This window comes from Ohtaekwangia koreensis, assembly GCF_900167975.1.
GTDB lineage: Bacteria > Bacteroidota > Bacteroidia > Cytophagales > Cyclobacteriaceae > Ohtaekwangia > Ohtaekwangia koreensis.
Genome location: NZ_FUZU01000001.1, coordinates 3142046 through 3199716, shown reverse-complemented (window position 1 = coordinate 3199716; position 57671 = coordinate 3142046). Strand labels below are relative to the sequence as shown.

Genomic DNA, 57671 nt, shown 5'->3' with positions numbered 1-57671 from the left:
GAAACGCTTCGCGACCCAAGAGGATTTGCCACCAAGTTTTATACCGATGAAGGTAATTATGATCTGGTTGGAAACAACCTCCCTGTTTTCTTCATACGCGATGCCATGAAATTTCCGGACATGGTTCACGCTTTCAAGCCATCACCGATCTATAACAAGCAGGATCCCAACCGTGTGTTCGATTTCTTTTCGCATGTACCGGAAGGAACGCACATGCTTACACGGGTATATTCTGATTTAGGTATACCGGCAAGCTATCGCGAGATGGACGGTTCAGGTGTACATGCTTTCAAATGGATCAACGATAAAGGTGAAGTGACCTATGTGAAGTATACCTGGAAAACACAGCAAGGTGTACGCAACCTGACGACAGAAGATGCAGCCAAAATGCAGGCGCAGGATTTTCAGCATGCCACGGTAGATCTATACGACAACATTAAAAAAGGCAATTTTCCTTCATGGGATCTATATGTACAGTTACTGAAAGCATCTGCTTTTGATAAACTTGATTTCAATCCGCTCGACCCTACTAAAATATGGCCTGAGCAAATCGCCAAACCGGTATTGGTTGGAAGGATGACGCTCAATCAGATACCCGGAAACTTCTTTGAAGAAGTTGAGCAATCAGCATTCGCTCCCGGTACACTCGTTCCGGGTATTGAACCATCGGAAGATAAATTATTGCAAGGTCGCCTGTTCTCTTATTTTGATACACAACGCTACCGCATTGGAGCAAACTTTCAGCAGCTTCCGGTGAATGCGCCGAAGGTTTCTGTTGCTTCCAACAACCAGGACGGTGCATTCAGCAATCGCCATGAAAACTCGGATGTAAACTATCAGCCTTCCGTAACAAGCAGTAATTTACCGGACAACAATCAGTATAAATATTCGCCAAGTACATTTACCAACACGGCAAGTGTACAACAGAAAATATCCAAGCCTGATGATTTTAAGCAAGCAGGTGAATTCTATAGAAGCCTTTCCGAAAAAGACAAAGTAAATCTGATCAAGAACCTGACGGGTGATCTGTCGCAGGTGAAGAACAGAGATGTTGTAAGAAAGATGGTTGGCTATTTCTATATGGCCGATGCCGATTATGGCAAACGTCTGGCTGCTGCCTTGAAACTTACCCGTGAAGAAGTAGAAAAACTTTTCTAGTTATTTATAAAGGCTGCCTGCAGGTATATATATACCACAGGCAGCTACCTTTTATACTCCTGATGAATACGATAACGATACTTTCATTGTCCTATAAACGGGCCCCGCTCGATATCCGGTCAGCATTTCAGTTTGATGACCAGGAACGAAAGCAATGGTATGCAAACATGCGCACAACCCGGGGATTGATCGGAGGCATGGTACTATCGACCTGTAACCGCACTGAATTTTACCTGGAGACGAATGCGGATTTTTCGCCCACACAATTTATCTCAGCGATGCAGCAACTCAAGGGATCTGCAATACCGGAGGAATTGTTCGAGGTGATTTCGCAGGAGGAGGGTATATCCTATAGCATGGAGGTTGCCAATGGACTTCATTCCATGGTGATGGGCGACAAACAAATTATAGCGCAACTTAAAAATGTATACCGCGAAAGTCTGGAGGCTGATGGAATCACTACGCTTCTTGAACGACTTTTTCAGGCTGTATTCAGAAGCTATAAAAGAATTCACAATGAAACGACATTGCATACCGGTTCACGGTCTATCAGTTTTATAGCGCTTAAAAAGATCAGGAATGTAATCATGCAACCTGCCGGCAATGTATCTATACTCTTGGCCGGTGCGGGTGAAATCGCTGCTGATTTTCTCAAGTATGCTACGGCAAAGGGATACAACGTTACGATCACGAATCGTACGAATGAACGCGCTGTTGCATTGGCTAGTCGGTTTAATATAAAAATGCTCCCTTTTGAAAATTTCAGATCACACGTTACATCCTTTGATGTAATTGTATCAGGGGCTTCCGTACAGGGACTGTTTACGGAAGCGGATTTGAATCCGGCTGACAACCAGATACTGATCGATCTTACAACCTATAAAAGTATAGATCTGAAGCATAAAGAGAACTTTACGTTCTTCTCGATCGATGACCTGGGTGAAGAGCGCGACTTGCAGGACGCGTTACAGTCAAAGGCCATTGTCCCTGCAAGGGAAATTATTGAAGAGGAAAGTGATATTTACCGGAAGTGGATATCAGACAGGTCTTTGCGACTTTTCGCCTCATCGGTAAACGAATATACTTCCAGATAATATCGCTAGTCTTACAACACTATCAACAAATGACACTACGCATTTTTGCTTTGATCATTATTACAACCCTGACAACGCAAGGGCAGGATATATTTTCGGCTGCGCGCAACAATGACGTGCAGCAGCTACAGCTATATATACAGCAAGGTGTATCGGTGGATACAACCGATGCCCGCGGATCAACACCGTTGATCATTGCAGTATATAATCACCAGGTAGAAGCGACCCGCATGCTGCTAGCAGCAAACGCTGATTCAAATAAGCAAGACCGCATGGGCAACACGGCTTTGATGGGTGTATGTTTCCGTGGCTATACCGATCTGGCAGAATTATTAATTGCACATCACACTGACATCAACCAGGTGAACTACAACGGAGCGGCTGCGCTTACGTTCGCAGCTACCTTTGGACATGTTGAGATTGTTAAGCTTCTGTTGAAGGCAAACGCAGATACGCGACTCGTTGATAATACAGGGAAGACTGCCTTACAACATGCTCAGCTCCAGGGAAACGAGGAGATCATTGCCGTGCTGTCTGCACCATCTTTACCATTGAAGTAAAGAGGAGAGAAGTAGTAGCCTGTTCGTTGCAATCACTATCCGATATACTTCTTTGAAGCAAATGTAAAATTTAAACTAACTTTACAACACACGGTATACGCATAACTATATTTAAGAATGGCCCGGACTTCCAGACCAAAAACTGATACACCGGTATATTGCCTTGATTCCTTTAGCAAGAAGGCAAAAGAACATTCTTTCTATATCGAAGACCTTCGCACACATTTACGTGATCACGCCTTTGTGAGCAAGCCGCACCGACACGATTTCTATTTGATACTATATATTACCAACGGGACTGGCGATCACACCATCGACTTTGTTACGTATCCGGTTAAGCCCAATAGTTTTTTTCTGATGACACCCGGTCAGGTACATTCCTGGAATTTAAGCGCAGATGTTGACGGCTTTATTCTTTTCTTCACATCGGAGTTTTATCAGATGGAAAAAAGTGAGAAGCACTTGCTGGAATTTCCTTTCTTCAAATCCACTAACCCGCACGCTCACATTCAACTTGGGAAAAATACGGAGCCTGTCATCGATCTGATCATCCGTGAAATGGCCAAAGAGTATATGGAGTCAGGTGAGCTTGGTCTGCCACTCTTTCGAAGTTACCTCGATATCATTTTACTGAAGCTTGTTAAGCACTATCAATTTGAAAAGAAAACAAACTCCGTCAACACCACTTTCAAGTTACGAAAGCTTGAGGAGTTGATCGATCAGCACTATATCGAGCTGAAGCAACCCCATGTCTATGCTTCGCTCATGAACTTGTCTGCCTCATACCTCAACAATCTCTGTAAACAAATGCTGGGAAAGACACTCAGTGAATTGATTCAGGAGCGTGTTATACTGGAAGCCAAACGATACTTTGCCTATTCTGATCTAACCATTAGCCAGGTATCCGATAAACTGAGCTTCACGGAAGCGTCATACTTTATTCGCTTTTTTAAAAAACATACTGGTGTAACACCCGAGCAATTTCGTGAACAGCTAAACCGTGCTATATAAACGATAATCTGTGCGCTAACTTTTTGTTCTTGGAGAGCGTTTTTTACAGTGAGATAAATACTGAAAAAGATGTTTAACAAAGGAACAAAACTATATAGCGTGCTGCATCAGAAATGCCCGCGCTGCCAGGAAGGCGACATGTTCTCTCACCCTGTTTGGAGCCCTGCCTTCTCGCGTATGCATAAGAATTGCCCTGTATGCGGATTGGATTTTATACAAGAGCCATCCTTTTATTTTGGTGCGATGTATTTCAGTTATGCATTCCAGGTAGTAGTCTTCGTGCTTGTATACCTGGTGTTGCAATACACGTATGATCCCGGAACATGGACGTATGTCGTGTTTATGATCCTGGGTTCCATTCTGGTGCTGCCACTAAATTTCAGAATGTCGCGTGCCGCGTGGATCAATCTTTTTATTTCCTATAGAGTTCACAAGTAAGCTCTGGTTCAAAAGCTTATCATCATGCAGATCAACGCATAAGACAAGCGGGCAGGAAATGATCGTGAGGGTAAAAAAGTATTAGCCCTAAAAATCATCTTCGGAAACTTGTTTTAATTTCAATTCTTGTATTTACTTTAACCTGGAATTGAAAAAAGCCGACCGGAAAATGGTCGATGCCTGCCTATGAAAATTTTATTGATCGATGACGAGGAGCTGGATGTATTCATCTCGCAAAAACTGTTAAGCCTGGAATTTGATACTACCGGAGTTTCATCGTATGAGCAGGGTTTGCAGTGGGCCAAGGAAAATCACTTCGATGTTGTGCTGATCGACTATTATCTCAACAAGGGCAAGCTTGGAAAGGAACTCCTCAAAGAGTTGCTCGCGTTAAAAGGGCCAGTGTTTAAACCCTACCTGTTAACGAACTACGTTGATGGACATGAGTATGAAGGGCTTAAGAAAGATGGTTTTCTGGCGATCATAGAAAAGCCTCTCACACTGGAAAAATTCAAAATGAATTTGCAGCTATCATAGCCATCCCGATTTCAGTGCTATAGTACATGGTATATATCCATAGCACTGAAACCGAGTGGTGCTCAATTGATCTTGAGCGGACTTTCTATATACGTTACCTCAGGCTCCTGCAATGGCATCTGCACGGGAGATAATTCAATGCCATCCAGTAGCAATGCTTCAGGGGCAATAATCGATAACAGGCGACCGTTTCCGGATTCAAGTGTATAAGCATGTTGTTGTTTTGCTATACCCGATACCCGCTTCAGATTCTTTAAAGCAATCGAGTTTGTTCGCACAGGCCGTATACGTTCTTCTTTGCCATTGATAACATATACTTTAAAGAACTGAGGTATACTTTCACCGGTTTCAGATTCCTCTTTAATCATAATACCGAAATCAAGTCCTTCTTTGCGGGCAGCCTCGATCAGTGCCTGTTTGAGCGCAGGCATTGGTACACCTTTATCACTTACAACCTCCAGCACGCCCGGTCCATTGGCATGGCCGTTGGCAGTCTGCGCAGGTCTTGCCAGGGAACGATCGTTGAGCAAATTCTTTAATATGCCTTTCTCGATCAGTATAAATTGATCGGGGGGTACAACGCCTTCATCATCCACATCAAAAGCACTGATCAGTGATTTACCATTGAATGTTTTCAGGGTTGATTTAGCGATCACACTTATGCCATTGTCAACGATAAGTTTGCCAATGCGCGTTTCTAGTGAGGTGACGGGATCAGGCCGAGTATCGGTAATACTCGGAATTCGATCGGTAGCTTCCAGGCTTTCGCGCGATGAGAGAAATATACTGGCAAATACCTGCGCAGAGGCTGCACCTGTAAATAAAACGGGGCCACTATAATCTTCTTCCAATGCACTCTCTTCATGTACGGCTGTTAGTCCCTCGGCCAGTGCTTTAGCTTCCGCCTTCATTTTATCTATAGCCGGAAATTCTTCCGGTATATTTGCATAGTATACAATGTTATCGGAAGCGTGTTCGCCTTTTTTTGTTTTGGCTTCCGCCCGGCAATGGATCATCGCTTTTGCGAACGGCGTTACTACAACAGTTCCTTCACTGGTTATAAAGTATTGCGTACCGAACGAAACGTTCATCGTTACCTTCGTTGATTTGAGATCGGGATACGATTTGAAAACAGCCGATAGCTGGTTGCAGTAATTGTCCCACTTGCTCTTGTCCAATATATAGGGCTTTCCGGGTTCGATCTTTTTAAGAACAGGCACTTTAGCAAACTCACGGTGTGGAAGATCACCGATCTTTTTATCCTTTTCTTTCAGTGCGGCCTGGTGCTTCTTGTATTGCTGCGCAGCACCTTTATATACTATATCTGTCGTTGTCCAGAGGGAACGCCTGATGCCAAAGTAATCATCGTCAACCGGAATCGGGATTTCATTGGCTGTAGGTTCGCTATACGAATTGTTATCGAGGCTCTCATCGTTGAATTCATAGTTTCCAGCCATGACACGAACAGACTTATCGCGATTTTTATATTCACCGGACTGAACCAGTGCACCAAGTGCGGAATAGACGCTATAGTTTGTAGCGTCTGTTATTCCATAGCTGATAAAAAACGGAGCGTCATGCCCTTCATACTTTAGTTCAGTCATGCTTCGTTTCATTTCGTCTTGCATCGCACGAAGAATGACGGATTCCTTTTCCTGTGCCTGAACCACCGATAGAGAACAGGAAGTAATTATAAGAACGAATAAATGTAGCGTTGATGATTTATATAGCATGGGTATATATGCATTAAGGATTAACAGATCCCGGACGTTCCAACAGCATGGTCTCCAGGTGTTCTTTAGGTTTCTTTTGAGTTTCTATTCTTCGTACAAACAGCGAAGGAGAAGAAGCACTCACCGGAACGCTGCCGGACTCCGCTCCGCAGAAACCTATAAATACATCACGGTCATTTGCTGCAGCCTGTATTTCAGCAAACATGGCAAGGGGAGTGCCGATCAGGTCCACACCGCGCACCAACTCATCAGGCCGTCCATCGGTATAGATCCGGTATACTTCCGTTGGAAAAATATTAAATGCGTTTGGATTATACCGGTCTGTCACGGTGAAGCCACCCACCACATCTTTAAATAAATAACCGTATGCTTTGCCTTGCTTGTTGCATTCTTTGATCAGCATCTTGCGCAAGTCAGTCATGGATACCGGCTTGTCCGTTTCAACAACCAGGTTTGATTGCCGGGATACCGGATCTGCTCCAACAGACGCTCTTCCATGTCCATTGGAGTGGGCGAAGTTTTCAAGCGGAGTACGCGACATCAGGAAATTCTTGAGTATACCTTTTTCAACCACATTCACGCGCTGGCTTTTGATACCTTCATCATCATATTGAAACCAACCGTTGACAGATTTTCCTGCTATCGCATGCAAGGTTGGATCAAAGTATACATTCAATGTTTTCGGTAGTACAAGTTCACCTACTTTTGCTTTAAACGTTTGTCCATCCTCTTCATTCTTCAGGCGATGTCCCTCGATACGATGTCCGAAGATCTCATGAAAAAATACCCCGGCTGTCTGTGCCACCAGTATAGCAGGTCCGCTATAGGGTTCTGCCAGTGGAGCGTTCTGAAGCTTGGCGAGTGTAGCGATCATCTTTTTTACATCCTCCATGATCTTTTCATCACCGGGCAATCCTTCCGGCATGGCAGCGTAATACGAAATGTGCAGCGGTACTATATCACCATCCGTGGCGCGTATACTCGCCGCTATATTCATATATACTGCGGTGCTGTTTTGTACGATCTTCGTATTTTCAGTGGATAGAAAATATTTACGCTCTGCCGTTATGCTTAAATTTACATCGGCCGTTACGAGGTCTTTATTCTGCAGGAACAACGCAGAATACTTTTTGATTTTCTCCTGCCATACGGTTAGGTTAACGGTAGATGAAAAGTCAGGCAACGGAGGCTCATAGTAGGAGGCAGGCTGTTCGTTTGAAAAATCGGGGATCACCGAAGGTTGTGCACCAACTCGTTCGGAGGAAGCCTTCACGGATTTATAGGTTTCAAGCGCTTGCTTGTACTCGCCTTGCGTAGCAGTCCATACACCGTATTTTATAGCGAGCGCATCATTTTCATAGGGAAGCATCGCTCTTCCTGATCCACCTGATCCAGGCATATAGTTCATCTCCCGAAGAGACATCGGATGTGTGTTGTCGAATTTATAGTCACCGACTTTTACCCGTGTCATGAGCACGCGGTTTTTATTGGCAACAGATTGTGTGAGACTTCCAAATGAAGCTTGAAGATGGGCATACTGTATATCATGCACCCGATAGTCAATATAGTACGCAGGGATAGTAGCCTTTTTCAGTTCCTGCATACTTCTGGTGAGCTCGGCCTGGAGAATGTTCATCAACGAATCCTGCTGTGCCCACACGGAAGATGAGACTGAAAATAGTGAAAGGCATATAAATATCCGTCTTGCGGAAAAGCCTTGAAATACGTTCACCAATCTTAAAAAGTTTAAGGTTAGAATTACTTGAAAAGGAGAGACTTCTATTGCGTGAGCAAAATATCCTAAAAACAGGTGAAGACAAAATCTCACATGACTTTTGTAGCCTGTATAGCGATCACTATCTCCGGTTGTGAATTAAAATTTCTACTCTTCTGTTTTTTAGTCTCCCTTCTGCAGTATCATTACTCATTACCGGAACAGTACTGCCATATCCTGCAGAGGTAACCCAATCCGATTTTACTCCTTTACGAATCAGATACGTTGCAATGGCAGCCGCGCGGTTTTCCGACAACTGAGCATTGTGATTTTCAGTGCCCGTATTATCGGTATGTCCTGAGATGGAAATAGTAAGGCCTGATTTGCTGTTTACAAAAGAAGCAACGGAATCAAGCTTTGGAAAAATCTCCGGTCTGAGTTTATAGCTGTCCACTTCAAACAGAACTTCATTCAAAACGATGATACTATCGGGAGTTGGAACAGCGCTGTTCAATGATTCTTTTACAGGACTCTCTTGCCGTGCTATAACCGTTGAGTCCGGTGAAGGTACATTGTTGTTACGGGGTATACTCCGGGGTGGTTTTCCTCCATCTTTATATCCCTTAAACCGGTGACTTCGTTGTTTCTTTATATAGGCTGCTTTCTTTAAACACTTTTCGTCAAAGCAAATGAAGCGGGAGAAGTAATTATGAGTCGGCATGCCATAACCTTTTTTCTTTGTGAGCGCGATTCCTTCTGGCGACAAATGCGACACAAACAACGGCTTTGCACACGAGAGTAGAAACAATAGTAATACTGTCATCGACAACGGGTATAACCGAGGTTTCATCATAGAGTAGGGTTATGATGTTAACGCATAGCAGGAGCGCTTAGTATAGGGATATACTATTGTACATCTATATTATTTTCATCTATAGATTTCTTTTATTATATTCGATGCAGAGTCCATCACCACCTTTTGTAAGAAAGGCGATGATGGACTTTTTATTTTACGAACCCTCAATCCTAACCGTTTTATTTATGGCTAAGAAAAAAATACCTTCATCCAAGCGCATTCTCAATATAGTTCCCTCTGTAAATACAGATAAAGATTGGGACATCGCGACTGCGCAGAAATCCGATGTGTTCAGTGCTGGAAAATTACCATCCGGTAAAGATCTGCGGGAAGCGTGGTGGAAAATTAACGATCAGGGAGCTACAGGATCGTGCGTGGGCTGGTCGTTAGCAGACTCCGTGTTGCGCTGGCATTTTGTTGAAGCCGGTAAATTGCCCAAGACGAAATTGCTATCTACCCGTTTTATATGGATGGCGTCCAAGGAGGAAGATGAATTTACTTCGCGGCCCACTACATTTATAGAGGAAGCCGGCACTTCGCTGAAGGCGGCACTCGACATTGCCCGTAAATATGGATGTGTACTGGATGAAGATCTTCCTTTCGGCAGCGGCAAGCTTAATCCTGAAAAGGAAGATGTATTCTATTCGCGGGCTTCCGCCTTTAAAATCCGGGCATACTATAATTTACACACCGGTGACCGGCTTGCGAACTGGAAGAAATGGATCGCCAGTAATGGGCCAGTGTTCACTGCGCTGGACGTTGATGATACGTGGTATAATGCTGGCAATACCAAAGGTAAACTAACTAAATATACCAGTCCTACATACGGAGGCCACGCAGTTGCTATTGTAGGGTATACAAAGAACCATTTTATAATCCGCAACAGTTGGGGCACGGAAGAATGGGGCGATAAAGGTTATGGCTACGCATCCTATGCATACGCCCGTGCAGCGTTTCTGGAGTCGTATGGAGTTTCGTTATTTTAACTTTTCTGTTCGATCTGTATACAGTGCGGATAATTTTAGCTATCTAGAAGATTGATCTTCTATACTATATATGTACCGATTTATATTTCTGGCGGCAGCGATTCTGTGGGGTTGTTCAAGGTATGAACCGGTAGAGTCACTAGGTGAGTATGATTATCCTATAGATTCGATTGGCAAAGGAAAGCTGTTTACCTTTGAGCGTACACCGGAAGGAGAGACGTTGGACGTGAAGCTGACACTGGCAGAAGAAAACGGCAAACAGTTCCTGATCGAAAGAGGCTATACCAACGGACAACTTTATTATGAACGAAAATACAAAATAACCAGAAACCACAGGCAGTTAACGGAATGGTATTTCTATTCTTCATATGATACGCTTGGAAAAGTAAAAGGCGAGATCATTGAATTCCGCAATGTAGAGGATGACACGAAGTATAAAGGTCTAAAGATCAAAGCGCGCTTTGTGACGGATGATAACACAAAATCAGTTTTTAATTCACGCGAGACCTTTCAGAAAGATACCGTGTTTCGATGGGGTGATACTATAGTGCCGGCATTGAAGTTCAGCACCACATCAACCATGGGAACCAACCACGCCTATATTCCGTTTTTCGGCGAAGAGGAGAAATATACCGGAGAAGCGTTTGTTGCCAGGGGCATCGGGTTAATTCAGTACTCCACGAATTCCGAAGACGAGGCGTATGTGTGGAATCTTGTAAAGATTGAGGACCTGTAGTCATCTCCTTTCTTAGTTCGTTCTTATACCGGTAAGTATAATTTTTATGGCCGGAATTCTCCGTTAAATAACGGTGCCGGAATAGTCATTTGCACATTGAGCTGTACATACCAGGTTCTATACATTTGTTGAATAAATGTCTGTAGTTGGTAATCTGTATTTAGGTTTTAGGTTAAATGAAGCGTACGGTTCCCGTCAACCCAAGTAGACCCTCTCTATTGTACGCTTTGCCCCGGATAAAATCCGGGGTTTTTTATTTATATAGACCAGTGATCAATACACTGCTTCATTAGAAAAATATTTGCATGCTTTTAACACTTCTCTGCTGCGTGGTGCGTTCTGGATTGGCGTAGCGTTTGGAGTATAAAAAAATGACTGATCTTTATATTCGGTAGCGCTTGCTCCATGGAAATACTTTTTTCTATTTTAACAATCTATTCAACTCTATAAATGTACCGACTTAGTTTCGCTGGATTCATCCTTCTCTTGGTTGCATGTGGCACTGATAACGCTGATAAAGCCTCTGGTCAATCCAATCGAAACGCATTTTATTATTGGCAAACGAGCCTGTATGATTTTCCTCGCCAGGATTCGGTGTATGAATCTCTCCATGTGAGTAAGCTCTATATCCGCTTCTTCGATGTGGATTGGAGTGAGTCGGCCCACGCCCCCGTACCCGTATCGCCAATCGAAACATACTATACTTTTGACAACACAACGGAGATGGTGCCGGTTGTCTTTATTACAAATGAAACGTTCATGCATCTTGACAAAACTCAGTCGGCAGACTTAGCCCGGCAAGTGTATAAGAAGCTGATGGCTAAGTTGAACGCGATGCTGCTGGGAAGGTATGGTACCGATCTCTATGAAGAAGAATGGTGGGAGCAAAATCCTTATAACCTCAAGTCCAGGAATTTTGATGAACAGCAAAAGCATGACTCAATCTATACAGCGCGGGTGAAAAAAATAAAGGAGATACAGTTTGATTGTGACTGGACCAAAAGTACAAAGGATAAATACTTTGCTTTTCTTGAAGAATCTAAGAAACTTTTTGAACAACAGTTGATCTCGTCCACCATCCGGCTATATCAGTATAAATATCCGAAGGAGGCCGGATTGCCACCGGTTAAGCGAGGCATGCTGATGTGTTACAATGCCGGAAATATAAAGAGCACAGAAACGAAGAATTCTATTTTCGATCGTAAGGAAGTCATGTCGTACCTGGATGCCGGTGAATATCCGATACCGCTTGATTATGCCCTGCCGGTTTTTGAATGGGCTGTATTATATAGCAGTAATAAGGAATTTAAAAATATACTTTCCGCTTTCACCTTGCAGGAAGATTACCAATCTTTTATAGGTCCGAGAAATGAAGAGACCAACGTATCGGTTGTCCTGGAAGATTTCGTATATGGCTATACCAACCGCGGTATATTTATCCGAAAGGGCGATGAGATCAGGTTTGAACAGCCAGACCTGGAGGCCGTGAAGGAGTTGGCCGGCTGGCTGGCGGCACACAAGAATAATAAGGAAGCTATTATAAGTCTCTATCACTTGAACAGGTATGATCTTCAAAAACATTCGAAAGAAATCAAAGCTATATTCGATTCTTTTTAGCGCCTTGCTGCTTTTTCCGACCGGAGCTGACGTGAAGGCTTGCTGGTATGGACCCGAGCCGGAGGAGCTTCGCTATATGCTTTTCAATCCCGATCTGCTCCAGGATAAATCTTGGTGGAGCTTCTTTTACAATGGTAAGCTCAACTACCTGGATGGCACAACATTTTCAGCTGACGATGAGATGGTCCTTGCAACGGAATGGGTACGCGCCATGAAGGTATCGGTAAGTGTTGACCAGGCCTTTGATTGTCTATTTGGAAGCTTGAGTGATTCCGCGCTTCAGCAGAATAAATTTTACAAAGAGATCCAGAAGAAGCCGGATTTCAAAAGATACTTCGATATAGCAAGAAGCAGTGAAGCTGTTACCGGCTGGTCTTCGGCATGGGAAGAGGATGAGGCTATAAAGAGAGACGTTGATATTAAATTTAATGAGACAACGCAGGAGGTAGTTGATCTTCTTAAAAAGGAAACCAATCCGTTCTTTCAAAAAAAATATGCATTTCAATTAACGAAGCTCGCGTTTTATTCAACGGACTCTATACTCTTCCATAGAGTATATAATCAATACTTTAAAAATATTAAGGAGAGGACCGTTCTGGATTGGTGGGCCATGCACTATAAATCTATGGTGCTGGAGCGTGAGAATAAAACGGATTCGGCCAACTACCTGCACGCCCTGGTGTTTTCGCATTCAAGCAACAAGATGTTTGCCTCCAAGCAGTACTTTTCATCGAAGAATTTTGATGCGGTGATAGCCCTTGCTAAAAATGATGAGGAGCGAGCCGATATATACCTGATGCGTGAAGTCATTAATCACGGGCGGTCGCTGGATGGAATTTTAAAAGTATACCAATTCTCGCCAGCACACAGACACTTGCCCTTGCTCATCAGCCGCGAAATCAATAAGCTGGAAGATTGGCTGGAAACAACCAGGTTTGCCAATAGCGAAATCGTCACGGAAAGTTATTGGGATGACGATGATGAACCGTTGATGCAAAACTGGCAACGTGATTACGAATACCTGAAAAAGTTTATCACCGCTCTGGAAGGAATGCAATCTATTGCCAAGTCTAACCCGGTATATTATGATTTTTCACTTGCTTGCCTCAACCTCATCCAAGGCGATGCAGCACAGGCAGAAAAATATATAGTCCGCATTAAACCATCAGGCGCAGAACAGGCTTTTCAGTTAACGGTATTTCAACTGGTTTTACTCACCCTTAAAAATGATATAGCGGATTCAAACGTTCAGCATGAAATTGGAAAGCTATACCAGCAATTGCTGGATCAGCGCGCACTTAAATTTGAATCACAAAAGATACTATATTCACTGAGTTCCTATTTGCGCTATACTTTCGCAAAGAAAGGAATGGTTTACCTGGCGGGACTATTTGATAATTATGCGGTGAATAAGTTCTGTTCCACGTGTCATTCGAATACATTTGAATATTCGATGATCAGCTACTTGGATCGATATGCTTTGGTTAAAGATCTAAACAAGCTTCTTGAGATATATGATCGCAAAGATAAAAACGCATTGGAGGAAACGCTGCTGAAGCCGTACATAAACAAGTACTACCTGCTTGATCTGCTATCGGCCAAACATCTCCGGAAAGGTGATGTTAAAAATGCAATGCTTGCCTTGAAAGATATACCGGACTCGTTTTGGTTCAGCTTCACCAACGCATCCTTTTACATTGACAGCGATCCGTTTGTAGCCAATAGCGAATTGTTGACTGAACCAACCATGACAACGTATAACAAAAGGGAAATACTGGAAAGGATGTATGCGCTGGAGCAGGAGGTTGCCGTTGATGCTTCAAAGAAAAAGCAGAACTACTTGTTGCTGGCGAATGCCTGGTATAATTTTACAGACAACTCATGGTTTATGATCAGCTACGGATGGGGCAGCATAACCCCGGATGAGGGTGTTTATAAAAACGCAAAGTCTATGGCCCTGGAGTATTATAAAAAGGCTTTGGTGGTTGAAGAACAAAAAGAAAATAAAGCAAAGATACTGTATATGATAGCGGTACTCAGTGAATCCAAAGATGTAAAAGCATATGCGCAGCAATACGAAACGTATAGCAATACCGAGTTTTATGTGCGCAGAAATTGCCTCACCTTGAAAGATATTGCTGCCGCTAATCTCTAACCAGAATATATGCCCTCCGGAAATTCAGACAAGACCGTACTTATACTCGGTGCAAATTCAGACGTAGCGAAAGAGGCTATTGTACTATATATAGAGAAAGGATATCGTGTGATCGCTGCCTCACGTAGTACGGATCAACTTCATCGCTTTATACAAGACCGCGCTATACCCCAAGAGAAAGTTGAGATATGTTACTTTGACGCCGCTGCATTTGAAACACATGCTGCGTTTTATAGAGGTCTCGCCGTAAAACCTCACATCGTGGTATATGCAGCCGGTTTTTTAAAGGATAACTTACAAGCCCTGCTTGATTGGGAGGGAAGTTTTCAAATGATGAAGGTACATTATTGCGGTGCCGTTTCAATTCTCAATATTATAGCCACCGATGCTTCCAACAAGAATCTGGAGCGCATTGTAGGACTTTCATCGCTGTCCGGAGTTCGCGGACGCAAGAGTAATTTTATCTATGGCAGCACCAAGTCTGCGTTCACGCAATACCTGGCCGGTCTTCGTCAGCATCTCTTTGGGCGCGGTGTTGCCGTAAACGTGATTGTTGCAGGCTACATTCGAAGCAAGATGACGGCCGGCTTAAACTTGCCTGAATCACTTATGCTCGAACCAGCGTTCATTGCGAAGTCTGTTGCCGATCCCGGGAATTCATTTACGATCGTTCCGGGATTCAAATGGAAAATCATCTATCACATTCTGCGTTTACTTCCTGAACAACTCGTGGCTAAATTACCGTAAGCATCTATCCACACAGAAGTCAATAAACCTTACACGCTTATGTGATTTTTCGAAAACGCTGAAATTGCCTTCAGGGGAATGACTTACTTTAAGTATTACAAAATGTTATATGAATTCACTGCCAGGCTCACAGATCGTTTTAGTATCGTTGTTAAGTATACTTCTTGCGGCACCTGGTGTGCAGGCACAAGACCTGAAGCCGGGGTTGCCAGGCATGGCTCCTTCAAAATGGATTACCGTAAAACATACCCAGGCTCCCGATAGAATTTTTCGCACAGACAATTCCAAAAGACAAAGCTATACACAGGAGGATGTTTTTTTCAAGCTTTGGATTCCATTGGTCATGAAGTCGCGATTCAGTGTTATAGCAGGCCCGCAGTATAGAACCGAACAACTTGAATTTACGGGCTCTGGTGAAAACCCGATGAAGGAACTCGGAAACTGGAACCTTCGGTCGATGGGTATAGATTTCAAATCATTGATTAACCTTGATAGTACTTCATGGCTGCTGGTGAACCTGAATGCAAATCAATGCAGTAACATGAATGACGTTGTGAGCCAGGCTGTACCACTGAACTTTACATTGACATCACTTTTTCTTCGTAAGAGATCTGCCAATAAAGAAATAGGTTTCGGGCTGATGGTAAACAACCTCTTCCATAGATTCACATTTATGCCGGTGATGGCTTTCAACTATAATTTCTCCAAGACAAGCGGACTTGAAATGTGCCTGCCCCAGAAAATTTCGTGGCGTAACAATCTTTCAGCAACAGATATACTCTACGTGAAAGCAGAAGCCATGACGCGTAGCTACTATATTAAATATGATGATAAAGACTCGACTCCTTTCCGCAGAGCAGAAGTAGATTTCGGAGTCGCCTATAATAAACAAATCAACCGCGTGATGGGAGTTGAAGTCTTCGGTGGTTATCGTAAAAACATATCTTGCCGCCTTCCCGATGATATCTTTGCTGTGAAAACTTCAGGCGCTGTATTCACCTGCGAATTTTATATCCGGCCACCTCGCCTGTAACGTTGTGCTGACAGCATAACACTAAAATCGACATCCTTAACAACCGGGTACTTCTTTAATATTTTCCCTTTCGTCTATACAATCGCCCGGTACATCTACAAGATTAAAAGCGCGTGCAATTTCATCCACGCATATTCCGTAATATAGTCAGACAATTTGAGAGATTAATTTTTGGGGAGTCTTCCGGCATCAGCACCCGCACTTTGTGCTGATGAAGAAGCAGAAAAAAACAAATCATCTAATGATAGAGGGTCACCTTGTAGAGGGGTGTTTTAGGGGGATGATTTTTTGCCTTTGTTCGCGCTAGCAAACAAAGGCTTTTTTTTTGATGTCTATATAGTTTGTGTTATACCTGCATCCTTCCCGTAGACCTATAGTATAACAACTGCTATACCATGGTTCTTCCCATAGCCGGATCGGTGAAGCTGTGTTTCCCCGTTTCGACTCTGCCGGCATAACGTCTTTTAAAAAGTTCATAGCCCTTTACGGTGACACTGAAATCATACCAACCAAAACTGTTGGCCAGATGAATAGTGATCGCTCCGTTGCCGTTAGCTGCTATACTTTGATTCAGATTTTTGCCATGATACGCATTGTCATGGATGTCAATGCTGATTGCCTTGGAGCCAGCATTCAGAATTTTTAATACTATATTTCCGGTGAGCACTTTTTTGTTTTGTTCATATTCCAGGGCTATAGTTCCCAGCGGATCATGCGCGTTGCCGGTAAACTCACGAAAGAATCCATTCGGTCCGTATACCGCCAATTGATATTGCTGTCCCTCGAATTCTTCCAGCGGCCATGCATCAGTCAATTGATCTCCACTGGCTACTGCATACTGCCTTGGTATACCCTGGTTGTTTGCATATATAGTGAACGGTGCGCCCGCACTCTTGCTGCCGAAGATTTCATTGCGAGCGGCTATCTGAATTTGAAAGGATTGTTTATCAGCACTGATTTTTCCATCCGCATAAAGCTGGTAGGGGAGTGCATTGGAAGCACGGATTCCTTTCTCCTGCTTAGGCATCAGGGGAGATGCAAATATATTTTTGTTGATGAGTGAAATTTCTTCTTTACTCAATGCTTTATACCCGAAAGGATCTTTTTTGAATTTAGCTTTATGGATACTCTCAATCACATCGTCTTTCGCCAGGAATGAAGGCAGCTTAATCGTTTCTCCCTGGTAGGGTTGAAAGACCGAAGTAAGATCACCACAAACAGTTCTTCGCCAGTTGCTGATGTTTGTCTCTTCTATTTTCTTTCCAGTCTTATGACTTAAAAATTTCTCCAGGAACTGAAGTATAGAAGTGTGATCAAAGACTTGTGAGTTCACAACACCACCGCGACTCCACGGAGATGCAATCACAAGAGGAACACGATATCCCAAGCCTATAGAACTTTCACGCGCTTCATCGGCAGCGTTGCGTTTTCGGTCTTGCTCGAGTGTTACATATTCAACACCGGTATCAATTCCTTTCGAGGTAAGGCCGGATTCAGGCTTATTGGGAACCGGAGGAACGAAAGGCGGGACGTGGTCGAAGTATCCGTCATTCTCATCATAGCAAAGAATGAAGATCGTTTTCTTCCACACTTCCGGTTTACTGGTAAGTATATCCATGGCTTCCGATACATACCAAGCGCCATACCATGGTGCTCCGGGGTGATCAGAAAAATTCTCGGGAGCAACCAGCCATGATACAGTAGGCAGTGTATTGTTCTTAACATCTTCACGGAACTGGTGTAGTATATCGCCCTTGGGAATCTTTACTTCACGCTCAACCTCGCCATCTTTATAGGACAACGTAGCGAGTGAATGATAGTCAGGATCATGCATATTGGTGGTGAATGCTTTTTCGTGCAGGTTCTTTTCACGCTGCGACAGCTTGCTATAGTTCTCCGGTGTCCATACCCTTTGTTCTTCGATTGAAGTTTTTAACCAGCCATGCCGTTGTATTAATTGTGCTTTAGCCTTTTCAACCTCCGGACTCCCGGAAGGCAAAGCGTGGACTTTCTTTTCAAGTGCGTTGATCTCTTCCGTCAGCAAGGTTATTTTCTTTGGAAGGAATCGTATATAAGCAGGCAGAAACTTTACGTGATACTGCGAGAACCATTCAATGGGATTGTCTGTAAAATTAGCGAGCCATGCATCTTCTTCTCCCTCAAAACCAACGCCCACACTGATCTCATTCTGGTATATCTTCCAGGATATAGCGTTATCTTCGAGTCGTTCTGGAAATGTAGTCCAGGCGGCTGGTATATCATAGTCAAGTTCGGAATTACGAACACGCGCCTGTGAAGTACTGTTTTGCTGATCGCGAATTGTACCCGTCCATAGATATAGTCTGTTGGGTGTAGTGCCGGTCAACGATGAACAGAAATTCTGATCACAGATAGTAAAGGCATCTGCAAGAGAATAATAGAATGGTAAATCTTCACGATTATAGTATCCGAGCGTTAAAGGCATTTTGGCGTAATCCGGATGTCCTGATTTTTTAGCTTCGAGCCACTGATCATATTTACCACCGTTGCGTGCATCCACCTGGTCTGTCCAGCCATGTGGAAGTGAACCCATCCACGTGGCCTTGGTATCTTTTATGTTGAGCCGAAAAGGAACATATGTTTCGTTGGCAGCATTGGTCTGCATCCATACCGAATTCTTATTGGGCAATCGTATAGCACGCGGGTCATTGAAGCCACGCACACCTTGCAGGGTTCCATAGCAGTGATCAAACGAACGGTTTTCCTGCATGAGTATAACAACATGTTCGGCATCGAGAAATGTACTTCCGACTTCCGGGTTGATGGCGAGTGCACGTTGAATAGAGGGTGGAAGAACACCCGATAAGCCCGCTGCTCCTGAAAGCATTGCCGCCTTTTTAAGAAAGTCTCTGCGTGAATCCATGCGATTATGATCAGCTATAAAAATAGACTAATCTGGTTTTATCTATTGTGGTTTCAGGTTGAATTAAAAATTTGTTAATATGGAGAAAGGGTGAGCAGAGACAACACAAAAGCTTCAGTTTTTGGAATCTCCAAAGATTGGCGCTTTATCAAGTTTTTAGTTTTATAATTTTCTTAATCTTTCATCTAATAATTACCACTTAATCAGAATATTATCACGTGCCAGCTAATGCAATGAATCGAGCTTTGTCGAAAAGATTTACGCTACCTAAACTTGTTCATTATATTTGCAGATTCTCTGCGAAGGAACAGCAGAAAAAATACGAGACTCAAGAAGTCGCGCCAGGTTCAATAAACAATAACAGCCAGATTTTACGAAGTGAAGAATCCGTTAAGCATTAAAGATCTTATTAACCTGCTCTACCAAAACAGAGAGGTGATCGAAATGCTTTTTGGTAACAAGGACTCCGTTAACAAATCCGAGATCCTTGCCCGTGAAGATATGACGGACGAGAAGCTTGAAAAGCTGGTGATGTATGAGCTCATTCACGAGAACAACAACATCATCGGGCTTGACGATCGCATTACAACATTCATCGAAGAATTCCTGGAGATCGGAGAGGTAACAACCAGTTTCATCAACGATAACATACAGACTTTAACGGAGAGTCTCAAGTACTATCGCATCGATAGCAATCCAAAATTTCTGCGCAGCATCAAGCGTTCTTTAAAGAAGATCAATTCCACTACCTCGCGTGAAGTGATGAAGCTTCACAAGAATATAGATGATACCTACAAGAACCAGGACAACTATGTTATCAAACTGCAGGAACTTGATAAGTATAAACGCAAGCGTGATGATATCATTAACCTGATTAAGGAATCCGAACAGATTGTCTCTGATGCACAGGGATTTTTCAATACGATCATAGATGCTGAGCTTAGTTCTATCGTGCTTGATCTTCGGTATACATTGGTGCGTAACCGCGATTATCTCAACGAGATCCAGTCGCAGATCATCGACTATATCAATAAGATCCAATATCAGTCAGAGATCTATAAGAAAATTCAGCGACTCAAGGAGTTGAAAGATTATGAAGAGCTGAAGTATAAAACCAATTTCGTAGAAGTAGTCGCCAATACGAAAGCCTTGTTCTTTCATAAGCGTATTCCACTGAAAGGAAGATTGTCTTTGGACTTTCTGCACTCTGATCATGGTTTTATGCTTACCAAAAAAGTGGCATCGAAACTACATTTACTTCGCAATACACATCGTAAACCGGCAGGGAGGTTAGCAGCAGGATTCGATAACAGCAACCTGGAAGAATCATCCAGCCTGAATATTACCGGCCTTGTAGACAAGTTCTTAAAGACGGATGATGATCTCTTTCAATTTGTGATGCAATACCAGTTTCCGGAGAAGGTAGGAGAGCTCAGTCTTGAAAAACGCATTTCACTATACGTTGGTATTTCCATTGACTTTGATGACAAACTTCAGATCAACGGGAAGTTCGGTAAAATGAATTTCGTAAATGAAAAGAACCAGAACCAACGGGTGGGCTATGCTATTATTAAACCCAAGAAGCAGGCACACGGTGTAAAGCTGAAAGCAGAGAGTGAAATGCAGTCCGGAGAGGTTCAGGATATAGTTCTTAAAGACAACGCGATAGAGGTTGAAACAAAACTTTCTGAACTGAAAACTGAAAATATAGCAGTGGCAGAAGAGACAGAGAGCAAACCGGTAAAAGAACCGAAAGCCAGGAAGAAGGCTCTGAGCAAAAAGCAGAAACAGGAAAGCGAGCCACAGAGCGAATCTCCAGATGTTGTTCTTAAAGCAGAGAATGAAATACCGAAAGTTGACATCGAAATATCAGATCTGGACACTCAGCATGAAGTGTTGCAGGAGAAAGTAAAAGAACCTAAAAGTAAAAAGCCAAGAGCCCGCAGCACCAAGCTAAAGGCGCCACGCTAACAAAATATACAACCAGGCTTTCGGCTTTGTGCCTAAAGCTTTATGAGATTAACGAATGAACATTCCTAAACAGACACCGGAAATATTCAGTATACTCAGTAAGGGTAACTTCATCAGCTCCAACGGGAGTAAAGGAAAGTTATTCGATGTTATTGCCTACGAAGATAACTTTGCAATTCTCAAAGAGTTCTTCAGCCATACTGGATATCACCTGGAGAAAGGCTATAACTATTTTTATTTCAGTCAACAGGAAGAGACCAATACGTTGATGGAAAAGAAGCTCGAGCAGTTTGCGTATTACATTGATGTAATGGATTTCTTTTCATCGATGGATACAAAGCCCGCAGTGGGCACACGCTATCGCGTTACACAAATTGCAGAAGAGTGCTATGCGAACGAACGCCTGAAGCAAAAACTGTTTGCCTTGTCGCGGAGAGAGAAGATGACCGACAAGGTAACGGAGATTGCCAACGACCTGACGACCGGAGGATTTTTTGAACAGGAAGATGAAGATACCTATAAAGTAATGGATGCGATTCATTATCTCGAACAGGTTATTTCACTAATTACAATTGAAGATGATGGAGAACAGACGAATCCTTAACCGGATCATATTTATTAATATAGCCAACACGGATTACGCCAGCATAGAAATAGCGGGGAACACGTGCTTCGTTGGTACCAACAACATGGGCAAGACAACCTTGCAGCGTGCTATATTGTTTTTCTACAGTGCTAACACACGCGGTCTGGGTATATCAAGTTCACAGAAGTCTTTTGAAGATTATTACTTTCAGTATCCGAACTCCTATATCATTTACGAGATTGCTACAGAGGAAAGTATATTTCACGTAATGGTATATCGCAACAATAAGCTTTTCTATCGTTTCGTTGAGAGCCCCTTTGTTCAGGAACACTATATCGATAACAGTGAAGCATTATTGCCCAAGCAGATCGTGGCCCGGTTCAATGAGCAACGCATAAACTATAGCGACCAGATTGAAACGTTTGAGCGCTATCGGAATATTATATATGGCGCTGATCCTGATAAGAAGTATAAGAAGTTCGCCCTGATGAAAGGGAATAGCAACTATCACAATATACCGCTTGCCATAACCTCTATCTTTTTAAGTTCAGAGTCCACTATACGTGCAGAGTTTGTAAAGGAGTGTATTGCCAACTCGATTACTACCAAGCATACCAACATCGAGCTGAAAACGGTAGAGCGGCAACTTCGCCAGTTTACAGAACGCTATCAGGATATAGAGACCTTTTTCAGGAAGGAGAATTCACAACGGGGTGACCTTATCAAAGATAACTTTGGAAACATACGCAACCTCAAACACAAGCAACGTTCTCTTGCAACAGAATTAGGGGGAGCATTGAAATATGCCATCGAGCAGAAAGAAACGCTGGTAGAACAGGTTAATGCCAAGCGTGAAGAGATCACGGCCGTAGAACAGGAGTTCCGTGAAAAGGAAAGTATACATCAGGAGAAGAATAAAGAGGTCAACCAGGAAATCGGTGCATTGAAATCAAAACTTCGTGAAGCCGATAAAAAGCTGAAAGAGTACGAAGATAAAGGTATACGTGAATTGCTTTTGAAAGCTGAGGAGAAACCTCAACTCGCTCTTGAATTGCAGGCACGCGAAACAGAATATGCAACACTCACTGCAGGATTCAGTGATGTAGAGCAGCAATTCAAAACATTGTTCAGTGCGCTGGAGAATGAACGCAAGGAATTTGAAAATGTACTCAATGCAAAAGGACTTCAACTCGACAGAAAGCTGGAAGAGGACAAGAACAACCTGAAAGAAAATTATCGCAAAGAGGAAGGAGAGTTAAAAGAAAAATTCCGTTCGGAGACCGATCGCTTTAAGCAGCTGCTCAATCAAAAAGAGCTTGAAAGAAAAGACGCTGATTTCAAAGAAAAAGATATTCATCAGAAGAAATACTTCGACAAAGAGATTGGGTTGTTAAAAGGACACCTGGAAGATATAGCGCGTCATAAAGTGGAGCGCTCTTCCTTGCTGAGTATTAAGAACAACACCATTGAGTCGCTGAAGAAAGAAGGTGATCACATTCGTGATAAGAACAAGCTTACATCGGAGCAATATGTATCGCGAAACAAGGAAGAAGTTACACTGCTGGAAGAAAAGATCAAGAGCATTGACGCAAAGCTATCTATACATCAGAATACATTCTTCGGATTCCTCCAGGAAAACTATCCTGATTGGTATGCTACCATTGGTAAAGTATGTAACGAGGAAATTTTGTTCAACCAGGATCTTAACCCCAAGCTTCTCAAAAAACAGATTGATACCTTGTACGGGATTGAACTCGATCTCTCCAACGTAAGTGTATATTCAAAGACACTCGAAGAGTATGAGCAAGAGAAGAGCATGCACCTTGAAAAGCTCGCCCAACTCAATCATGCGTTCCTTGAATTCCGTGAAGCGCAGGCACATGAAGAACAGTCACGACTAGCATCAATCGGTAAGAAGACTGCGCACCTGAAAAACGAGATCGCGCAGCTTGAATACGAAGCCGGTCAGGATGAACAGAAAGACAAACAGTATAATCTTGATCTTCTCGAATGGAAAAGCAAAGGGGAAGCCCTTCGTGAAAAGGATCTACTGGAGATATATAGTGTACAGGAAGCCATTAAGAAGGAATCGGCTTCACTGAAGCAAACAATATCAGAACTTGATGCTGTGTTGAGTAAAGATATAGCGACTCTGCAGAAACGCTTTAACGATAAGCTTGTCCAGGTCACAAAAGCATTTGAGGCAGAAGCCGCAAAGTTAAAAGAACAGAAAGAAGAAAAGGTTGCAGAATACGATGAGCGCAAAGCCAATCTGCAAAAGGAGAAATCAAAAGTACTCAAGACAAAAGGTGTTGATGATACGCGCATAAAAAAACTCCGGTCAGAAATTGAGACAACGAAAGCAGCACTTGATGCGCTTGATAAACACTCCGAACTTATCAATGATTACCGCAAAGACAAGCGTGAGCTTTTTGATAAGACAGAAGAATTTAAAAAAGAGAAAGAGAAATTTGAAGAGCGTATTAAACAATCGGAACGTGAATTTGCAAATGAAAAGCAGATGCACGCAAAGAGGTTGTCACAATACGAAAGCGATACCCGCTCATTAGCCGAGGAATTAAAAAGATACACCGATGGCCTCGAGCATTTCGAAAGACACTTTCGTGAGCGCGCATTGTTTGATCGTCTCCGCCATGTTATTGAGCCTGCTCCTGCAGAGCATTCAGAGATCGGTATCATTGGACTTTGCTCTCAACTCCTGGCCAACGATACAGAATATCACAATCAATTTGAAAAGTTCAGAAATAACGTCACGGAGTTTGCCGGAAGATTCCGCCCTGATAACCATTTGAATTTTAAGATCAATGCACAGGCCGGTGAAGGAGAATACGAACGCTTCGCGGCTTACTTGCAGGATTTCTATAATGAGAATAAAATCCAGACATCTATAGCGGAAGTCGCCAAGAGTCACGGTATGTTGATCGATGCCATTGCCAGTAAGATGAAAGCACTTATCGAGCACAAGGGAAGGATCGATAAGATGGTAAGTAAAATGGAAGCCGATTTCAGTAGGGCTTCCTTTGAAGGCTCACGCTTGATCGAGTATATCAAGTTGAAGTCGGAGGACAGCGAGAATAAAGTATTGCGAAAGCTACAGCGCATAGCAGAGTTCCGTGATCAAAACCCATTTCTATACGGTGAAGCGAACTTGTTTAACCAGGCCAATAAAGCAAAAGCCGAAATTGATAAACGCTCTGTTGAATTACTGAATGATCTTCAGAAAACGATAAGTGAAGAGAAGCATGAAGAGATTCGTGTGCAGGATTTATTTGAATTGCGTTTCAGAATCAAGGAAGGTAAAAACGATACAGGCTGGATTGAAAAGATCGATAAGGTTGGTTCAACCGGCACCGACATGCTTGTGAAAGCTGTGATCTATATAACACTGTTAAATGTGTTCATAAAGGAATCAACAGAAAAGACAGCGCGTAATTTCTTCGTGCATTGTATCATCGATGAAGTAGGACAGATCTCGGCCACGTATTTGAAAGAGCTTATAAACTTTGCAGAGGAACGCAATATTTGCCTCGTGAATGGTTTGCCAAATGAAAGTAAACTTGAGACACACTATAACTATACCTATAAATTCCGCAAGGATCAGAATGGATTTGTTAAGGTTGTGCCGCTGCTTACCATGAGCATCGAGCCGTAGTAAATTATTATTTTGTTCTAATGAGAAAGCTCAAGGTATAAATCCTTGAGCTTTCTTTTTTACAGACGTTGTTTCAACGCCAATCACAATATGCTATCAGATGTTTTAACAACAGAGCCAAATATACCTTGTAATTGCATTTACCGTTAAATGACGGTCACATGAATGGGTTATAGACCATTGTGTTTACATATACGATATTTGATTTTTGTTGCCTTCGTCATCATCAAGGCTATAAAAACATGATTCAACACGAATCCTTTAGTGCCGATGTTGTAGTATAATTTTAAAAAGCTGCTGTTATGATAAAAGAATTCAAGATCAATTCCGGAAAAGACACGATCAGCAAACTACATATGAACGCTGCTGATAAAGATCTCCATGCTGCCATTTCATTTCTTGAACAATGCAATGAGCAATATACTATTGCCATTGATATTGTTGATCCGAATCTTGCCAAGGCGAAGAGTCGCGAAGATAGCAATATCAAAAAGTTACTCGAGCAACTCACTAAACGCGAGTGTGAAGTGTTGAACCTCGCGTTTCAACGTCTTCAGAATAAAGAGATCTCCGAGAAACTCTGCATCAGCCTGGAGACGGTAAAGTCACATCGCAAGAATATTATATCCAAAGCCGGAGTACGTTGTCTGAATGATCTCAAAGATATACTGTTCAAAATGACGGACGTAGAAAGTTTTGATTTTCTCAAAAATCACTCCTGGGGGTGATGTGGCGCTTCAAGGGTATATATACCTTTGCATTGTTATTAGAAAAAGACCCACTACAACCCTGAACCTCTTCATTGGCGCAATGTAACAATTGTTGTCCCTGTTATTCTTTACTGTTTTTCGGATTGTTAGTGGTTAACGGATTTAATCTGAAAGGAAATGCTATGATACGCACAGCGTTGGAATTTATCAGAAAAGAATTGGAGGTATATATAGTGGACCGTGAACAGGACCCCGCAAATTATACCATGAACAATGTGGTGGACCTCAAGCCCGTTGTTTTGCCCGATGGAACATTCAACCTGAATACAGCAACGCACGTCACCATCGTGCTGGCCGGTATTGATGAAGAACGCAGAGAGGGAAAGAGTCCCTATTATATACCGGTAGAAAACAAGCAATTCATGAAATTGAACCCGCCTGTTGAACTCGATCTCTTCATTTTGTTTGCTGCACATAATACCAATTACGAAACCGCTCTCCGCGACCTGTCAAGTATAGTATCCTTTTTTCAGGCGAATCCGGTATTTGACGAATTGAAATTCCCCGCTTTAAATGCAGGTGTTACAGATCCCGTGAGTAAATCCTGGCAGCTCATTGAGCGGCTAAGCTTCAAGCTTCATAGCCTGACATTCGAGCAACAGAATAATTTGTGGGCTATGCTGGGCGGTAAATATATACCGAGTGTTGTCTACAAAGCGAACATGCTTACCGTATTCGATATGAAAGGTAAAGAATCTGCACCGGCTATAACTGAAATGAATTTTGCAGAGTAATGTTATGGGAATCCTGAAAGTAAAATATAGTGAACTATTCAAAGTGTCGGTGGCGCAGCCGTTTTATCAGAATGCTGTATGCCCGAAATATACCACGGACCCGCGTCCTGACCTGGAGTTCATTCCTACAAAAGAGTGTATTCAACGAATGAGTCACCTTAACCTGCTATATAAAAAAGAAGATCAGCATGGCGGCTTCACGGTATGGGGAAGTATAGAAGGCACAAGCGGTGGTAATGATCTGTTAAAGTTCAAACCGATGAAAACCGATACGCTTACATTTTTAGTGCTACTGAGAAATCCATCGCTTGCAAACTTTAACGACTTACCACAAACGTCTCTGGCACAAGCGTATTACTTTACAAACCAGTTAATTGACCTGGCTGCTTCCCGTGATGATCTTCACCTTAGCAACGATCCGTTGGGTGTTAAAAGCGCTGACACTATACGCGTAACATTTGGTACCTATACCTATACGAGCATGGTTCCGGTTGCACCCGGCACTGCGCGTGTAAAGCATCTTCCTTCAGGAAGAGAAATGCTGCCCAAATCCTTGCTCACCGAATCAGGAAAGAGTTACCTCATCTTTGATCTTTCATCGCTGGCACCCGGTAAATGTCAGCTTTTGATCGGTGGTATAATTACCGAGGAATTTTACTATGGTGGAGTTGTCGCAGATGTACCAATCTTTGGTATCGTAGATTTTTCACTTGATCCGGCCTTGCAGGCTAACTATAGAATTGTCGAACCTGACGGATCGATCACGCCACAACGGCCTGCCTACCGGCTACGCTTTATCAGCCGGCAAACTTTGTGGCGTTACAGACTTATACTGCAGCCTAACAGCCCCTTATTCCTGGAAATGGCCGCACTTAGCCCTGCAGATAAAACTGATTTTATCAACCGGCTTAATATAGTCAGTAATGATACAACCATACTTTTCACCGGCAATCACATAAGTGATACAGTCTTTGAATTTATATCCACCAGTCCTATACAACTTCGTGAGAAATATTTGTCCTCTACCGGCGGACCGCACGATGCGTTAAGCTTTACCCTGAAGAAATACCTGGGCGATCCAAGAGAATCTGCTGTACGTTCTAATTTACCCTATCCTGCAACGGATAGGGTAGACGCTACGGCAAGCCCAACTATATATTCCGATATCTTATTAACACTTTAAACTATTAAAATGGCCAACTATCGTTCACCCGGTGTTTATGTAGAAGAAATATCTCTTCTGCCACCATCCATCGCTGAAGTTGAATCAGCCGTGCCCGCGTTTATTGGGTATACTGAAAAAGCGACCTTGCTTGTTGCAGGTGATCTTACCGATGTACCAACTCCCATTACCAGCCTCGCTGATTTCAAGCAGTACTTTGGCGGACCTCCCACGGAGGTAGCAACGAATGTAACCCTGGCGGTAGATGAATTGAAGACCGGTACACAAACGACTGGATTCAAAACCACGATCACGGTAAATACAGCAAACACCAGCGACCATATTTTATACTATGCCCTGAGACACTTCTTCACCAACGGTGGCGGCAGGTGCTATATCGTTTCGATTGGCGGATATACCGGAACCGTAGCACAGGCCGATCTGGAACGTGGCCTCGACATCATTGCCAATGAAGATACACCCACGATGCTGGTAGTGCCCGAAGCAATTAATCTTGCAGCGCAAGCTGCATATGAAGCAGTCAATCAGAAGATGATCAATCAGGCCGCTACACTCAAAGACCGCTTTGCGATCATGGATACATATCTGACCACCGTGCCGAAGACCTCGAGCTCTGTCAATGCAGATGTAGCAACCGCTATAGGTACTATACCCGTAGATGGCTCCATCAGAAGATATGGCGCGGTATATTACCCGTATCTTGAAACATCCTATAGCTATAACTTCGATTTCGATGCACTCACCATTGGTACGCATACTATAAATGGTGCTGCGCCAACCGTACCGGCAGATGATAAGACAGGCGTAGCTTTATCCGTATTGAAAAATACAGCTTCGAGTATGTATAACGCCATCGCTGCAGAATATGGTAAATATCATATCGTGCTGCCACCATCAGCCGCTATGGCCGGAGTATATTCCCGTGTCGATCGGGAGCGTGGTTTCTGGAAGGCTCCTGCCAACGTTGGTCTCATGGACGTTGTGAAGCCAAGAGTATCGGTGTCCCGTTCAGAACACGATCTTCTCAACGTGAACTCTGATACCGGTAAATCTGTCAATGCTATTCTCAATATGCCAGGATATGGAACTGTTGTCATGGGAGGAAGAACCCTCGATGGTAACGACAATGAGTGGCGGTATATAAATGTAAGACGCTTCTTCAGCGTGGTAGAAGAATCAATCAAGAAATCTTCGAACTGGGCAATCTTCGAACCGAACACTTCACCGACCTGGGTAAAGGTAAAAGCGATGATTGAAAATTATCTATACCTCAAATGGAGAGATGGTGCATTGGCAGGGGCAACTCCCGAGCAGGCGTTTTTTGTAAATATAGGACTGGGATCTACCATGACTTCCGTAGATATACTGGAAGGTCGCATGATTGTTGAAATCGGTATGGCCGTTGCACGTCCTGCAGAGTTTATCATCCTGAAGTTTGAGCAGATGATGCAAACATCGTAGTGCTCCATTATTCATATTTATTCATTCGTAATCATTAACTATATACTATATGCCTTATCCATTAACTGGTTTTCACTTCACCGTGTCGTGGGGTGGAGATAATATAGGGTTTTCAGAAGTAAGCGGACTCTCCGTTGAAAATCAACCCATCGAATATCGTGACGGGCTGATGTCAGCCAAAACACTTCCGTTAAAAAGACCAGGACTGCGCAAAGCAGGAAACATCTCGTTAAAGCGCGGTCTTGTAAGTGCCAACAATGATCTATATACCTGGTTTAACAACTTCGGTGAACCCAACGTAACCAGACGCACGCTCGTCATTACGCTGCTCAACGATGAGGGCAATCCGGTGTTTGTATGGACTATATCTGAGGCGTGGCCGGTGAAATGTGAAGGACCGGGTTTAAAAGCAAGTGGTAATGAAATTGCAATAGAAACCATTGAGCTTGCACACGAAGGTATCACAGTAACGCCTGTATAGTATATGCCAGCCTATTATCCTCCTTCCGGTTTTCATTTTAAAGTTGAGTTTCTCGGGGTCAGCGGTATGTCCGGTGATACTGAGCAGCGCTTTCAGGAAGTAAGCGGTTTATCCGTAGAAGTTGAAACGGAAGAACTGCGGGAAGGAGGAGAGAACCGGTTTGTATATAAACTTCCCAAGCGAGCCAAGTATCCAAACCTGGTCTTGAAACGGGGACTTCTCACTAATACGGCTATACTCGGTTGGTTTAAGTCTGCGATGAATACATATTTCACGGTGCCTATATATGATTTTCAACCCGCAGATATACTCATCACACTCATGGATGAAACGGAATCCGGTGTAGCAGCCTGGAAAGTTTTTCAGGCCTATCCACTGAAGTGGTCGTCTTCCGATTTCCGCGCCAACGACAATTCAGTTGTTGTTGAGACACTGGAATTTGCTTATCAATATTTTGAAAGAATACTATAGCAATGCCTGTACAAATTAATGAAGTGATTATCCGGGCGGTGGTAGATGCCCCTGGTAATGGAAATTCACCAAGCTCACAAAGCAGTGCGCAGAGCAGCAACACTGATGGTGACTCGGATGCAGAAATAGCTGAAAGAATATTGGAAATCATTCGCGAAAAACTTGAACGATAATGGATGTACAAAGTCTTGCCAAGTTACCCTTCAATCTGAAGATCATTCCCACCACGGTGGATGGTATACCTGCGGGATTGCCATTTATAGCGATGTTCAATCCCGAGAGCTTTAGTGTACATGAGGATCTTGTGTGGAACAGACCATGTCCTCCCGGAAAGCAGGGCTCTGAGCCTACCTATGTAAAGACCAATCCAAGAACCTTTACAATTGAATTTACCCTGGATGGAACGGGTGTAAATACCAATGGAGTAAAGATACCGGTAACAGCACAAATGGCATTGTTTCGTGGAGTAACAACCAACATCCGCGGAAGTATACACCGGCCGCATTACCTCATGGTACAGTATGGGACATTCATCAATGTATGCATTATGAATTCCTCGAATGTAACCTATACCATGTTTGATATGTTCGGCCTGCCGATACGGGCAAAAGTAAGTGCCACCTTTACCGAGCGTACTATAAAAGGACTAAGCGATGTATTGGGAATGCTTTCATCGCCAGACCTGACCCATCGCAAGACTGTAAAGGAAGGCGACCTGTTGCCGCTGCTCACACGTGAAGTATATAATAATCAGCATTACTATATACAGGTGGCACGCGTTAACCGGATTAAAAACTTCCGCAAACTCAAAGCGGGAACAGAACTATTCTTTCCACCACTCTCAAAAAAATAGATCTATATGGGACTGGATAGTTTGATTCCCGGAACGGATTCTGCCACGGATGTTGTCAGCCAGAAAGTATTTGTGAATGGTGTAGAGTTAAACCACGAGGCACTGCTCTTGCAGATCACCGTGAATAAGTCATTCAACAAGATCGCATCCGCGAAACTCACCTTTGCAGACGGTTCACCATCCGAACGGGATTTTCCGCTTAGCAACGATAACAATTTCAAGCCCGGCAACGAGATTGAAATTCAACTCGGATACCATGGCGAAGTTGAAACGGTATTCAAGGGGATCATTGTAAAGCATGCGGTCAAGGTAAGACAGCAGTCGTCATCCTTGCTGATGATCGAAGCCAAGGACAATGCGATCAAGCTTACGGCTGCCCGCAAAAGTATATATCACATTGCTAAAACAGATAGCGATGTTATAGACACGCTGGCGGGTAATCTTGAAAAGGATATCGAAGCAACGACATTTAATCACAAACAATTAGTACAGTTTAACGCCACGGACTGGGACTTTATAGTCATACGTGCAGAAGCCAATGGAATGCTGGTGTTAACCGATGATGGTACACTGATCGTAAAGAAACCGGACGCCACAACGGAGCCGGTACTGGTTGCAACGTTTGGCCAGAATATACTTGAATTTGAAGCCGAGATGGATGCACGCAGAGTAAAGCAATCGATCACGAGTCATGCGTGGGACTATACGCAGCAAGAGGTTGAAAATTCAGAGGCGGGTGATTCTACATTTGCTGAGACTGGAAATTTTTCTTCTGATGAATTGGCAGGTGTGCTCGAAGCGCAGGTAAAACTCGTTCACTCGGGTCGTCTAACACAGGCGCAATTACAGGATTGGTCTGACGCCTATGCATTGCGCAATCATTTGTCCAAAGCTGTTGGCAGAGTACGCATTGAAGGCAATGCCGCAGTAAAGCCTGGTACCATGGTTACACTCGAAGGCGTTGGCGATCGCTTTAATGGAAATGTATTTGTAACCGGTGTACTACACCACTTCGAAGAAGTCTGGCACACCGATATACAATTCGGCTGGCGTGATGATTGGTTTTATGCCAAGGAAGATGTAATGGATAAACCGTCTTCGGGATTGCTTCCAGGTGTGAACGGTTTACAGATCGGTATAGTAACCGATATTGACGACAGCGAAGAAGGTGGACAGTATCGTGTAAAAGTACATATACCCTTGATAACAACCGGCAACGAAGGTATATGGGCGAGGGTCGCCACACTGGATGCAGGATCGGACAGAGGTATATATTTCCGCCCGGAAGCAAATGATGAAGTAGTGATCGGGTTTCTCAACGATGATCCGCGCGAAGCGGTTATTCTCGGATGCCTTCATAGTAAAGATGCACACAAGTCGCCACTGCCGGAAGAGGATGGAGCAACACAACATGGTATTGTTACACGGGAAGGTATAAAACTGATTTTTGATGATACCAACAAACGGCTCACGTTACGGGTACCGGCCGGAGCAGGTGAGAAGTCACTCATCATCAACAATGACTCGAATGCGTTCGAGATGAAAGATGAAAATCAGAACAGCGTCAAGATGGATGCGCAAGGAATTACGATACAAGCCGGAGCCGGCAAGAATGTAATCATCAAGGGTACACAGGTAATGATAAACTAAAGAGTATATATATGCCGGCCGCTGCACGTATCACCGATAATCATATTTGCCCGATGGCAAACCCGAATGGTAATCCGCATACAGGCGGACCGATCATGCCGCCCGGTATACCTACCGTGCTGATCGGAGGACAACCGGCAGCTACGATGGGAAGCATGTGCGTTTGTGCCGGGCCGCCTGATAGTATCACACGGGGTTCATCTTCGGTGATGATCGGAGGGCAGCCGGCAGCGCGGCAAGGCGATACCACAGCCCATGGTGGAAGTATAGCAGGCGGTTTACCGACCGTACTCATTGGAGGTTAATGTATAGACAAAAAGAAATCATCATCATGAAACCGATCGATAAATCATTTTTAGGAACAGGCTGGAATTTTCCTCCTACATTCCGCAGAGAATGGTATGGCGTTGAAATGCTTAGCGAGGAAGAGGATGTCCGGAGCAGTATATATATAATCCTCTCTACGGTCACGGGCGAACGCGTCATGCTTCCAACATTTGGTTGCAACCTGCAGCCGAAAGTTTTTGAAGTAATGAACGTTGCCAACATTGCTCTGATCGAAAAGATCGTCCATGATGCGTTGGTATACCACGAACCCAGAATCAAAGTAGAAGAACTCTCCACGGAAGTGAATCAGCAGGAGGGACGGCTGCTGATCACGATTCAATATACCATCATCAGTACCAACACACGGTATAACTATGTGTTCCCATTCTATATGAACGAGGCCACTAACATTGAACACTCATGAGCTGCAACTGTCACACCGAAATAACCCGAGACGGTTCCGGTCAATTAGGCCGTTACCTCAAGGCACTCGATCCTGCGTATGCTCCTATAGATGAACGCAGCATCGAAGAATTACTGGTGTTTATAAAACGCTATGCATCGCAGATCCGCTTCTATGATTTGCCAGAGAGTAATCCGGACGATACTCTTCCCGCAGCAAAGAGAAGCTGGCGTGAATTCTTCAGCCGCGATATGGCCGTTATAGCAGCCGGTATAGCGCTGACAGATATAGCACAGATAAAGAAAGATTTCGAAGAGACACTTCAAAATCTTCAGCAGGATCCGGATGCCGGTATATATGCTGCACTTTACAGCCCGATCATTGGTATGGCAGCGCGCATTGACCGCTGGTATACATTGGCGATTCCTGAAAACCCGTTGTATGAAGACCTTACCCTTGCTATACAATCCACACTGAAAGGACAATTCAAAAAGATACTTTCGTACGAGGAAGGTTTTAAACTGGTAGACCCTGGCAAGACACTAAACTTTGATTATTCCGAGATAAAGAATAAAGCCTTATGGGGATTGGAAGAACCCCTTATAGCGGACGGAAGTATATACCAGGGAGCCGATGAAGCAGCAAAGATCAGAAATGCCGCGCTCTACGTTGAGGATATATTTCTCTCATTCTATGGCTTCACACAAAAACTTGTAGATGAATCATCAGGCTATTTAGCATTCGCGCTGGAACAATATCCTGCGCACCAGCCGCACATGGCGTTGTTTATAGCATTTCTCAAACTGTTCAGACTTGCACAGGAGCAAATGAATGGTATAACGGAGCGTATGCTGAATTTTTACTACCGTGATGTTCTCCAGCTTACCGAAAAGCCATCGGTTCCGGATCGCGTACATATAGTCTTTGAACTTGCAAAAGATGTGGCGGAATATGCAGTTGCTCCGGGAACGGAACTTTCTGCCGGGAAAGATACTTCAGGTAAAGAGCAAGTATATAAAACCGAAACTGACCTGGTGGTCAACCAGGCTAAAGTAAAGGAGCTTAAAACGATTTTCATTGACAAAAAACTTCAAGACACTACGACTATCATCAACGGCATCTACGCGCAGCCGGTGGCAAACTCTTTAGATGGATACGGTGAAAAGTTTACAGATCCCTATCCTAAATGGCCGTCACTCGGCAAACGGATTAATATAAATAGGAATCCTAAAAATATATGCGAGCGAATTGAAGCAGTACAAAACCAATTGTATAACAGAAACGAGGCTGCTATAGGTTTTGCTGTTGCATCGCCACAATTGGTGTTGCAAGGTGGTATGCGGTTAATTGCCTACCAGCTTGCAGGACTTAGCAAAATATATACTTCGGATGCTAATGAGGCGGAGCGCAAGGTAAGGATACAGTTAACAACTGAAAAGGGCTGGCTTGTTGTGGACAAACCAATGCCTTCCAAAACAGCGCAAAGTTTACCCAGCGCAGGCAACACTGTCTTCGATGTGCAAACCGCTGTGACGTATGCCTGCTATCATTTTAGCGGAGATACACTGCTGGTGCTGCTGCCTCCGGGAGAGGCGGCCATTGTTTCTTTTGATGCCGCAGTACATAAAGATGCATTTGATACTATATATCCTGTTATGCAGGTTCTTATGGGACCTTCCGTACAAATGCCTGAGGAAGATTTCAAGAATATAGAATTTAGAAATGCCGCGCTGGATGTATGGGTTGGCTCGATTAGCCAGACAGGTCCTAATCAGCCAGCAGTTCCGCATTTTGACGGACTAAAAACATTGACACTTCAAAATGATGATGGTGCTTTAGATCCGTCTAAAGTATTTGATCCGTTCACGGCCTATCCCAACAGAGGTAAAAGTCTATATATAGGCAGCTCCGAAGTATTTAATAAAACCCTCGATGCGTTGTCTGTTAACATCCGGCTGGCAAATCCTGTTGATAGTGTTATCATTGGCCGGAAAGCCGTTGCTGCCGCTGCCAATGACGGTGAATATACCTTAACCGGTTTGGCTTCTCGCAGTTGGATATCCTTGGTTGCAGATGATAATTACGTAACTATAGATGACCTTGCCCAGAATGTATTGGCGGCAGAAAGCGGCAATAAAATACTAAGCCGTCATCCGATCGTATATGATGAAATATACTCTCATAAATCTACCAAGGGTTTTTTACAACTGGAGTATAACCGGCAACAAACCGCTACTGGCGATCAAGGGATTTTTGAGGTGATGCAGCAGACTGCGCAGAATCTGAAAATAAAAGAAATTTCCATCAGCTATCATTCGAAACTGGTCAGGCTTGAAGCCGGTACAGATCAATTCTTCCAGGTATATCCTTTCGGTATAGTTGAAGCTGATCTTGGTGAAAGAAGTTCGAGGTTGCAAAATTCAACAGTCAAGGATTCTGCTAAAGCATCCTCAACAACGGGTAGCGAACTGCTTAATCGATTATCTATAAACCAGGACCTGCTCGTTGATACCAAGGGTAATCTATTACCTCAATTTACATACCTGGATCCATATGCGAAATATAGTGCTGTTACCGTGAAGACGGCAACAGCAAATCCGAAGTCGGATTATCCTATAGTATACTCCGGATTGCACACGAAAGAAAGTTCAGCCGGAAAACAACTTACGGCTATAGACCAGTTGATGATTGATGCCAGTGGTGTACGGGAAAGAATCGAAGGTGGCGCCAATCAGTACTCCGGATTATTGCAGGAAGAAGGTATGCTCTTTATAGGTATAGAGAAATTGAAGCCGTTGCAGACGCTCTCGCTGTTATTCCAGTTTGCAGAAGGAAGCGCGGAAGATGAAGACAACGATCCGCCGGCCATTCACTGGTCTTATCTTACAAACAATGAGTGGCGTCCATTGAAAGGTGAAAATATAGTCGCTGATGACACCTATGGTTTTCAGACTACCGGTATAGTAAAGATAGATGTACCGGCCGATATTACGAGTAACAACACTATCATTACAAATGGCTTGCATTGGTTTTGCGCAAGTGTTACGGAGCACGCGAATCGCATTCCACACCTGGTAGATGTTGTGGCACAAGCTGTGATCGCAAAGTTTGAAGATCGGCAAAATGATCAAACACACTTCGACAACGCACTGGCTGCTGGCAGCATCAGCAAGCTTGCTGTTAAAGTTGCAGAGGTGAGCAAAGTGATCCAGCCTTTCGCTTCTTGGGATGGAAAACACCAGGAGATCGGAAAAGAATTTTATACCCGTGTCAGCGAGCGGTTGCGACATAAGGGACGCGCGATCAATGTATGGGACTATGAGCATCTTATCCTGGATCGGTTCCCGACCGTCTACAAAGTAAAAGCGATTCCAAATGCCGACCCGGAATGTTTATGCCGTCACACGGACCCTACCAGTATATATACTATAGCGGGACAAGATGATTGCTGTGGACCGCAGGTAGCACCCGGGCATGTGTTAATCGTGCCGATCGCTAATTTTAAGAACAGGAATGCACTCAATCCCCTGCAGCCCAAAACAAGTCGAAGGACACTATTGGAGATTGAATCCTATATAAAGAAACGCACCTCACCCTTCGTGCGCGTTCATGCGAAGAACCCGCTATATGAACAAGTACTGGTTTTCTTTCGCGTGAAATTCTATCTCGGTACAGACAAAGGATACTACCTTAAAAAGCTCAATGAAGAGATCGTGCACTTCCTGACCCCATGGGCCTTTGATGAAAATGCTGATGTTGTATTCGGTCAGAAGATATATGCATCCTCCATCATTAACTTCATTGAAGAGAGACCATATGTTGATTTCATAACTGATTTCATCATGGGAGTCTGCAAAGATGAATGTTGTTTGCCGGGGGAATTGCAGGAAGATCAGTCATCGGTGACACAATCACCGGATGGCCGCCCCATCATAACCGGTATAGTATATGATAGCACATCGGGCGCGCCACAAGCGGGTGTTACGGTACAAGTCAAAGGAGCGACAGCAAGTACGGTTACCGATGCAAGTGGAGCATTCACGCTACATCCAGGTACCATGGAATCGGTAATCCTGACCTTCAGTTTTGTGGGATATACTTTCAAGGAAGTAAGCTCACCCGTAAACAGGTCATGGAAGATATACTTGCTGCAAAACGTAAGCGGTGATGATTCCGGTGATGATGAAGATCTTATTGAAACGTTGAGCAAGGTATGCGGATGCGATAACATTGAAGCTTTACTGCAGGACAAATCTGAGTTTAGAGGAGAGGTCGTTGCCAAGCCATCCACATCGCGATCCATTCTCGTATCAGCCCCACGACACATCATCATTCCGTATGAAGAAAAGCCAAGGCTTACACCTTGCGAAAAACTGCGTGAATCAAAGCGCACGCCACAGCGGAGTACAAATGAAAAAGCCAATATAGCAAGGCCAGCGTTTAAACCAGTTGCGACCGTGAAAACAACTAAACACACAAATACAGATATAGCGTCAGCCTCCGGCAAGCAAGTTGAGAAGAAGGATGTTCCCGCCAAGAAGCGATCGGGGAGACCTAAAAAATAGCTTGGAGGTTAAAGAGAATAGTTAAGTATAGTATATACAGTATATAGAACAAATTATGGAAGAGCCTATCACACTCGCAAAATCCAATCCCTTGTTACCTGCGGAAGACTATGTGTCACTTCGCAAGCAGGGCTTTAAACATATAGAAAAAGCAGGCAGCGATCATTGGACAGAGTATAACAACTCAGATCCGGGTATAACAATACTGGAAGCAGTAAGTTATGCCATCACAGATCTCGGCTATCGCACGGGTTTCGAAATGAAAGATCTGCTGGCTCCTGAACAACTCACACCCGATACCTGGAAAGAGATCTTCTATACTGCACGGAAAATCCTTCACAACAGTCCACTTACCCTCAATGATTATCGCAAAATAATCATCGATGTAAAAGGTGTTCGAAATGCATGGATTGAACCCAGTAAAGACTATGAAGTCCCCCTTTGGATCAACTATAATCATTATGAAAGAAAAGATGATCACGATTGTAGCTGTGAAGATTCCGAAAATAAAGGCTGCTATGGAAAGTTACTGTTAGATCGCGTTACACCAGAGCAAGTTACCGCATCAAAGGAAGAAGCTATAGCAAAACTCCAGGAAGCGATTACGAAAGTGAATACAAAAATCACTGAACTGGAAGTCAAGATAGCCGAGCTTACCGTGAAGATCGATGCCATGGAAGATGGTGAAGAGAAAGATCTGCTCATCACCGAACGCACCAAGCTTGAAAAAAAGAAAGTCAAGCGGGAGGCACGGAGAAAATCATATGAAGAAAATATAGCATTGATCCGTGCTATACCTTTTACACCTTCCAAGATCGTGGAATTTGAGGGACTCTATAATGTAATGGTAGAGTATGAAGAAGATGTGATCCGGAATGAAGAACGTGACGAAGTCCGCCAGCGTGTGATCGAACGTCTTACCGGTCACCGTAATCTGTGCGAAGATTTCCTGAGCGTGCAGGCAGTGGAATACGAAGACTTTGGTATAGCAGGTTCCATTGCGTTGGAAGAATATGCCGATCCCGATGTTGTGTTAGCGGCTATATATTTCACCATTTACCGATACTTTACACCCTCTGTTCCTTTTTATACCATCGGACAAATGATGGAAAAGGGATATACTATAGATGAAATATTTGAAGGTCCTGCATTGAAACATGGCTTTATAGAAACGGTGGAACTGGAGAAGACCGATCTGTACCGCGATATACGCTTGTCGGATATCATAAGCGAAATTGCAGATATACCCGGTGTAAAAGCAATTACATATCTACGGCTTCCGTTCCTGGGTTTTGATGATGATAGCAGCGGAAGAAATTATTTTAATGAATGGGTCACCTTTTTGCAAGAGGAGAAGAAGATCGCCAGGATACAGCCTGCCATGTCTACCATGATGTTTTGCAAGCAGCGTGACTTCATCACCTATAACCTTGGATCGCCAAATGACAGGAAGCCGGAGTGTATGCTGAAGATGTTCAACGATCATAAGGTATTGGAGCGTAAATATAAACTGGAAGGTGTAGAGCGCGATCTGCCAGTACCTACCGGAGAGTATATGGAGCTTGAAGACTATTATCCCATCACAGAATCACTTCCGATGTGCTATGGTGTAAGCGAGCGTGCAGGGTTACCGGCAGATGCTTCCGATAAAAGGAAAGTACAGGCTTTGCAACTCAAGGGCTACCTGCTTTTCTTTGAACAGTTGATGGCGGATTATCTTGTGCAGCTCAATCATATAAAAGATCTGTTTACGTTCGATGACTCGGTTGATCATACTTACTATACGCGCCCATTAACGCAAATAGATGACCTTCAAAAATTACTGATCGATCACCAGGGGCGAGGTGCCGATCATTGGGACCAGATTCTGAATGACTTCACGCAAGTGCTGGAAAACCTGGTGGAAACTCCCAAGAAATTCCTGGTACGGAGGAATAAATTTCTGAATCATATGCTCGCACGCTTCAGTGAAGATCTTACTGAGTATGAAAATATAGCACGATGGCTAACGCCCTATAAAGTAGAGCAACGTCTTGTAGCGGATAAGATCAGGATACTTGCGCATGGCGAGTACTATAAGATCAGTACAAATCGTGGTAAAGGCTATAACTATGCGCGCACAGATATATGGGACACTGAAAATGTATCCGGAGCGGAAAGAAGAGTAAGCCGCTTACTTGGATTTAAATGCGCAGACCGCAATACATTGTCCCTTGACTTCCTGGTAGTGGAGCCGCTTCTGGTAACGGATTCTAAAACAAATACTTCATCACAAAAGCTTAACAAATCCGGCAAGCCACTGAACGTTATTAAAATTATAGATCCACAAACAAAAGAAATACTACTCACAAGTGTAGACGTGATTGAAGGATGTTGCACCGACCTTTTAATCAATGAGATTTTGACGTATGCGGATGAGCGCAAATACTTTAATTTCCAGGACGACCTGAAACATCATACTCGGAAATCGGCCGGCAAAGTTGGAACATTTTCATTCGAGCTTTGGGACAATACGGATGAAGAACAAGCGGTAGTGCTAGCATATAGTGAGAAATTCAATTCACGTCAGGACCGGGAGAAAGTATATAAACGTCTGCAGCAGTTGATCGATCGCATGAACGACAATGAAGGACTTCACCTGGTAGAACATATACTGCTGCGTCCTAAATTCGATGAAGTATTGGATGAGGGCAATGCAAGTATAGAAGTAAAATTACTCGATGTGTGCCTGGATGAGTGTGATCGCGCCAAAGGACTGGAAGAAACAGAAGTGCCGAATTACCGCAAGAAAATCAGAAGAATTCCGGCACGGAAGTGTTATGACAAAATGCCCTGGGTTCTTGAGTATTTCAGATTGAATCCGGCATCACAAAAGTACGATCAATCTATACTCTTCCAGGAGGTTTCACTCGAAGAAGGTGAAGAGCCCATACCACTTAAGTTCAGACGATACGAATCACTGGCAAAGCGTGTTCGCGATTTACAGGAGTATGGTTCCGAGCGCATAAGCTACGAGATTGTTTCAAACCAGCAGGAAGAACCCGGGGATTTGAAATATAGCTTTACCATTCATGGTGAAAATGATACAGTGTTGGCACAAAGTCTGTTCGTGTTCAACAAAAGAACGCGGCAACAAATAGAGAACAATGAATCGGTGCCGAATGATATCGAGATTGAGATTCAAAACCTGATGAGGTTCTTTGCATTTGAACTCGATCTATACTGCGAGGAAAATCCCTGTGACCATAATGAGGATCCGTATTCATTCCGGGCCACCGCGATACTGCCTTGCTGGCCAAAGCGCTTTCGGGATCCAACGTTCAGAGCGTTGGTAGAGAAGACAATTCAGTCCGAGGCACCGGCACATGTACATGTGAAAGTGATCTGGATTGGTACAAGCGAGATGCAGCAATTTGAAAAAGTATACCAGCAATGGCTTAAAGAAATGGCACTTACTGAAATGCCGTCCTACGAATATGTTAATCCGTTAGTAGAAGCGATCAATACCTTGAAACCATGTGGTTGCTGTGAAGACGAATGCAGCGGAGAATAATGATCTCTTTAAAAGCATTGGAACATGAAACATATAGTAAATCAATTACAGATTGAGATCCATTGTCCTGACGAAGGGCAGGCGCTTGGCATGCGTCATAATTTTGCTCAGACTTTTCAACAACGGATCGAAGAAGTAATGGATCGTGTATGTTCGAAATATATACCCGAAAGTGATTCCGTTCAGATTGATACACTGGCATTCGACTTGGGTATATTTAGTTCGCATTCCTTTCAGGATACGTTCGTGGATATCTTCGCGGATAAATTTGAAAAGGCATTAGTGCAAAAAATAGCGGCTCTTCCAAATCATGAACGAAGGACTTCTGTCGGACATTCGCAGTTGGAATTGTTCAAATATATATTGTTACACGGAACAACACCCTGGTGGGTTGATCAAAATGATGTCATTTTAAATGACATTGCACGGGTATTGGTAAAGGAGCATCCTCATGAAGTAAAATCATTTCTAGAGGCGAATTGCACGAATGCTGCCATGTGGAGCAGAATTGTATTTCAGTTGAATAGCGAAGTGCAAGATGCTGTTGCCATTATGGTTACCGAACTCACGCAAGGAATTATACTGATAGAGGAATGGATTCGCAAGATTGAAAAATATATAGGGCACGAAATGTATACAGAAAAGACAAAGTCTTTCATTACAACGGTTCTGTTAAAGGCGATCCCCTGGCTTTCAAGTAAAGGCTATACCAAGGATTCCTTTCAATCTGTATTTGACAGATCAATACCTGATCTATTTATTGATAACGCGGCCTATTCACAAAGTATAGTGGAAGCTTGGCGGAACATAAAAGCAAGTTCAGGTTTACCTGAATCTACAGCAGAGGGTAAGGTTGCCCCATTCGTTCATGATACGATCGTCACTGACGAAAAATATATAACAAAGCACGGCGGTGTTATTTTACTGGCGCAGTTCCTTCGTCCTTTTTTTCAGAAGCTTGGGTTGCTGGAAGGTGTTGCCTGGAAAAATAAGCCTGCGCAGTACAAAGCTGTGCAACTTGTAGGGTTTCTTGGTACGGGTGAAGAATACATTCCTGAATATAGTCTGGTACTGGAGAAAATTATATGCGGAGTACCACTAGAAGAACCAATACCTGTAAATGCTGAACTTAGTCGTGAAGACCTTGCCGAAGCTGAGGTTTTATTGCGTGCTGTTATTGAACATTGGAGTGCTTTGAGAAATAGTTCAACTCAAGGACTACGGGATGCTTTTCTCGTTCGCGATGGCGTACTCGTTAGAACCAATATGCATTGGCAACTACGAGTGGAACGAAAGACTATAGATGTGTTGCTCGATAAAATTCCCTGGGGATATTCTGTTATCATGATGCCATGGAATGACTATCCAATTTATGTTGAATGGTAAAAATGAAAGTATGGGACAAGAAATAATCCTGTCAGAATCCGCAATGACAGCCGCCCCGCTGGACCGCAATGCAGAAACGCTTGCACGCGAGATCGCATGGTTCGCGCGCGTTGTAAATGAACGGCTGCAAGATTACTTTCCGAAGGAGAAATTTGAAATTCAGCAGGAAGAAGAGCATAGCTGGATCAATAAGATATTGAACAGAGGCACACCCAAAGGCGCTTCCACACAGTCCACTAAAGATCCTTCCACTATACAAGATACTATATCTATACCGGACCTTGCCAACGATACCTCTATTTATGCAGAGTTCGTCAACTATTATAAACTTAATGCGGACGAACGATTGGTATTGATCCTGGCGATAATTCCACACGTGCAACCTCACTTACTGGATGTATTTTTCTCTGTCAATAAAGCATTGGGAAGAGGCTATACTGAATTCGGTGGCGTGAAAGGAAGCCGGCATAGTGGATTTATACCCACCATCGAAACAGCACTTTTTTTACTGGCAGGTAATGATCTTAGTTACCGATTTCGGGTATATAAATTATTTGAACCGGATCACATCTTCGCGGCTCATAACATCATCAGCCTTGAACAAGGACAAGCCAGCGAACCATTCTATAGCAGTTCTATTCTGATAACAGAAGAGTATGTCGATTTCTTTACAACGGGAAATGTACGCAAGCCAACCTTCAGCACGGAGTTTCCTGCAAAGCGCCTGGCTACCAAAATGGAATGGAGTGACTTGGTAGTAGATGAGTTTACTGCACAACAACTTGATGAGCTTCGGGTATGGCTCAAGCATGGTCGTACGCTATATGAAGAATGGGGAATGGATAAGAAACTCAAGCCAGGTTACAAAGCTCTATTTCATGGACCTCCCGGAACCGGTAAAACACTTACGGCAGCGCTGCTGGGCAAACTATATAATCTCGATGTATACCGCGTTGATTTGTCAATGGTCATTTCTAAATTTATAGGAGAGACGGAAAAGAATCTGGAAAAGGTATTCCGCAAAGCGGAAAATAAAAACTGGATTTTATTTTTTGATGAGGCCGATGCGCTCTTTGGAAAACGTACAGGTATATCGGATGCCCATGATAAATATGCCAACCAGGAAATTGCATACCTGCTGCAACGACTTGAGGATTACCCGGGACTAGTAGTACTCGCTTCCAATATGAGAAACAACGTTGATGAAGCGTTCACAAGACGATTGCAATCCATTATACATTTTCAGAAACCGCAACCCCGAGAACGACTTCGTCTTTGGAACAGTGCTTTCAGTTCGGCATGTCAGCCTCCCCCCAGCAGTGATATGGAACGTATAGCCCAGCAATATGAACTCTCCGGAGGATCGATCATGAATATAGTACAGTATGCTTCGTTGCTGGCGTTGAATCGTAATGATAAAGTCATCACGATCGATGACTTGCTACAAGGTATCCGCAAAGAGTTTAAGAAAGAAGGTAAGACGATGTAATTATAAATATACTATATATGAGTATGCGGCCATCAAAAAATACGGAGAAGATAGGAATGGAGTCAGCAGCAGCAAACGTTCAATGCAAGCTGACAGTAGGTGCTGTTAATGATCCGATGGAGGCACAGGCCGATGCCGTTGCTGACCAGGTGATGCGCATGCAAGAGAATGCACTGATTCAACGCAAGTGCACGGAGTGTGAAGAGGAAGAGCATGCACAACGAAAACCCCTAGCTTCTTTTATACAGAAACAGGAAATAAAAAACGACAGTAGCAATACCGTTGCCTCCGATGCTGTCTCCAGTAAAATACAATCGACAAAAGGAGGTGGTAGTCCGCTGCCATCAACGACCAAGAGCTTTATGGAAAGTCGTTTTGGTACAGACTTCTCGGGGGTACGTATTCATACGAATAGCGATGCAGTTACTCTTTCGTCTGAATTAAACGCACAGGCCTTTACTGTTGGTAGTGATATATACTTTAATTCGGGGAAATATACTCCGGAGTCATCAAAAGGAAAGCATTTGTTGGCGCATGAACTGACGCATACAATTCAACAAAATGGTACAATAAATGCAATGCGACCAAAGATTATTCAGCGCGCCACGTTGCAGACTAATGGTGGCGAGTGGGAAGATGAAAATTATACAACCAGTGTAAGCGGAGCACAGCATTCTGTTGCTATGGATATGAAATTTAAACCCCAAAGCAATGTTAATGCAACTAAAATTGGTCTTGTACAGATTGTAAATTCTGTGAAGAATGGTCGGCCCTATCAAATCAATAATGATGCTACTGTGAGAGGTCGTTCGATTGGAGCTGCTTCTGCTATTACTACAAATGCGACAACCGGAGAGACTGATGAAGGATTTCATATTGATCAGTCTGCAACAAATAATAATCCATTGTATGCTGTTGAAGGATCTACAGGAACGCAGTTAAATTCTTTGCCACCAAATGCTACGTGGGGAGAACATGGATTTAGATTTACTGATAGTAGCGGTGCCTTACAACAACACGATGCCAAACTACATGACGAAACGGGGCTAAATGATGCTAATGTAAATTCAGGTCAAATTTTTGAAACTACGGCATTTGCATTTGAAGGAGTACAAACTGGTATGTATTATGGGTCCGTAAGATGGGGGTGGAGAACCGATGCAGCAGGAGCCTTAACAAAAATACCATTTCAAATTGCCTCACGTGGTGTCCCGACATCTACATTTATAAAGTCTACTGAAATATGGAATTCAGGAAGTACTTCAGCAGGTACAGCAAATATACCCTTACGGGCCGTAGACGTGAAGATTACAAATGTTAATAATATAAATCTTAATCAACATCTTCCGGGAAATCTTCCGGCACGTTTATTACCAACCGGTACCCGTGTTCATATCATGCGTAGCGCTTCACCAGATCCTGCATTGGCGGGTATGGTATTTATCCGTGTAGTGGATGGCCCACATGTTGGTCGTGATGGGTGGATTCCTAGTAGTCAATTAACAGATGAAAGAGCATGATATTAAGCCTATAAAGCATGAATTATGGAAGCCTATAGAAATGAGGATATAGTATCAACTTTACTTCGATATGGATTTATAGAGCTCTTTCTCAGAATGGATGAAACCTTGCTAAATGAAATATGGAGTTATCCAGGAAATCGTGATAAGCTTTATGAATTGATCACGGATCATGACGCTCCGGAAGAAGCACGTTTTTTAAGTTCAGAAATCTTATTTCTAAAAGAAAAAAATTTTCCTCCTGACAATTTAAAAAATGAACTTTCTCAATTATATGCTTCTATTCTAGGACAAGGCGGAAGTGTGAATGCAAACATTTGGGGGCTCCCTGGCTTCCTTAATGGAGGAACGGGACAACATGTAGTGGCATTAGGACAAGCCATTGTGAAGGACTTCAGTTCTCTATTACAAAATACAGGCAGTGTGTATTATGAAGGAAGTAGGGAAGCCATGCAAGGAAATGCCTATAAATATCGCATAAAGGATTTAGCTGCCTTTTTCTTGGCAACAGTATTAAATATACCTTATACAGTATACAAAGAACCGGAAAGTAGAGATGAAGAAATTGAAGGATTAAAGCAAAACCTTAATAAGGAATGGGGCAGGAATTAGTCAGGTGAATAATATGCTACTCACCTTTTTGAGTCTCGGTTGCTTGTAAAATAAATTTAATAGTACATCAATAGTATATTATTAATGCATGAGCATTTAACGTCCACACAAAAAACGCAACCGGCTTCCTCCGCGATTGGTGTTAAAGCGATCACAATGCCTGGTAAGGCTATTGATATGGTTGCGAACAATTTTGTGCAACGGAAACGTCTTTATTACGAAGACAAAAATGCCCAACCAAAGCCACTTACTTCATTTATTCAGAAGAAAGAAATGTCTGGTGGCACTGATGTTATTCCAGATTCCGTCAGTAATAGAATAACATCAACACGAGGTACTGGTAATCCGCTAGATATACCGACCAAAAGTTTTATGGAGAGTCGTTTTGGTGCGGATTTTTCCAAGGTACATATTCATGCGGGTAAAGAGGCCTCCCAATTATCTGAGGCGCTGAACGCGCAAGCTTTTACCGTTGGGAATGATATATACTTTAATTCCGGTAAATATACACCGGAGTCTTTAGCGGGTAAACGGTTACTGGCGCACGAGTTAACACATACGCTTCAACAAAAAACACACCATACATCTGTCCAGCGAATAATTACCGAGCATACCGACAGGCAATATTCTACACATGCCGAAGCGTTACCCAGAAGTGGACCGGCACCCATTCATCTTGGAGATTCTGCTGGCAACAGGAGTATAGATGCATTTCAGTTTACAGGAACAACCAGTAACCAGGCATTGGTGTTGGGAGGGGTACATGGCTCTGAGTTATCGGGAATTGAAGTTGTTGAGACATTGCTTAATCAATTGCGAACCGGACCGCGACCTTACTATACTGTTACTATTGTACCGCGTTTGTTTCCGGATAACGCAGCTATACGGGAGAGCGATCCTGCAGCGATCCGGGCAGACACAAACGTAGGGAGATATACCGGTGCCCGCGGTGTAGATCCGAATCGGCAGATGCCGGAATTCGGAAGATCGTTTGATCCGGCTACTTCACTGGATAGCAGAGCCAGGCCTATAGAACGTGAAAATATAATGTTGCTGAATCTTATCAATAGCATCAGGCCCAGCAGAATCGTAAGTGTACATGCTATGCATAGTGATAGTGCTGCTGGAATTTTTGCTGATCCGAGAACAGATCAAAATCAAATTGCCTTAGGATATACTTCCGATAGAGCGTTAGCACTGGAAATGGCACGCCTGGCACAAAGCCGTGGTGCAGCTGTAAGCGGTAATCGTTTGGGTACATCTCGTGAGAATACTACGTATGCACTTGACCCCGCGATTGCACAACCTGGACAGCGTCAACGCAGGAGCAGAGGCGAACCTACGGCCGATCATCGGGGTGAAGGTGTCAGTCTCGGTGGCTGGGGAAGTACTGCAGTCTGTGATGCATCGAATCCGTCACGCAACCGTCAGGCTATGCGCATCATTACTATAGAGATGCCACGCGGGCAACGTATACAGGACATGCAAACACAAGCACAACAGGAAGCAAGGCGGATCGTTGTGCAGGCACATGTGGATGCTATACGTGAAATATTTTTGGGGCCAAATCAGGTAGAGCAAAATACTCCACCGGCTTGCCCTTAACCATATACTGTTATAAACTATAATATATATACCATACTGTAAATAGATGCATGAGCAAACTACTATATCACAATCTGCCAGCGTGACACCTTCATCACAAGTATGCTCGAATAACGCATTACACGTTGGAGATATAATCAGTGCCTCAGAGGTAGATAAGATTCCGCACATTCCGGAGGTGAGCTTTATGCCACGCAAAAATTATAGTGACGATGGGGGAACACTTCGGCTAAAGCCATTCGCATCGTTTATTCAACAACGAAATAATACACTATTAATTCAACGACAAGCAGCACCAGCCACGGCTCCCGGAAGTTTATTTTCGGCAAATCAAAAGTCGCGGTTCAGGCCTACGGGTAACATTACCAGGAAGGAATTCGATGCGTATGTCATGCTGAACTTTGGTGTTGTCGATGTTCATACTGGTACACAACAAGAGCAGGAGCTGCGTAGCACGCGGAGAGGTATACCGCCTGTAACGATTACCGGGTGGCAGTCGTGGGATCCCGGAAGCGCGTCAGGAGACTATACCAGTATCATAGATGGAATTGAAAACATGGCCAGCGTAATGGGGGCAGTACCTACCATCACGAATATAACTTTTTTTAAAGTAGCATACGAGCCTGATGCAACTGGGGCCGGCATTCCGGATACATCTATAGGTGCTTCTTTTGGTGCAGGCAACCTCACTATATTTGAAGCATTCAGTGGATCGACAAACCCGGCAATCGGTATAAACACACAGCAGGGGGCTCCGATTGCATCACCGGATCGAAGCAGAGATGTAGCGCGCACCATCACGCATGAACTAGGACATGGTGTAGCGGAAGCTGCCATGGCTTCGCAGAACAATCAGACGTTTGTACAATTCAAAGCGGCTGTCGGATGGGTTGGAAATCCGGAGGTGCTATATGATATAGGGCAGCCTGCCGTACGCGCTGCTATAGCCAATCAAACACAATTGCCTTCGCAGCACATCATCACGACATCGCGTTGGTTTGATCCTACGTTAAACGAGCAGCCTGTATCCAGATATGCCGTTGACGGAGGCCCCAGTGAAGATTTTGCTGAATCGATCGCTACATTCATTACAAATCCTTCTGTACTCCAGCAACGTTCACCGGCAAGGTATAATTTCATTCAGTCAAATATAGCAACGTGGCGTACACGCATGCGACCGACAATGCCTGCGCGTATACGACCACCGGTCGGGGATTTTCCGATTCCCAGCGGAGACACACGAATGGCTTAAGCATATAATGTTTGAAATATAATATAATATATAGATTCTAAAAGAGATAGTATGCAGGAGCGCGCTACGCAATCATCACCAACAAACACTTCCCCGGCTTCGGCTATAGTACCACAGAGTTCGTTGCAGGATAATTCGGAGCCGCTATATTTCTCACCGCTGCCCATTCAGTGTAAATTATCCATTGGTGCAGTAGATGACCCGTTGGAGACTGAAGCGGATGCTATAGCTGATAAAGTAATGCGCATGCCGGAGCGTAGTTTTATACAGCGTAAATGTTCGCAGTGCGAGGAAGAGGAAACGGCACAACGTAAGCCGCTCGCTTCCTTTATACAGAAAAAAGAAATGTTAGGAGGTAGCACCGTTGCATCTGATCCTGTAAGCGCAAAAATAGCGTCAACCCGTGGGAGTGGCAATACACTTGATACTACTACCAAAAGTTTTATGGAGAGCCGGTTCGGTGCTGACTTTTCAGGCGTTCGCATTCACACAGGAGATTATGCTGAACAACTATCTTCGGATCTCCAGGCGCAGGCATTCACGGTAGGAAACGATATATACTTTAATTCCGGAAAATATACACCAGAGTCTTCTTCCGGGAGATATCTGCTGGCACATGAGCTTACGCATACCATCCAACAAGGAGGATCAGGAAAACTTGTACAACGAACTTCCGCACGTGTAACCGGTTCAAACACAGCAGAGGTGAATCATGAAGGTGTAACCTACCGGGTAACACGCGTTATCAATACGACTACGCGCAGAACTATACCGCGTCCACGCGTGAGCGCGGATGCAAATGAAGAGACCGTTTCAGTAACACTATCGTGGTGCAGAGATAATTTACGAGGTGACGTACAGCTTGGCGCGAATATACCAGAGGCAGCGCGCCAGGTAGCGCAACAAATACTGGAGGCGATTACACGGGGCGCTCCCGCATCTGAGATCTCCGGAATACTACAGGGAGCCGAGGCAACACCTTTTCTGGAAGTTGTCATTGCACAGTCGGATACATTTCGCTTAACTGCCCGGGGAGAAATTACACTTAGCTCCCAAGGCGTCAGCGGTGGCCGTGGCAGTCTTGATTTTGAGTTAGGGCCTCTTGATGTCGGGGGACATATAGAAGGCGGAACCGGATCGGGTGTAAGTGGTGGGATACACGTAGGCGGAACTATAGGCCGCCGACAGGACAGATTCAATTGTACTTCTGTAACGCAGCGGATCACAACCCGGTATGTGTGCGAACAACTGGTTCCTGAACACACTGTACCACGAACCCGTACAGTTCCCTCAACGGATATACTCACAAAGTATATATACTTTAACTACGCAACAGACACCATTAACCTTGCACAAAGCAGGGCGAACCTCGTTGCCATACAACAGTTGTTGGGAGGTGGTTATCGTGTAACACAAATACAAGGATTTACTTCTCCGGAAGGGCCACTCGCCAGACGAAGAGGAAGCACCTTCATGGGAAATACAGCACTGGCAGAAGCACGGGCCAATGCAGCCTTGCAAAGACTACAGGAAATATGTACTTCGCTCGCGACTACCGGTACATGTGTTTCCGGAACTGCACTTTCCGTTGTGCCTCTTGGTAATGGAGAATTATACTCACTCCCCAATGATACCGTTGAGGGCGATCCGTTGGCAACGCACGCTACGGGTGAATTCATGACCCAGGACGCAGAGTCTGTTCACCGTGACGAAGCGATGGCGCAGCGTTTACAACGGATGACCCCGGCACAACAAGCCGATGTTATATACCCGCTTTTACGAAGAGCCGCCATTGTATTCCAGCTTGATACTACCCGTCAGGAACCTTATGATGAAACGGTACCGGATGCCTATACACCCACAACATGCCCTTCGGAAGTTGTAAGCGCAGCCCAACTGGTTTTTTCATTGATGAGAGGAAGTGGCAGGTAATGCTAGCTGCATTGTCCTAATGCGACCCATATAATTATGAAAACGATAATCGTACCGAAGCATCCACCACCAAGTTTCTTGGCACCGTAGCCGGCAATAAGCCCGCGGAATAAGTTGTTCATAGAGATGTTGTAAAGTATGTTAGAAATATTTTAACAGATCGTGTTTCTAAAATTTGATGCCAGCGTAGCATGCTGTGTGTTATGAGTAGAATAAAAAGTCGGTACCAGATTCTCACAGCGCGATATGAAGGTGCCGGAACAAAACAATTTGATCTCACAGGACAAAAGCCAGGACTATATATACTGGTCGTTACAGCAGGAACCGCTATTCGTACAGAAGTATCTCAAGTAATCAGAATTTATTCCTATTACAGACAAATGGAAAGCCTGGGTGCAAAAATGCATCCGGGCTTTTTTTATATGTGAGGTGTGTAGTGTGTCAGGGTAAATAAGATACATTCATTTGCATCTTGTGGGGTGCAATAGTCCGCCTGGTAGACAGATATTACCATCCATCCAAATGACCTACGGTCAAACATTATCGACCCCGATATTTTGCTACCTTCAACTTCTAAATTCATAAGGGAATGGCTCATTACAAATTGCAAATTAACGGGCAGAGTTTCGAGGCCGATGTTGAGGCAGATACTCCGCTGCTTTGGGTGTTGCGTGATAACTTCGGACTGGTCGGCACCAAGTATGGTTGTGGCATCGCGCAGTGTGGTGCATGTACGGTACATCTCAATGGCAATGCGGTTCGTTCATGTTCTATACCAGTCTCTGCTGTAGGAACAAATAAAGTGACAACCATTGAAGGACTATCCGTTGGGGGAAATCATCCTGTGCAACAGGCGTGGGATGAAGTAGATGTAGCACAGTGCGGGTATTGCCAGGCAGGACAGATCATGTCTGCATCTGCGCTTCTTGCAAAAAATCCCAAACCAACAGAAGAGCAAATATATACTGCCATGAACGGTAACATCTGCCGGTGTGGAACCTATCACCGTATTCGTGAAGCGATCATTCTGGCATCTTCAAAAGTAAAATAAGGTATGGCTATAATTCCTAAAACAAACAGACGTGATTTCCTCAAGATGGCAGCTACCGCGAGTGGTGGCTTATTGCTGGGATTTCATTGGGCGAGCGCAGATGCAACTTCTGCTTCTATGGAAGTGATCAGCGATGCTGCAAATATACCTTTGGGAGCGGTTGATTTTAATAGCTATCTGTCCATCGCACCCGATGGTATCATTACTATATTCTCTCCCAATCCTGAACTGGGTCAGAATATAAAAACTTCGTTTCCAATGATTGTTGCTGAAGAGCTCGATGCAGATTGGACGAATGTAAAAGTAATGCAGGCTCCTTTGGACACGAAGAAATTTGAGCGACAGGTTACCGGTGGAAGTGGAGCAATTCCACATTCATGGGAGCGTTTACGCAAAGCTGGTGCTACAGCGCGACACATGCTGGTAGAAGCTGCTGCAAAGCGATGGAATGTTCCAGCTACCACCTTGGTTGCTGATAAAAGTATAGTACAACATATAGAGAGTGGTCGTAAGCTGAGTTATGGAGAGCTTGCTGCGGAAGCTTCCAACGTTGCTATACCTACCGATGTAAAACTGAAAGACATCAAGGACTTCAAACTTATCGGTACCCCTATACGCAATGTTGATAATCACGAAATGATTACCGGCAAGCCACTGTATGGATTGGATTTTTACCGTGAAGGAATGTTGTTCGCGATGATCCAGCGCCCGCAGGCATTTGGTATGAAAATAAAATCAGTAGACGCTGCTGCTGCGAAAGGTATGCCTGGTATAACTGCCGTTGTTACCTTTAAAAATAATGTAGCTATAGTAGGTAAATCTACATGGCAGGTAAATAAAGCTCGCAAAGTATTAAAAGTTGAATACGAGGCGGAAGGCGCTATTGAGAGTACACTGGATCATGACCGTTTGTTCAAGGAGCTGCTCGAGAGTAAAGATGCCGTTGTTAAACGTAAGGATGGTGATGTGGACACGGCATTTAAGAATGCAGCCAAAGTTATATCGCGTGAATACCAATGCCCGTTCTTGTCGCACGCTCCCATGGAGCCTATGAATTTCTTTGCACATGTGCGTGCGGATGGAGCTGAATTGATAGGCCCCACACAAACTCCGGAGATGGCGCGTAACGAAACAGCAAAATTACTAGGGCTTAGTCCCGAGCAAGTGACCGTAGATCTGACACGCCTTGGTGGCGGTTTTGGCCGAAGGTTAAAAGCAGACTATGTATTGGAGGCCGCTGAACTTTCAAGTATTGTCAAAGCGCCGGTAAAAGTAATCTGGACACGTGAAGATGATATGACGGGTGGAAGCTATAGGCCTGCGGTGCGCTATAGATTCGAAGCGGCACTCGATACCAATGGAAATATGATCGGCTATAAACTAAAAGGAGTTGGAATCAATGCCGGTAACACAACACGCGAAGATAACTTTCCATCCGGAGCCGTGGAAAATATACTCATCGAATCCGTTGAACATAAATCGCCTATAACAACGGGTGCATGGCGTGCGCCCATCACTAACTTTCTTGCATTCGCAGAGCAGGCATTTCTGGACGAGGTGGCATCCGCGGTGAAGCAAGATCCTATAGCATTCAGACTTGCATTGCTGGACAAAGCCAAGCAATCACCGGTAGGTGCTGTTAAGTATGACATCGACAGAATGAAGGCTGTGATCACTACGGCGGCAGAAAAATCACAATGGGGAAAGAAGAAAGATGTAGCGCAAGGCTTCAGTGTATATTTCTCACATCGTTCATATGTAGCACAAGTTGCAGAGATCAGCATGAAGAAAGGCAAGCCCGTACTTGAGAAAATATATGCCGCTGCCGATTGTGGTGTTGTTGTAAACCTTAGTGGAGCGTATCAGCAGGTGAGGGGAGGTATAGTAGATGGCTTGGGACATGCGCTCTATAGCAATCTTACTTTCAAAGATGGAGTTACCGAACAAAAGAACTTTAATACGTACCGTCTTATCCGAATGAAAGAGATTCCGGAGATCGATGTACATTTTATAAACAATGGTATAGCACCAACAGGCCTTGGAGAGCCTGCGCTTCCACCGACAGGAGGAGCCGTGGCAAATGCATTATTTAAAGCAACCGGCAAACGTCTCTACAATCAACCCTTTACAAAGCAAGAAGAGCTGAAAGGTGTAAATCTGGGAGAGCGTTTATAGTATATATATCGAAAATCCATTAAAAAAAAGACACAGAACAACGGAATGACGATCTGTAAATTCTGTGTCTTTTTTTCTTATGCCTAAAGAATATATACTTGATAATGAGGATCAGTGCATTTTCTTGATCCAAAGCTTATCAGCAGATTCCTTGTATTTCTTTTCGTTTTGTTCCCACGCACGAAGGTAATTCTTGCCATTAAAGTTGGAGAACAAATATACTTTACCGTTAATGATCTTGAAGGTTGAAGGATCAACACGAACACGCTGCCCGTCTACAGACATATGGTAAGCGCACCATCCGCCATACGCTGGTTCATACTTCGAAGGAGATTTTTTAAACTCTTCAAGATTTTCGTTGTTCACAAAATAGTATGTGAGTCCTTTATAAGTATGGGCAAATTTTTCTGTTCCTTTCGCAGCTTTACCTTTAAAGTAACTTACCGGATCAAAGTCTTTAATAGCAATACCATTATCATTGTTAAAATTCCGGAGGCGGGTAGCATTTTCGGCTTGTGCGAAAACATTCAGGCAAAGAAATGCCAGGATGATTGTAGTGTAGATTTTCATGTAGAGTATTCAGATGATCAGACTTCAAAGATAAAGCACTGTAAAATACATGCTTCCGAGCTTTGGCGACTAATTTAACAGAATAACTTCTGCACGATCATTTTCCATTTTGCGCGTCAAAAAGAGTTCAGGTCAGTCTTCTGCGATACGCTTGATCTGTTCAAGAAGAGGTCCCCAACCACCATCATTCGTTGCATCCTTATACCTCTTTTCGCCATCGGCAAGCTTGGCAAAATCCCCCTGTGTTACCGTAAAGGTGGTCTTTCCTTTTGCTTCTGAAAGTGTATACGTTACGGTTGCATAGTTTTCGGGTAGATCCTCCGTTGTGGAGTTGGGATCAAATGTAGTATAGACGAGAAAACTCTTGTCTCTGATATCTATAATGTGCCCTTTAACAGCAACCATTTCCTGCCCGTCAAAAACTCCTTTCCACAACATTTCACTTCCGGGCTTCCAATCAGTAATAGGTTCACAGCCGTACATATACTTTTTTGTTTGCGCAGGATTAACCAGCGCGTCCCAAACCTTGGCAGCGGGAGCATCGATCTCGATGCTGTTTTTAATAATCAGTTCTTTGTCCATAATCTATTTGGGGTTAAATTTCTCTTCGAGCACAAAGAACCAGGTGGCAAGTGACAGCCCTATGTCAGCAGGAACTGAAGATTAAGGCGTTTTGAATTTACGGTTTTAACAAGAACGCCTTTCAGACACCGGAAACGATACACGGAAAAAGGAAAACGAAATGCCTGTCTCATAGTTTTTATTCCACCCGTGTAAATCCCAACTGAAACTTCACCCACTTGGTAACAATTTGCGACTCATGTTTCACCATATAAATAGAATTGATGCGTAAACACATTACACTTGTCTGTATATTTTGTTTTTATTTCTTAACCGCTCAGGCTCAACGAACACATTCATTCACAAACGGTTTGGTTGCAGGGCCTGTCCATCAATATGGACGCGAGGCATTGGTCAAAGACCTGTTAGCCCACCAGTTGTACACTGGTACAATGAAACAGCCCGCTGCCGGGCAAACTATATTTACAAATGACCAGGGCAAGGACATTACCTGGAAACCGCTGGAAGCAGATACAGCGGGTTTGTTTAAAAATGAAATGCTCTCCAACGGCTATATATACCTCACATACGATTCCAAAGAAGAGCAGTCTGCATTGCTTCACGTGATGGGGCATAACATGCTTTATGTAAATGGTGTGCCACACGCCGGAGATATATACTGGCATGGCTACCTGTACATCCCTGTAAAGCTTAAGAAGGGTGTGAATGAAATATTGATCCGTTGTTCGCGCTGGGCACGGTGGCAGGGTGTGAGTACACACCTGTTATTTCCGGAAAAATTCATCGCTATAAATACCACTGATCCGACACTACCATACGTCTTGCTTGATAAAACTTCAGAAGAACTGTGGGGCGCTGTAGTCGTTATTAACGGTACTGATAAAACGTTGACCAACCTCTCGATTACCAGTGTACTGGCAGGGAAGGAGCGTAACACAACATTACCCGCTATACCTCCGATGGCAACGCGGAAGGTGGGCTTCCGTTTGGATGCTACAGGCGTCAAGCAAAAGAACAGCTATACATGTTCATTAAAGTTAACGGAGAAAGGAAAACTTCTCGATGAGCGACCGGTTACAATTGAGGCGGTTAATTCCGAAGATCATTACAGCAATACATTTGTGAGCGCTATAGATGGAAGCATTCAATATTACGGTGTGGCGCCACAGAGTAAACCCGATGGTAAACAACCTGCATTATTTTTATCCGTACACGGTGCCGGTGTAGAAGCGATCGGTCAGGCGAAAGCATATCAGCCTAAAAGCTGGGGAGTATTGGTAGCTCCAACCAACAGACGTCCACGTGGTTTTAACTGGGAAGACTGGGGGCGTCTGGATGCCCTCGAAGTGCTTGAACATGCTAAGAAGAAGTATACACCGGAGCCCCATCATATATACCTTACGGGACATTCCATGGGTGGTCATGGCACGTGGTATCTGGGTGCAACGTATCCCGGCAAGTGGGCAGCCATCGCTCCGTGTGCGGGATATCCAACCTTGACAGGATATGGATCTGCCGATGGTAAAATTCCAGGACAAG

At 43.8% G+C, this 57671-nt stretch carries 45 protein-coding genes (2 of these 45 running past the window's edge); 39 read left to right on the top strand and 6 right to left on the bottom strand.

From position 1 onward, the window contains the following. The 6 genes from B5Y40_RS12585 to B5Y40_RS12560 form a co-directional block, all read left to right on the top strand. Nucleotides 1-1158, top strand: the 3' portion of a protein-coding gene (locus B5Y40_RS12585) for a catalase (RefSeq protein ID WP_079687000.1). The gene continues 360 nt to the left of window position 1, outside the view; 1158 of the gene's 1518 nt are visible here — the last part of the coding sequence; its start codon lies off the left edge, out of view; its stop codon occupies nt 1156-1158. 62 nt (nt 1159-1220) lie between these two features. Next, on the top strand, nt 1221-2252 hold the full coding sequence (locus B5Y40_RS12580) for an NAD(P)-binding domain-containing protein (RefSeq protein WP_079686999.1): 1032 nt from the start codon (nt 1221-1223) through the stop codon (nt 2250-2252). Between the two features lie 29 nt (nt 2253-2281). After that, nucleotides 2282-2812, top strand: coding sequence for an ankyrin repeat domain-containing protein (locus B5Y40_RS12575; protein ID WP_079686998.1), 531 nt, complete (start codon nt 2282-2284; stop codon nt 2810-2812). A 117-nt stretch (nt 2813-2929) separates the two neighbouring features. Beyond that, on the top strand, nt 2930-3823 hold the full coding sequence (locus B5Y40_RS30020) for an AraC family transcriptional regulator (protein WP_079686997.1): 894 nt from the start codon (nt 2930-2932) through the stop codon (nt 3821-3823). A gap of 69 nt (nt 3824-3892) precedes the next feature. Then, nucleotides 3893-4261, top strand: coding sequence for a DUF983 domain-containing protein (locus B5Y40_RS12565; RefSeq protein WP_079686996.1), 369 nt, complete (start codon nt 3893-3895; stop codon nt 4259-4261). A 186-nt stretch (nt 4262-4447) separates the two neighbouring features. Continuing rightward, nucleotides 4448-4798, top strand: coding sequence for a response regulator (locus B5Y40_RS12560; RefSeq protein WP_079686995.1), 351 nt, complete (start codon nt 4448-4450; stop codon nt 4796-4798). A gap of 62 nt (nt 4799-4860) precedes the next feature. Here B5Y40_RS12560 and B5Y40_RS12555 read toward each other — a convergent pair whose 3' ends face one another. From B5Y40_RS12555 to B5Y40_RS12545, 3 genes are all read right to left on the bottom strand, one after another. After that, the gene (locus tag B5Y40_RS12555) at nt 4861-6531 is read right to left on the bottom strand and encodes a metallopeptidase TldD-related protein (protein WP_079686994.1); all 1671 of its coding nucleotides are present in this window, start codon (nt 6529-6531) and stop codon (nt 4861-4863) included. 13 nt (nt 6532-6544) lie between these two features. After that, the gene (locus tag B5Y40_RS12550) at nt 6545-8263 is read right to left on the bottom strand and encodes a metallopeptidase TldD-related protein (RefSeq protein ID WP_143785718.1); all 1719 of its coding nucleotides are present in this window, start codon (nt 8261-8263) and stop codon (nt 6545-6547) included. A gap of 124 nt (nt 8264-8387) precedes the next feature. After that, nucleotides 8388-9098 carry an OmpA family protein gene (locus tag B5Y40_RS12545; protein ID WP_079686992.1) on the bottom strand — a complete coding sequence of 237 codons (711 nt, stop codon included), beginning with the start codon at nt 9096-9098 and terminating at the stop codon, nt 8388-8390. Between the two features lie 188 nt (nt 9099-9286). Between B5Y40_RS12545 and B5Y40_RS12540 the strand changes: the two genes are divergently transcribed. The 6 genes from B5Y40_RS12540 to B5Y40_RS12515 all read left to right on the top strand — a co-directional run bounded on the left by B5Y40_RS12540 (nt 9287) and on the right by B5Y40_RS12515 (nt 16375). Continuing rightward, nucleotides 9287-10087 carry a C1 family peptidase gene (locus B5Y40_RS12540; protein WP_159453690.1) on the top strand — a complete coding sequence of 267 codons (801 nt, stop codon included), beginning with the start codon at nt 9287-9289 and terminating at the stop codon, nt 10085-10087. 70 nt (nt 10088-10157) lie between these two features. Further along, entirely contained in the window at nt 10158-10823 is a 666-nt protein-coding gene (locus B5Y40_RS12535) for a hypothetical protein (RefSeq protein ID WP_079686990.1), read from the top strand. 450 nt (nt 10824-11273) lie between these two features. Next, on the top strand, nt 11274-12440 hold the full coding sequence (locus tag B5Y40_RS12530; RefSeq protein ID WP_079686989.1) for a hypothetical protein: 1167 nt from the start codon (nt 11274-11276) through the stop codon (nt 12438-12440). Further along, entirely contained in the window at nt 12388-14595 is a 2208-nt protein-coding gene (locus B5Y40_RS12525) for a hypothetical protein (RefSeq protein WP_079686988.1), read from the top strand. Before B5Y40_RS12530 ends, B5Y40_RS12525 begins: the two co-directional genes overlap by 53 nt. Nucleotides 14596-14604: 9 nt before the next feature. Next, nucleotides 14605-15342 (top strand): SDR family NAD(P)-dependent oxidoreductase, encoded by a 738-nt coding sequence (locus B5Y40_RS12520; protein WP_079686987.1) that lies wholly within the window; start codon nt 14605-14607, stop codon nt 15340-15342. 109 nt (nt 15343-15451) lie between these two features. Continuing rightward, nucleotides 15452-16375 carry a DUF6268 family outer membrane beta-barrel protein gene (locus B5Y40_RS12515; protein WP_079686986.1) on the top strand — a complete coding sequence of 308 codons (924 nt, stop codon included), beginning with the start codon at nt 15452-15454 and terminating at the stop codon, nt 16373-16375. Between the two features lie 388 nt (nt 16376-16763). Here B5Y40_RS12515 and B5Y40_RS12510 read toward each other — a convergent pair whose 3' ends face one another. Then, the gene (locus B5Y40_RS12510) at nt 16764-19277 is read right to left on the bottom strand and encodes a phosphocholine-specific phospholipase C (protein WP_079686985.1); all 2514 of its coding nucleotides are present in this window, start codon (nt 19275-19277) and stop codon (nt 16764-16766) included. Nucleotides 19278-19655: 378 nt separating this feature from the next. Between B5Y40_RS12510 and B5Y40_RS12505 the strand changes: the two genes are divergently transcribed. The 26 genes from B5Y40_RS12505 (at nt 19656) to B5Y40_RS12385 (ending at nt 54980) form a co-directional block, all read left to right on the top strand. Next, a complete protein-coding gene (locus B5Y40_RS12505) occupies nt 19656-21248 on the top strand; it encodes a hypothetical protein (protein WP_079686984.1) in 1593 nt (530 codons plus the stop codon). A gap of 55 nt (nt 21249-21303) precedes the next feature. After that, the gene (locus B5Y40_RS12500; RefSeq protein WP_079686983.1) at nt 21304-21852 is read left to right on the top strand and encodes a condensin complex protein MksE; all 549 of its coding nucleotides are present in this window, start codon (nt 21304-21306) and stop codon (nt 21850-21852) included. Continuing rightward, nucleotides 21827-25507 (top strand): ATP-binding protein, encoded by a 3681-nt coding sequence (locus B5Y40_RS12495; RefSeq protein ID WP_079686982.1) that lies wholly within the window; start codon nt 21827-21829, stop codon nt 25505-25507. Before B5Y40_RS12500 ends, B5Y40_RS12495 begins: the two co-directional genes overlap by 26 nt. Nucleotides 25508-25809: 302 nt before the next feature. Then, a complete protein-coding gene (locus tag B5Y40_RS12490; RefSeq protein ID WP_079686981.1) occupies nt 25810-26235 on the top strand; it encodes a helix-turn-helix domain-containing protein in 426 nt (141 codons plus the stop codon). A 164-nt stretch (nt 26236-26399) separates the two neighbouring features. Beyond that, complete coding sequence (locus tag B5Y40_RS12485) at nt 26400-27011, top strand: Pvc16 family protein (protein WP_143785717.1); 612 nt, start codon at nt 26400-26402, stop codon at nt 27009-27011. A gap of 4 nt (nt 27012-27015) precedes the next feature. Beyond that, on the top strand, nt 27016-28194 hold the full coding sequence (locus B5Y40_RS12480; RefSeq protein WP_079686979.1) for a hypothetical protein: 1179 nt from the start codon (nt 27016-27018) through the stop codon (nt 28192-28194). Nucleotides 28195-28203: 9 nt separating this feature from the next. Continuing rightward, complete coding sequence (locus B5Y40_RS12475; protein WP_079686978.1) at nt 28204-29655, top strand: phage tail sheath family protein; 1452 nt, start codon at nt 28204-28206, stop codon at nt 29653-29655. Nucleotides 29656-29704: 49 nt separating this feature from the next. Further along, nucleotides 29705-30136, top strand: a complete 432-nt coding sequence (locus tag B5Y40_RS12470) for a phage tail protein (RefSeq protein WP_079686977.1) — start codon at nt 29705-29707, stop codon at nt 30134-30136. A 3-nt stretch (nt 30137-30139) separates the two neighbouring features. Next, nucleotides 30140-30607, top strand: a complete 468-nt coding sequence (locus tag B5Y40_RS12465) for a phage tail protein (protein WP_079686976.1) — start codon at nt 30140-30142, stop codon at nt 30605-30607. A 2-nt stretch (nt 30608-30609) separates the two neighbouring features. After that, nucleotides 30610-30780, top strand: a complete 171-nt coding sequence (locus tag B5Y40_RS29635; RefSeq protein ID WP_159453689.1) for a DUF5908 family protein — start codon at nt 30610-30612, stop codon at nt 30778-30780. Beyond that, complete coding sequence (locus B5Y40_RS12460; RefSeq protein ID WP_079686975.1) at nt 30780-31460, top strand: CIS tube protein; 681 nt, start codon at nt 30780-30782, stop codon at nt 31458-31460. Before B5Y40_RS29635 ends, B5Y40_RS12460 begins: the two co-directional genes overlap by 1 nt. Before the next feature lie 6 nt (nt 31461-31466). After that, nucleotides 31467-33110: a type VI secretion system tip protein VgrG gene (gene vgrG, locus B5Y40_RS12455; RefSeq protein ID WP_079686974.1), complete on the top strand. Its 1644-nt coding sequence runs from the start codon at nt 31467-31469 to the stop codon at nt 33108-33110. Between the two features lie 11 nt (nt 33111-33121). After that, nucleotides 33122-33415 (top strand): PAAR domain-containing protein, encoded by a 294-nt coding sequence (locus tag B5Y40_RS12450; protein ID WP_079686973.1) that lies wholly within the window; start codon nt 33122-33124, stop codon nt 33413-33415. Nucleotides 33416-33441: 26 nt separating this feature from the next. Next, nucleotides 33442-33861: a GPW/gp25 family protein gene (locus B5Y40_RS12445; RefSeq protein WP_079687188.1), complete on the top strand. Its 420-nt coding sequence runs from the start codon at nt 33442-33444 to the stop codon at nt 33859-33861. Continuing rightward, nucleotides 33858-38405 carry a carboxypeptidase-like regulatory domain-containing protein gene (locus tag B5Y40_RS12440; protein WP_079686972.1) on the top strand — a complete coding sequence of 1516 codons (4548 nt, stop codon included), beginning with the start codon at nt 33858-33860 and terminating at the stop codon, nt 38403-38405. The genes B5Y40_RS12445 and B5Y40_RS12440 overlap by 4 nt, the downstream gene beginning before the upstream one ends. A 55-nt stretch (nt 38406-38460) precedes the next feature. Further along, the gene (locus tag B5Y40_RS12435) at nt 38461-41958 is read left to right on the top strand and encodes a hypothetical protein (protein WP_079686971.1); all 3498 of its coding nucleotides are present in this window, start codon (nt 38461-38463) and stop codon (nt 41956-41958) included. Between the two features lie 24 nt (nt 41959-41982). Then, the gene (locus tag B5Y40_RS12430; RefSeq protein WP_079686970.1) at nt 41983-43344 is read left to right on the top strand and encodes a contractile injection system tape measure protein; all 1362 of its coding nucleotides are present in this window, start codon (nt 41983-41985) and stop codon (nt 43342-43344) included. Continuing rightward, nucleotides 43316-44833 (top strand): ATP-binding protein, encoded by a 1518-nt coding sequence (locus B5Y40_RS12425; RefSeq protein ID WP_245840525.1) that lies wholly within the window; start codon nt 43316-43318, stop codon nt 44831-44833. Before B5Y40_RS12430 ends, B5Y40_RS12425 begins: the two co-directional genes overlap by 29 nt. 23 nt (nt 44834-44856) lie before the next feature. Next, nucleotides 44857-46353, top strand: a complete 1497-nt coding sequence (locus tag B5Y40_RS12420) for an eCIS core domain-containing protein (RefSeq protein WP_221408913.1) — start codon at nt 44857-44859, stop codon at nt 46351-46353. Nucleotides 46354-46377: 24 nt separating this feature from the next. Continuing rightward, nucleotides 46378-46965, top strand: coding sequence for a hypothetical protein (locus B5Y40_RS12415; RefSeq protein WP_143785716.1), 588 nt, complete (start codon nt 46378-46380; stop codon nt 46963-46965). Between the two features lie 84 nt (nt 46966-47049). Then, nucleotides 47050-48570, top strand: coding sequence for an eCIS core domain-containing protein (locus B5Y40_RS12410; RefSeq protein WP_079686967.1), 1521 nt, complete (start codon nt 47050-47052; stop codon nt 48568-48570). A 46-nt stretch (nt 48571-48616) separates the two neighbouring features. Further along, entirely contained in the window at nt 48617-49822 is a 1206-nt protein-coding gene (locus B5Y40_RS12405) for a hypothetical protein (protein WP_079686966.1), read from the top strand. Between the two features lie 51 nt (nt 49823-49873). Then, a complete protein-coding gene (locus B5Y40_RS12400) occupies nt 49874-51754 on the top strand; it encodes an eCIS core domain-containing protein (protein WP_079686965.1) in 1881 nt (626 codons plus the stop codon). A 203-nt stretch (nt 51755-51957) separates the two neighbouring features. After that, the gene (locus B5Y40_RS12395) at nt 51958-52182 is read left to right on the top strand and encodes a hypothetical protein (protein WP_079686964.1); all 225 of its coding nucleotides are present in this window, start codon (nt 51958-51960) and stop codon (nt 52180-52182) included. 161 nt (nt 52183-52343) lie between these two features. After that, the gene (locus B5Y40_RS12390) at nt 52344-52805 is read left to right on the top strand and encodes a (2Fe-2S)-binding protein (RefSeq protein ID WP_079686963.1); all 462 of its coding nucleotides are present in this window, start codon (nt 52344-52346) and stop codon (nt 52803-52805) included. Between the two features lie 3 nt (nt 52806-52808). Further along, on the top strand, nt 52809-54980 hold the full coding sequence (locus tag B5Y40_RS12385; protein WP_079686962.1) for a xanthine dehydrogenase family protein molybdopterin-binding subunit: 2172 nt from the start codon (nt 52809-52811) through the stop codon (nt 54978-54980). A gap of 111 nt (nt 54981-55091) precedes the next feature. Here B5Y40_RS12385 and B5Y40_RS12380 read toward each other — a convergent pair whose 3' ends face one another. Further along, nucleotides 55092-55550 carry a YHS domain-containing (seleno)protein gene (locus B5Y40_RS12380; protein ID WP_079686961.1) on the bottom strand — a complete coding sequence of 153 codons (459 nt, stop codon included), beginning with the start codon at nt 55548-55550 and terminating at the stop codon, nt 55092-55094. 132 nt (nt 55551-55682) lie between these two features. Then, nucleotides 55683-56132, bottom strand: a complete 450-nt coding sequence (locus B5Y40_RS12375; protein ID WP_079686960.1) for an SRPBCC family protein — start codon at nt 56130-56132, stop codon at nt 55683-55685. 431 nt (nt 56133-56563) lie between these two features. Between B5Y40_RS12375 and B5Y40_RS12370 the strand changes: the two genes are divergently transcribed. After that, nucleotides 56564-57671, top strand: partial view of a carboxylesterase family protein gene (locus B5Y40_RS12370; protein WP_245840524.1) — the beginning only. 1181 nt of this gene lie beyond the right edge of the window; 1108 of the gene's 2289 nt are visible here — the first part of the coding sequence; its start codon is at nt 56564-56566; its stop codon lies beyond the right edge, outside the window.

Excerpts from the sequence above, each read along its gene's own strand:
- B5Y40_RS12580 (WP_079686999.1), top strand. The coding sequence starts at position 1,221 with ATGAATACGATAACGATACTTTCATTGTCCTATAAACGGGCCCCGCTC.
- B5Y40_RS12575 (WP_079686998.1), top strand. The coding sequence starts at position 2,282 with ATGACACTACGCATTTTTGCTTTGATCATTATTACAACCCTGACAACG.
- B5Y40_RS30020 (WP_079686997.1), top strand. The coding sequence starts at position 2,930 with ATGGCCCGGACTTCCAGACCAAAAACTGATACACCGGTATATTGCCTT.
- B5Y40_RS12565 (WP_079686996.1), top strand. The coding sequence starts at position 3,893 with ATGTTTAACAAAGGAACAAAACTATATAGCGTGCTGCATCAGAAATGC.
- B5Y40_RS12560 (WP_079686995.1), top strand. The coding sequence starts at position 4,448 with ATGAAAATTTTATTGATCGATGACGAGGAGCTGGATGTATTCATCTCG.
- B5Y40_RS12555 (WP_079686994.1), bottom strand. The coding sequence starts at position 6,531 with ATGCTATATAAATCATCAACGCTACATTTATTCGTTCTTATAATTACT.
- B5Y40_RS12545 (WP_079686992.1), bottom strand. The coding sequence starts at position 9,098 with ATGATGAAACCTCGGTTATACCCGTTGTCGATGACAGTATTACTATTG.
- B5Y40_RS12540 (WP_159453690.1), top strand. The coding sequence starts at position 9,287 with ATGGCTAAGAAAAAAATACCTTCATCCAAGCGCATTCTCAATATAGTT.
- B5Y40_RS12535 (WP_079686990.1), top strand. The coding sequence starts at position 10,158 with ATGTACCGATTTATATTTCTGGCGGCAGCGATTCTGTGGGGTTGTTCA.
- B5Y40_RS12530 (WP_079686989.1), top strand. The coding sequence starts at position 11,274 with ATGTACCGACTTAGTTTCGCTGGATTCATCCTTCTCTTGGTTGCATGT.
- B5Y40_RS12525 (WP_079686988.1), top strand. The coding sequence starts at position 12,388 with ATGATCTTCAAAAACATTCGAAAGAAATCAAAGCTATATTCGATTCTT.
- B5Y40_RS12520 (WP_079686987.1), top strand. The coding sequence starts at position 14,605 with ATGCCCTCCGGAAATTCAGACAAGACCGTACTTATACTCGGTGCAAAT.
- B5Y40_RS12515 (WP_079686986.1), top strand. The coding sequence starts at position 15,452 with ATGAATTCACTGCCAGGCTCACAGATCGTTTTAGTATCGTTGTTAAGT.
- B5Y40_RS12510 (WP_079686985.1), bottom strand. The coding sequence starts at position 19,277 with ATGGATTCACGCAGAGACTTTCTTAAAAAGGCGGCAATGCTTTCAGGA.
- B5Y40_RS12500 (WP_079686983.1), top strand. The coding sequence starts at position 21,304 with ATGAACATTCCTAAACAGACACCGGAAATATTCAGTATACTCAGTAAG.
- B5Y40_RS12495 (WP_079686982.1), top strand. The coding sequence starts at position 21,827 with ATGATGGAGAACAGACGAATCCTTAACCGGATCATATTTATTAATATA.
- B5Y40_RS12490 (WP_079686981.1), top strand. The coding sequence starts at position 25,810 with ATGATAAAAGAATTCAAGATCAATTCCGGAAAAGACACGATCAGCAAA.
- B5Y40_RS12485 (WP_143785717.1), top strand. The coding sequence starts at position 26,400 with ATGATACGCACAGCGTTGGAATTTATCAGAAAAGAATTGGAGGTATAT.
- B5Y40_RS12480 (WP_079686979.1), top strand. The coding sequence starts at position 27,016 with ATGGGAATCCTGAAAGTAAAATATAGTGAACTATTCAAAGTGTCGGTG.
- B5Y40_RS12475 (WP_079686978.1), top strand. The coding sequence starts at position 28,204 with ATGGCCAACTATCGTTCACCCGGTGTTTATGTAGAAGAAATATCTCTT.
- B5Y40_RS12470 (WP_079686977.1), top strand. The coding sequence starts at position 29,705 with ATGCCTTATCCATTAACTGGTTTTCACTTCACCGTGTCGTGGGGTGGA.
- B5Y40_RS12465 (WP_079686976.1), top strand. The coding sequence starts at position 30,140 with ATGCCAGCCTATTATCCTCCTTCCGGTTTTCATTTTAAAGTTGAGTTT.
- B5Y40_RS29635 (WP_159453689.1), top strand. The coding sequence starts at position 30,610 with ATGCCTGTACAAATTAATGAAGTGATTATCCGGGCGGTGGTAGATGCC.
- B5Y40_RS12460 (WP_079686975.1), top strand. The coding sequence starts at position 30,780 with ATGGATGTACAAAGTCTTGCCAAGTTACCCTTCAATCTGAAGATCATT.
- vgrG (WP_079686974.1), top strand. The coding sequence starts at position 31,467 with ATGGGACTGGATAGTTTGATTCCCGGAACGGATTCTGCCACGGATGTT.
- B5Y40_RS12450 (WP_079686973.1), top strand. The coding sequence starts at position 33,122 with ATGCCGGCCGCTGCACGTATCACCGATAATCATATTTGCCCGATGGCA.
- B5Y40_RS12445 (WP_079687188.1), top strand. The coding sequence starts at position 33,442 with ATGAAACCGATCGATAAATCATTTTTAGGAACAGGCTGGAATTTTCCT.
- B5Y40_RS12440 (WP_079686972.1), top strand. The coding sequence starts at position 33,858 with ATGAGCTGCAACTGTCACACCGAAATAACCCGAGACGGTTCCGGTCAA.
- B5Y40_RS12435 (WP_079686971.1), top strand. The coding sequence starts at position 38,461 with ATGGAAGAGCCTATCACACTCGCAAAATCCAATCCCTTGTTACCTGCG.
- B5Y40_RS12430 (WP_079686970.1), top strand. The coding sequence starts at position 41,983 with ATGAAACATATAGTAAATCAATTACAGATTGAGATCCATTGTCCTGAC.
- B5Y40_RS12425 (WP_245840525.1), top strand. The coding sequence starts at position 43,316 with ATGACTATCCAATTTATGTTGAATGGTAAAAATGAAAGTATGGGACAA.
- B5Y40_RS12420 (WP_221408913.1), top strand. The coding sequence starts at position 44,857 with ATGCGGCCATCAAAAAATACGGAGAAGATAGGAATGGAGTCAGCAGCA.
- B5Y40_RS12415 (WP_143785716.1), top strand. The coding sequence starts at position 46,378 with ATGGAAGCCTATAGAAATGAGGATATAGTATCAACTTTACTTCGATAT.
- B5Y40_RS12410 (WP_079686967.1), top strand. The coding sequence starts at position 47,050 with ATGCATGAGCATTTAACGTCCACACAAAAAACGCAACCGGCTTCCTCC.
- B5Y40_RS12405 (WP_079686966.1), top strand. The coding sequence starts at position 48,617 with ATGCATGAGCAAACTACTATATCACAATCTGCCAGCGTGACACCTTCA.
- B5Y40_RS12400 (WP_079686965.1), top strand. The coding sequence starts at position 49,874 with ATGCAGGAGCGCGCTACGCAATCATCACCAACAAACACTTCCCCGGCT.
- B5Y40_RS12395 (WP_079686964.1), top strand. The coding sequence starts at position 51,958 with ATGAGTAGAATAAAAAGTCGGTACCAGATTCTCACAGCGCGATATGAA.
- B5Y40_RS12390 (WP_079686963.1), top strand. The coding sequence starts at position 52,344 with ATGGCTCATTACAAATTGCAAATTAACGGGCAGAGTTTCGAGGCCGAT.
- B5Y40_RS12385 (WP_079686962.1), top strand. The coding sequence starts at position 52,809 with ATGGCTATAATTCCTAAAACAAACAGACGTGATTTCCTCAAGATGGCA.
- B5Y40_RS12380 (WP_079686961.1), bottom strand. The coding sequence starts at position 55,550 with ATGAAAATCTACACTACAATCATCCTGGCATTTCTTTGCCTGAATGTT.
- B5Y40_RS12375 (WP_079686960.1), bottom strand. The coding sequence starts at position 56,132 with ATGGACAAAGAACTGATTATTAAAAACAGCATCGAGATCGATGCTCCC.